Origin of the sequence: Pricia mediterranea, from assembly GCF_032248455.1 — a bacterium.
In the GTDB taxonomy this organism is placed as follows: domain Bacteria; phylum Bacteroidota; class Bacteroidia; order Flavobacteriales; family Flavobacteriaceae; genus Pricia; species Pricia mediterranea.
The window spans coordinates 1,038,088-1,095,758 of sequence record NZ_JAVTTP010000001.1 but is presented as its reverse complement, the minus strand read 5'-3'; the positions used below and the strand labels follow the sequence as shown (position 1 = coordinate 1,095,758).

Annotated in this window: 58 protein-coding genes and 2 pseudogenes (2 of these 60 only partly in view); 49 read left to right on the top strand and 11 right to left on the bottom strand. The window is 46.5% G+C overall.

Annotated features, from left to right (window positions below):
- The 4 genes from RQM65_RS04635 to RQM65_RS04620 form a co-directional block, all read right to left on the bottom strand.
- Positions 1–895 carry the 5' portion of a SusC/RagA family TonB-linked outer membrane protein gene (locus tag RQM65_RS04635; protein ID WP_314013080.1) on the bottom strand. Its footprint begins 2,321 nt before the window's first position, so the window shows 895 of its 3,216 coding nt (coding positions 1–895); it begins with the start codon at positions 893–895; the stop codon falls past the left edge of the window.
- Positions 896–1,340: 445 nt separating this feature from the next.
- A complete protein-coding gene (locus RQM65_RS04630; RefSeq protein ID WP_314013079.1) occupies positions 1,341–2,243 on the bottom strand; it encodes a hypothetical protein in 903 nt (300 codons plus the stop codon).
- Between the two features lie 22 nt (positions 2,244–2,265).
- Positions 2,266–3,990: a SusD/RagB family nutrient-binding outer membrane lipoprotein gene (locus RQM65_RS04625; RefSeq protein ID WP_314013078.1), complete on the bottom strand. Its 1,725-nt coding sequence runs from the start codon at positions 3,988–3,990 to the stop codon at positions 2,266–2,268.
- A gap of 2 nt (positions 3,991–3,992) precedes the next feature.
- On the bottom strand, positions 3,993–7,220 hold the full coding sequence (locus RQM65_RS04620; protein WP_314013077.1) for a SusC/RagA family TonB-linked outer membrane protein: 3,228 nt from the start codon (positions 7,218–7,220) through the stop codon (positions 3,993–3,995).
- A 555-nt stretch (positions 7,221–7,775) separates the two neighbouring features.
- Between RQM65_RS04620 and rpsL the strand changes: the two genes are divergently transcribed.
- From rpsL to RQM65_RS04415, 41 genes and pseudogenes are all read left to right on the top strand, one after another.
- The gene (gene rpsL / locus RQM65_RS04615; RefSeq protein ID WP_314013076.1) at positions 7,776–8,150 is read left to right on the top strand and encodes a 30S ribosomal protein S12; all 375 of its coding nucleotides are present in this window, start codon (positions 7,776–7,778) and stop codon (positions 8,148–8,150) included.
- Positions 8,151–8,228: 78 nt separating this feature from the next.
- Entirely contained in the window at positions 8,229–8,705 is a 477-nt protein-coding gene (rpsG, locus tag RQM65_RS04610) for a 30S ribosomal protein S7 (RefSeq protein ID WP_314013075.1), read from the top strand.
- Positions 8,706–8,790: 85 nt separating this feature from the next.
- A complete protein-coding gene (gene fusA / locus RQM65_RS04605) occupies positions 8,791–10,923 on the top strand; it encodes an elongation factor G (RefSeq protein ID WP_314013074.1) in 2,133 nt (710 codons plus the stop codon).
- Between the two features lie 84 nt (positions 10,924–11,007).
- Positions 11,008–11,313, top strand: coding sequence for a 30S ribosomal protein S10 (rpsJ, locus tag RQM65_RS04600; protein WP_091866937.1), 306 nt, complete (start codon positions 11,008–11,010; stop codon positions 11,311–11,313).
- A gap of 395 nt (positions 11,314–11,708) precedes the next feature.
- Positions 11,709–12,332: a 50S ribosomal protein L3 gene (gene rplC, locus RQM65_RS04595; protein WP_314013073.1), complete on the top strand. Its 624-nt coding sequence runs from the start codon at positions 11,709–11,711 to the stop codon at positions 12,330–12,332.
- On the top strand, positions 12,332–12,970 hold the full coding sequence (rplD, locus tag RQM65_RS04590) for a 50S ribosomal protein L4 (RefSeq protein WP_314013072.1): 639 nt from the start codon (positions 12,332–12,334) through the stop codon (positions 12,968–12,970). Before rplC ends, rplD begins: the two co-directional genes overlap by 1 nt.
- The gene (gene rplW / locus RQM65_RS04585; RefSeq protein WP_314013071.1) at positions 12,967–13,257 is read left to right on the top strand and encodes a 50S ribosomal protein L23; all 291 of its coding nucleotides are present in this window, start codon (positions 12,967–12,969) and stop codon (positions 13,255–13,257) included. Before rplD ends, rplW begins: the two co-directional genes overlap by 4 nt.
- 85 nt (positions 13,258–13,342) lie before the next feature.
- Complete coding sequence (gene rplB, locus RQM65_RS04580) at positions 13,343–14,167, top strand: 50S ribosomal protein L2 (protein WP_314013070.1); 825 nt, start codon at positions 13,343–13,345, stop codon at positions 14,165–14,167.
- Positions 14,168–14,257: 90 nt separating this feature from the next.
- Positions 14,258–14,536: a 30S ribosomal protein S19 gene (rpsS, locus tag RQM65_RS04575; protein ID WP_314013069.1), complete on the top strand. Its 279-nt coding sequence runs from the start codon at positions 14,258–14,260 to the stop codon at positions 14,534–14,536.
- Between the two features lie 3 nt (positions 14,537–14,539).
- Positions 14,540–14,947, top strand: a complete 408-nt coding sequence (gene rplV / locus RQM65_RS04570) for a 50S ribosomal protein L22 (RefSeq protein ID WP_314013068.1) — start codon at positions 14,540–14,542, stop codon at positions 14,945–14,947.
- A 1-nt stretch (position 14,948) separates the two neighbouring features.
- Positions 14,949–15,668, top strand: coding sequence for a 30S ribosomal protein S3 (gene rpsC / locus RQM65_RS04565; protein ID WP_314013067.1), 720 nt, complete (start codon positions 14,949–14,951; stop codon positions 15,666–15,668).
- A gap of 126 nt (positions 15,669–15,794) precedes the next feature.
- The gene (gene rplP / locus RQM65_RS04560) at positions 15,795–16,223 is read left to right on the top strand and encodes a 50S ribosomal protein L16 (RefSeq protein ID WP_314013066.1); all 429 of its coding nucleotides are present in this window, start codon (positions 15,795–15,797) and stop codon (positions 16,221–16,223) included.
- 6 nt (positions 16,224–16,229) lie between these two features.
- The gene (gene rpmC / locus RQM65_RS04555; protein WP_314013065.1) at positions 16,230–16,421 is read left to right on the top strand and encodes a 50S ribosomal protein L29; all 192 of its coding nucleotides are present in this window, start codon (positions 16,230–16,232) and stop codon (positions 16,419–16,421) included.
- A 13-nt stretch (positions 16,422–16,434) separates the two neighbouring features.
- Entirely contained in the window at positions 16,435–16,695 is a 261-nt protein-coding gene (gene rpsQ, locus RQM65_RS04550) for a 30S ribosomal protein S17 (protein ID WP_314013064.1), read from the top strand.
- Between the two features lies 1 nt (position 16,696).
- Positions 16,697–17,065, top strand: a complete 369-nt coding sequence (rplN, locus tag RQM65_RS04545) for a 50S ribosomal protein L14 (protein WP_314013063.1) — start codon at positions 16,697–16,699, stop codon at positions 17,063–17,065.
- 46 nt (positions 17,066–17,111) lie between these two features.
- Positions 17,112–17,423: a 50S ribosomal protein L24 gene (gene rplX / locus RQM65_RS04540; protein ID WP_314013062.1), complete on the top strand. Its 312-nt coding sequence runs from the start codon at positions 17,112–17,114 to the stop codon at positions 17,421–17,423.
- Between the two features lie 2 nt (positions 17,424–17,425).
- The gene (gene rplE, locus RQM65_RS04535; protein ID WP_314013061.1) at positions 17,426–17,977 is read left to right on the top strand and encodes a 50S ribosomal protein L5; all 552 of its coding nucleotides are present in this window, start codon (positions 17,426–17,428) and stop codon (positions 17,975–17,977) included.
- 1 nt (position 17,978) lies between these two features.
- Positions 17,979–18,248: a 30S ribosomal protein S14 gene (rpsN, locus tag RQM65_RS04530; protein WP_314013060.1), complete on the top strand. Its 270-nt coding sequence runs from the start codon at positions 17,979–17,981 to the stop codon at positions 18,246–18,248.
- Positions 18,249–18,342: 94 nt separating this feature from the next.
- A complete protein-coding gene (gene rpsH / locus RQM65_RS04525; protein WP_314013059.1) occupies positions 18,343–18,741 on the top strand; it encodes a 30S ribosomal protein S8 in 399 nt (132 codons plus the stop codon).
- Between the two features lie 97 nt (positions 18,742–18,838).
- Positions 18,839–19,381, top strand: a complete 543-nt coding sequence (rplF, locus tag RQM65_RS04520; RefSeq protein WP_314013058.1) for a 50S ribosomal protein L6 — start codon at positions 18,839–18,841, stop codon at positions 19,379–19,381.
- Positions 19,382–19,391: 10 nt separating this feature from the next.
- A complete protein-coding gene (gene rplR / locus RQM65_RS04515) occupies positions 19,392–19,748 on the top strand; it encodes a 50S ribosomal protein L18 (RefSeq protein WP_314013057.1) in 357 nt (118 codons plus the stop codon).
- Positions 19,749–19,756: 8 nt separating this feature from the next.
- Positions 19,757–20,284 carry a 30S ribosomal protein S5 gene (rpsE, locus tag RQM65_RS04510; RefSeq protein WP_314013056.1) on the top strand — a complete coding sequence of 176 codons (528 nt, stop codon included), beginning with the start codon at positions 19,757–19,759 and terminating at the stop codon, positions 20,282–20,284.
- A gap of 109 nt (positions 20,285–20,393) precedes the next feature.
- Positions 20,394–20,576 (top strand): 50S ribosomal protein L30, encoded by a 183-nt coding sequence (rpmD, locus tag RQM65_RS04505; protein WP_314013055.1) that lies wholly within the window; start codon positions 20,394–20,396, stop codon positions 20,574–20,576.
- A 12-nt stretch (positions 20,577–20,588) separates the two neighbouring features.
- Complete coding sequence (gene rplO / locus RQM65_RS04500) at positions 20,589–21,041, top strand: 50S ribosomal protein L15 (protein ID WP_314013054.1); 453 nt, start codon at positions 20,589–20,591, stop codon at positions 21,039–21,041.
- Positions 21,042–21,059: 18 nt separating this feature from the next.
- Complete coding sequence (secY, locus tag RQM65_RS04495) at positions 21,060–22,406, top strand: preprotein translocase subunit SecY (protein ID WP_314013053.1); 1,347 nt, start codon at positions 21,060–21,062, stop codon at positions 22,404–22,406.
- A gap of 79 nt (positions 22,407–22,485) precedes the next feature.
- On the top strand, positions 22,486–22,701 hold the full coding sequence (gene infA / locus RQM65_RS04490) for a translation initiation factor IF-1 (protein ID WP_013305172.1): 216 nt from the start codon (positions 22,486–22,488) through the stop codon (positions 22,699–22,701).
- A gap of 117 nt (positions 22,702–22,818) precedes the next feature.
- Positions 22,819–22,935 carry a type B 50S ribosomal protein L36 gene (ykgO, locus tag RQM65_RS04485; protein ID WP_013305171.1) on the top strand — a complete coding sequence of 39 codons (117 nt, stop codon included), beginning with the start codon at positions 22,819–22,821 and terminating at the stop codon, positions 22,933–22,935.
- A gap of 116 nt (positions 22,936–23,051) precedes the next feature.
- Positions 23,052–23,426 (top strand): 30S ribosomal protein S13, encoded by a 375-nt coding sequence (rpsM, locus tag RQM65_RS04480; RefSeq protein WP_314013052.1) that lies wholly within the window; start codon positions 23,052–23,054, stop codon positions 23,424–23,426.
- A gap of 120 nt (positions 23,427–23,546) precedes the next feature.
- Entirely contained in the window at positions 23,547–23,981 is a 435-nt protein-coding gene (gene rpsK, locus RQM65_RS04475; RefSeq protein WP_314013051.1) for a 30S ribosomal protein S11, read from the top strand.
- 87 nt (positions 23,982–24,068) lie between these two features.
- Positions 24,069–24,674: a 30S ribosomal protein S4 gene (rpsD, locus tag RQM65_RS04470; RefSeq protein ID WP_314013050.1), complete on the top strand. Its 606-nt coding sequence runs from the start codon at positions 24,069–24,071 to the stop codon at positions 24,672–24,674.
- A gap of 17 nt (positions 24,675–24,691) precedes the next feature.
- Positions 24,692–25,684 carry a DNA-directed RNA polymerase subunit alpha gene (locus RQM65_RS04465; RefSeq protein ID WP_314013049.1) on the top strand — a complete coding sequence of 331 codons (993 nt, stop codon included), beginning with the start codon at positions 24,692–24,694 and terminating at the stop codon, positions 25,682–25,684.
- 69 nt (positions 25,685–25,753) lie between these two features.
- Positions 25,754–26,245, top strand: a pseudogene (rplQ, locus tag RQM65_RS04460) (50S ribosomal protein L17); the annotation flags it as partial.
- Positions 26,246–26,581: 336 nt separating this feature from the next.
- A complete protein-coding gene (gene carA, locus RQM65_RS04455; protein WP_314013048.1) occupies positions 26,582–27,703 on the top strand; it encodes a glutamine-hydrolyzing carbamoyl-phosphate synthase small subunit in 1,122 nt (373 codons plus the stop codon).
- A 401-nt stretch (positions 27,704–28,104) separates the two neighbouring features.
- On the top strand, positions 28,105–29,394 hold the full coding sequence (eno, locus tag RQM65_RS04450) for a phosphopyruvate hydratase (RefSeq protein WP_314013047.1): 1,290 nt from the start codon (positions 28,105–28,107) through the stop codon (positions 29,392–29,394).
- 122 nt (positions 29,395–29,516) lie between these two features.
- The gene (locus tag RQM65_RS04445) at positions 29,517–31,052 is read left to right on the top strand and encodes a glycogen synthase (protein WP_314013046.1); all 1,536 of its coding nucleotides are present in this window, start codon (positions 29,517–29,519) and stop codon (positions 31,050–31,052) included.
- A 125-nt stretch (positions 31,053–31,177) separates the two neighbouring features.
- Positions 31,178–32,464 carry a citrate synthase gene (locus tag RQM65_RS04440; protein WP_314013045.1) on the top strand — a complete coding sequence of 429 codons (1,287 nt, stop codon included), beginning with the start codon at positions 31,178–31,180 and terminating at the stop codon, positions 32,462–32,464.
- A gap of 299 nt (positions 32,465–32,763) precedes the next feature.
- Positions 32,764–33,702 (top strand): dimethylarginine dimethylaminohydrolase family protein, encoded by a 939-nt coding sequence (locus RQM65_RS04435; RefSeq protein WP_314013044.1) that lies wholly within the window; start codon positions 32,764–32,766, stop codon positions 33,700–33,702.
- 129 nt (positions 33,703–33,831) lie between these two features.
- Positions 33,832–34,761: a citrulline utilization hydrolase CtlX gene (gene ctlX / locus RQM65_RS04430; protein ID WP_314013043.1), complete on the top strand. Its 930-nt coding sequence runs from the start codon at positions 33,832–33,834 to the stop codon at positions 34,759–34,761.
- A gap of 432 nt (positions 34,762–35,193) precedes the next feature.
- Positions 35,194–35,355, top strand: coding sequence for a DUF1328 family protein (locus RQM65_RS04425; protein ID WP_314013042.1), 162 nt, complete (start codon positions 35,194–35,196; stop codon positions 35,353–35,355).
- The gene (locus RQM65_RS04420; protein WP_314013040.1) at positions 35,352–36,764 is read left to right on the top strand and encodes a nicotinate phosphoribosyltransferase; all 1,413 of its coding nucleotides are present in this window, start codon (positions 35,352–35,354) and stop codon (positions 36,762–36,764) included. The genes RQM65_RS04425 and RQM65_RS04420 overlap by 4 nt, the downstream gene beginning before the upstream one ends.
- 66 nt (positions 36,765–36,830) lie before the next feature.
- Positions 36,831–38,027, top strand: a pseudogene (locus RQM65_RS04415) (IS256 family transposase); the annotation flags it as partial.
- A gap of 523 nt (positions 38,028–38,550) precedes the next feature.
- On the opposite strand, the gene RQM65_RS04410 reads toward RQM65_RS04415, so the two are convergent.
- From RQM65_RS04410 to RQM65_RS04400, 3 genes are all read right to left on the bottom strand, one after another.
- Positions 38,551–40,059 carry a BCCT family transporter gene (locus RQM65_RS04410; RefSeq protein ID WP_314013038.1) on the bottom strand — a complete coding sequence of 503 codons (1,509 nt, stop codon included), beginning with the start codon at positions 40,057–40,059 and terminating at the stop codon, positions 38,551–38,553.
- A 263-nt stretch (positions 40,060–40,322) separates the two neighbouring features.
- A complete protein-coding gene (locus RQM65_RS04405; protein ID WP_314013036.1) occupies positions 40,323–41,747 on the bottom strand; it encodes an SDR family oxidoreductase in 1,425 nt (474 codons plus the stop codon).
- A gap of 58 nt (positions 41,748–41,805) precedes the next feature.
- Positions 41,806–42,231, bottom strand: coding sequence for a hypothetical protein (locus RQM65_RS04400; protein WP_314013034.1), 426 nt, complete (start codon positions 42,229–42,231; stop codon positions 41,806–41,808).
- A gap of 128 nt (positions 42,232–42,359) precedes the next feature.
- On the opposite strand from RQM65_RS04400, the gene argS reads away from it, so the two are divergent.
- A complete protein-coding gene (argS, locus tag RQM65_RS04395) occupies positions 42,360–44,192 on the top strand; it encodes an arginine--tRNA ligase (RefSeq protein ID WP_314013032.1) in 1,833 nt (610 codons plus the stop codon).
- Positions 44,193–44,281: 89 nt separating this feature from the next.
- On the opposite strand, the gene RQM65_RS04390 is transcribed toward argS, so the two are convergent.
- The 3 genes from RQM65_RS04390 to RQM65_RS04380 all read right to left on the bottom strand — a co-directional run bounded on the left by RQM65_RS04390 (position 44,282) and on the right by RQM65_RS04380 (position 48,370).
- On the bottom strand, positions 44,282–46,804 hold the full coding sequence (locus tag RQM65_RS04390) for a TonB-dependent receptor (RefSeq protein WP_314013030.1): 2,523 nt from the start codon (positions 46,802–46,804) through the stop codon (positions 44,282–44,284).
- The gene (locus RQM65_RS04385) at positions 46,785–47,699 is read right to left on the bottom strand and encodes a FecR family protein (protein WP_314013028.1); all 915 of its coding nucleotides are present in this window, start codon (positions 47,697–47,699) and stop codon (positions 46,785–46,787) included. Before RQM65_RS04385 ends, RQM65_RS04390 begins: the two co-directional genes overlap by 20 nt.
- Positions 47,700–47,857: 158 nt before the next feature.
- Positions 47,858–48,370: an RNA polymerase sigma factor gene (locus tag RQM65_RS04380; protein WP_314013026.1), complete on the bottom strand. Its 513-nt coding sequence runs from the start codon at positions 48,368–48,370 to the stop codon at positions 47,858–47,860.
- A gap of 281 nt (positions 48,371–48,651) precedes the next feature.
- On the opposite strand from RQM65_RS04380, the gene RQM65_RS04375 reads away from it, so the two are divergent.
- The 4 genes from RQM65_RS04375 to RQM65_RS04360 all read left to right on the top strand — a co-directional run bounded on the left by RQM65_RS04375 (position 48,652) and on the right by RQM65_RS04360 (position 54,189).
- Entirely contained in the window at positions 48,652–50,115 is a 1,464-nt protein-coding gene (locus RQM65_RS04375) for a hypothetical protein (RefSeq protein WP_314013025.1), read from the top strand.
- Between the two features lie 60 nt (positions 50,116–50,175).
- Positions 50,176–51,504: a signal recognition particle protein gene (ffh, locus tag RQM65_RS04370; protein ID WP_314013024.1), complete on the top strand. Its 1,329-nt coding sequence runs from the start codon at positions 50,176–50,178 to the stop codon at positions 51,502–51,504.
- 310 nt (positions 51,505–51,814) lie between these two features.
- On the top strand, positions 51,815–52,699 hold the full coding sequence (gene folD, locus RQM65_RS04365; RefSeq protein WP_314016783.1) for a bifunctional methylenetetrahydrofolate dehydrogenase/methenyltetrahydrofolate cyclohydrolase FolD: 885 nt from the start codon (positions 51,815–51,817) through the stop codon (positions 52,697–52,699).
- Between the two features lie 413 nt (positions 52,700–53,112).
- Positions 53,113–54,189, top strand: coding sequence for a sensor histidine kinase (locus RQM65_RS04360; RefSeq protein ID WP_314013022.1), 1,077 nt, complete (start codon positions 53,113–53,115; stop codon positions 54,187–54,189).
- Here the strand turns inward: RQM65_RS04360 and RQM65_RS04355 are convergent.
- Entirely contained in the window at positions 54,178–54,333 is a 156-nt protein-coding gene (locus tag RQM65_RS04355; protein ID WP_314013020.1) for a SurA N-terminal domain-containing protein, read from the bottom strand. The genes RQM65_RS04360 and RQM65_RS04355 overlap by 12 nt on opposite strands.
- Positions 54,334–54,508: 175 nt before the next feature.
- On the opposite strand from RQM65_RS04355, the gene RQM65_RS04350 reads away from it, so the two are divergent.
- The 3 genes from RQM65_RS04350 to RQM65_RS04340 form a co-directional block, all read left to right on the top strand.
- Positions 54,509–55,813: an MFS transporter gene (locus RQM65_RS04350; RefSeq protein ID WP_314013018.1), complete on the top strand. Its 1,305-nt coding sequence runs from the start codon at positions 54,509–54,511 to the stop codon at positions 55,811–55,813.
- Between the two features lie 125 nt (positions 55,814–55,938).
- A complete protein-coding gene (locus RQM65_RS04345; protein WP_314013016.1) occupies positions 55,939–56,736 on the top strand; it encodes a 3-keto-disaccharide hydrolase in 798 nt (265 codons plus the stop codon).
- 34 nt (positions 56,737–56,770) lie between these two features.
- Positions 56,771–57,671, top strand: the 5' portion of a protein-coding gene (locus RQM65_RS04340; protein ID WP_314013014.1) for a Gfo/Idh/MocA family protein. It continues 521 nt past the right edge of the window; only the first 901 of its 1,422 coding nucleotides appear in the window; it begins with the start codon at positions 56,771–56,773; its stop codon lies off the right edge, out of view.

Below are 57,671 nucleotides of genomic sequence, written 5' to 3'. Positions count from 1 at the left end.
TAATATTGGCAGTTGCAAAGCCCCCATCGGAGTCTTCACCTGTGATTATGGCACCTCCACCATACTCTCGTTGTAGGTCGGGAAGTACTGCTACTTGAGAGAAAGAAACCGAAGAGTTTATTGAAACTCCAAGTTTATCGGAGGCTTCACCCGTTTTCGTCTTTATCAATACCACCCCGTTAGATGCTCTGGAGCCATATAAAGCCGCGGCTGTACCTTTAAGGACGGTTACCGACTCAATATTATTAGGGTTAATATCATTGATAGTGCTACCAAAATCAACACCTCCTGCGCCCCTCTGGGCATCGGTAGTGTTGAATCCAGAGTTGTCCATTGGAATTCCATCAACAACAAATAAAGGTTGGTTTTCGCCAGTTACAGAGTTTGCTCCTCTAATGAGGATACGTTGAGAACCTCCTAAGTTCCCAGATGGAGAATTCACCTGAAGACCAGCCACTTTACTGGATAACGCACCTACCGCATTATCGTTTTGTGCTGACAGCAGTTCCTCAGAATTCACTTGGGGGGCGGAATACGTAAGCGATTTTTCATCCCTGTTAACACCCAAGGCGGTTACCACAACCTCTTCCAATGCCTGCGCATCTTCTTCCATCTGTACGTCGATAACATTGCCGTCACCTACTCCCTGTTCAACGGCTTTCTGGCCGATATAGGTAAAGACGAGTACTTGCCCTTCTTCGGCATTTATGGAATAGTTTCCATCGAAGTCGGTCTGGGTGCCAGTAGTGGTACCTTGTACGACAATATTGACTCCCGGAAGGGGGAGCTCGTTTTGATCGGTCACCGTACCGGTCACCGTTTTTTCCTGTGCAAAAGATAACTGCACGACCAACGCCAATAGCAGCGTCAGCAATCCCTTGTGTCTTGCTCTCATTTTATGTTTATTTGAATTAGCTAACACCAAAGGTGCCAATTTTAAGTTAATTGACCAATTAGCTTAACAATAAATTATGCATGCATAGCACTTAAAAGAGTTAAATGTTGTGCCATAAACCGAGCCGATTCAGACCATTTTGCGTATTATGTTCAGGTTTCTTTGAGTTTTGATAAGTTAAAACGAAACGTTTTGTTAATATCATCAAAATATCGAAATAGCATCAATTCGGGATGCAGTTAATAATAAATTGGTTTGAGGACATCCGGGATAGGTCGAATCGGGTTGATTTTTCCTTTTGGTGGAACTTTTAGCCAATGGATTAAGGAGGCCCACATGATACTTCAACGGAACTATGGTATGCTTCAATGGAATTATGGTATGAAAAAAGCCACCCTTGGAAAAGGGCGGCTTGGCATGCAATAGGATAAAATAAACGAGTATTCTATTCTTGGCACAGATTTAAATTAATTTCACCTGCGGACGGCGAAGGAACTACATCGGCTACTACGTTCCCACTGGGAGCAGTAATCTGAAATGAAACTTCCCCGTCGAAGGACCCTGCGTTGTAAACAAAATTAAGGGATTGGGCATCGGCAGGCACTGTAAAGCTCTCCGTATTCTCGTCAACATCGACCACAAATTCCAAAGCTGACTCCCCATCGATGTTTACGGTTATGGAGGCGCCGTTCCAGCCATCGCCATAAGAATCTTGTCCGGCTATGGTCCACTCTCCGGTGGGCGGAGTTGCCAAGATGCAGACCACATCGGCCTCATAGCGAAAAGGGGAAGCAAAGAACTGCCCCGTTACATTATCTCCAACATTGCTGCTGGTGAACACCGATCCATCCTCTAGGATCATGGCGACGCGGGTACGAAAAATATCTCCCCCGTCCAAACGATCTAAGTTGGGACCCAGCCCGAGCAAATCTACCACGTCCTGTGCATTGACGGTAAGGGTGTACCTTGGTTTACCATTTTCCGCTGCCGTAAATTCGGATGCCGGAACGCTTAAGAGCAATTCTTCTCCTGCGCTGATGTCCTCATCGTCCAGGGTAGTGTCCGTTGTCCCATCCTTATCAAAAAATCGATCTGCAAAGGATACGTACACATCCATGGACGCGAACCGCGTATTATTTTGAAAATCGTCCGCTTCCAATTCAATAACGATATCCGATCCCGCAACATCGTTCTTATTAACGATAGCCGGACTACTATATGATATGGTCCGCAAAACGGCCCCTTGGGTCAGCGCCGACCGTGGGAAGGGGTTTTTCTCTTCGTCCTCGCATCCAAAAAAAAGTATTGCGGAAAACAGGAACAATAGGGTTTTAGAACTATTTTTCATGATCTTTTTTCTTAAATTAATTTTAGTCTACAGTTGGTCCGCCCTCTGCCCAGAATACACGGACGGCCTGATTGGGTTTTTGCGAAATATTGGAATTTTGATCCACCATTTCGCTGGGATAGATAAACGAATTGATAAATTCACCAGGTTCCGCTAGAAGGGTTGGCTGAAGATCAGATGGAAAACCGGTTCTACGGTAGGTGTTATAGGCCTCAACCCCGTTCCCGAAAAGGGCCTTGAAATATTCCTTTACAATCACTTCGAGTTTGCCGGTTGCGGAAGCAGCATCGTAATCGTCCAACACATTGGTAACGTACTGATCGATATTTTCCTGAGCGGGCACGTAAACATCCCGGACCGTACGGGTTTCATCGACGGCATCATCTAGATAATCGAGCCCTTCCCCGAACGCAATGACTTTATTGATCGAAGCTCTTACACCTGCCTCCAAATAGGCTCTGGGATCTCCGGTCACTCCTGTTACCAATGCAGCCTCAGCCAGCATGAAGTTCGTGAACGAAGCGAGCATGATCGGGGAGATTCCTGCGCCTTCGAGGCCGATGTCCCTTCCCGGAATGGCGGCGCCTTGATTGATGTCCATCAGCCCTCCGATAGGATATACGCCCCAGGTCGATCTTAGGCCACCATCGGGCGGAATACCGTCATTGTCCCCGTGATCACGCCCCCAGTATCCGTTCCCCGCATCGCAGAAAACGTCAGAAAGTTCGAAGTGGACGGGTGCGGATTGGGTAACGCAGTCGGCTTCGTTGGCATCATCGGTAAAGTTTAAGGATTGCCGATAAAAGTAATAGCGCGTTCTCGGATCTCCGGTGGGATAACTGTCCTTGAGCAATACCATATAGTAGTTGGACATGTAGTCTGAAACATCGGCGGCCACATCAAAATTTCTTCCGAAAATGGGATGCCTACTGTCCGGATTGGCATCTGTGGACGAGTATTGGAACTGAAAATCATCGGCAGAATCCAAAATAATATTGCCGTCCGCCACTAGGGCGTTGATTTTAGCGCCGGCATTCGAATCGATCAACCGGGTTTGTAGATAGAGCTTCAATTTAAGCGTATTCACCAATTTTATCCATTGATCTTCATTTCCCCCATAAAAGATATCATCGGCAACACCAAAGGCCTCATCCCGATTGAACTCGGTAAGGGCATCATTAAGCAAGGTCTCGACTGCGGCATATATAGCGGCATCATCGTCCAAGCTCGGATTTGGAAATTCCGTTCCTTGAATCGCTTCTGAAAAGGGCATGTCCCCGAAAAAATCGACCAATGTCATAAATGTATAGGCCTCGATAGCTTTGGCAATACCTTTATGGGTGTATAGCCCTGCTTCCTCTGCCGGTTCAAGAATGGCCTTTGTATCCGCTAAGAGCCCCGCGTAGGTGTCTTCATAAACGATATCAACATCACCGGGAAGGTAGGCGTTCTCGTAGGTAGGTCCGAACATATGCAATAATCTGGTGACCTCCATTCCCCGTTCCGATAAACCTGCGTTATCGTCCGACTGGGTGCCATCTAGTACGGCCGCGAGTTTAATTTGAATGGAGTTCAGAAATAAATCTACGTCCGCCTGTGTGGGGGCCAAGGCATTCGGACTTTCCAAAATCTCCAATTCGGTCGATTCACAGGAATTTAGCGCCAAGGTTATGAATGAAATACATAACCCTCGATATATGTACTTTTTATATTGCTTTAACATGGTATTCATTTTTTTGCCGTTCATGATTAAAAGGTTGCCTTAACACTGAGTCCATATCTTCTTGAGCTGGGTCCGGTGATATAATCGATTCCCTGACCGTTACCGACCCCTGTACTTAGGGTGTTGGTGTCAAAGCGTACATCATCGGGAGTATTTACGGCATCGTACCAAATATTGTTGCCGCTTAAGGTAAAGCTCAGCTGCCCGAACGGGGTCCTTTTGAGAAATTCCGATGGCATGTTGTACGATAAACTGACTTCGTTCAACCGGATGGTAGTTCCGTCGTAGATCAAGAATTCTTCGAAATCCGCAAATCCAATAGTATCGAACCCAAGGTTTGAGGCGGTAATCTGGGTGGTGTTAGGTGTACCGTCCTGTCTTACCCCTGGCAACACGTAGGATGCCGTTCTGTCGATACCGAAACCGACGGTTCCACGTCCCAAGGTCGATCCAATGGTCTGGGAAAAAATATCTCCTCCGTGTCTGTACAGGAGATTGGCCGAGAGGGAAAATGCCTTGTACCGAAATGTAGTGGTAAGGCCAGCGTTCCAATCGGGGTTCGGATCGCCCAGGATAGAAATTTCACCCGAGTCCAAATACAATCCATCGTCCCCTACGACCAGCTCCCCTTGATCGTTCCGGACCACGGCGGAACCTTGAAGAACTCCAAAAGGCTCGCCGACGATGGCATAATTCGCTGCACTGCCGATTACGAAGTTGGTCACTGCGATTTGATCCGTGCCTTCGGGCAAGCTTGTAATCGTGCTTTCGTCCGCGAAGAAGTTGCCGGCTAAATTCCATGAGAAATTGTCGGTGCGAACCGGAGTGAAATCGAAATCGACTTCAACTCCTTTGGTTTCCAGACTTCCAGCGTTGATTCTGGTAACGGTAAAACCGGTCGAAGGATCTAGGTTCTGATCGGTGATCAAATCCTTGGTCTTCTTCTTATAAAGACTGACGTTTAGCGACAGACGACTTCTGAAAAATTGGGCATCTACGCCGATTTCGGTTTCGGAAACAGTCTCCGCCTTCAAATCGGGATTCCCTAGACGGTCTGATACCGAGTTGCTCGAAAGTACTCCATCTACACTTACGAAACCACGGGAGGTAAGATTAAGTGTATTTCTGGTGCCGTAGGGATCGGGGAATCCAGCGGAAGTACCGTAACCCGCTCGCACTTTTAGGCTGCTCAAAAAATTGTCCCTGACCATGCCCTCGATAAATTGAGTGGGCAAAAACGAAAGGCTCGCAGCGGGATAGAAGATGCTGTAGTTGTCTCTTTCCAGCGTAGAGCTCCAGTCGTTACGGGCAGCCAAGTTTAGGTACAATCCTCTTTTATAGCCCAATGTAATATCAGTATAGACCCCAAGTTGGTTTTCAAAACTGTTGAAGGCCAGATCTCCTCCGGTAAAACTGTTTACGGTGGAGTGGTTGACGAAGTTAAAATGCTTCAGCACCCCGAACGCCAATTGTTGTGTGCTTTCGACCCCATCTCTTTCAAAGGTATCGTTTCTTGCCTGTCCACCCAAGACCACTTGAAGGTTCAGATCTTCCGAAAAGTCGCGGTCATAGTTGAAATTGACCGTATGGTTCCATATTTTATTCTTGACCTGGGTGGTTCTGAAAATACCGGTGGGATCGCCATCTACGCCACCTTTGTTCTGCCCGTAGGTGTTGAATTCCGTATAGGTGTCAAGCCCGAGTTGGTACGAAACCCCAAGATGGTCCGTAATATCGAAGCCGAGGCTCATATTCCCAAAGATACGTTCGGTATTTTGGGTAGTTTTGGAATTTTCTACGGTCCATCTCGGGTTTTGAATATCATTGCCTGATCGATAATAAATACTCCTTCCGTCCGCAGTTTGAAAAGGAAGTCCCATTAGATCAACACTTATGGGGGTGTAAAGAACATCCCCGAAAACGGAGGCACCGTCCCCAATGGTCCCGCTACCCAAGGAAGCCGCGATGGGTGGGGTCTTGTAATCAGTATTGGAGTAGTTAAGGGTTCCGCTGACCCTAAGCTTATTGGTCAAATTGGCGGACCCTCCGATACTTATATTATTCCGTATGACCTTGTTGCCAGGAGTAAACCCTTTGTCCTCCAGGTGGCCCAAGTTCAGATTATAGGTGGCATTTTCCGTTGATCCCCTGAGGTTTACCGAAGACGATGATACCCCGCCTGTCCTAAAAAAATCCTCAATGCTATTATAATTTTGATACCTATAATCGGAAGCGGCCAGATCTTCGAAGCCCACTTTGAGGGATTCGTCCGATAATCTGTCAAAAGGATGCTGTACCAGCACGGTACCATCGGGGGCAAGGCCTCTGTAGTAAGATCCGTAAGAGACGGGATTTTGTTGGGAAAAGGCCGGGCCCCAGTTGCTAAAGAAAAAGCCAAAGGCTTGGTGGAAGCCCCCGCCATACTCCTTCTGGGATTTCTGCAGTATCGGCTTACTTATAAAATAGGACGTGGAAGCGGTGACCTCAAGTTTTTCTGCGGTGGCTTTTTGACTCCCGCTCTTGGTGGTTATCAAGACCACGCCATTTCTTCCCCGTTCTCCGTAAAGCACCGTGGCACTGAGTCCTTTTAAGACCTTTACGTTTTCAATTGAATTGGGATCTAGGTCCAAGAAACGACTGGATTCGCCCGAGCTATCGAAAAAATCCGATTGCTCATTGGCCCCCCCGTCGAAGGGTACCCCATCGACAATAAACAAGGGTTGGTTGCTCCCTGAAATAGAAGAGTAGCCCCTGATTACGAAGTTAGTGCCCGAACCTGAAACTCCGTTCGTTGCGGTGATGTTTACCCCGGCCGCCTTGCCCTGAAGAATTCGGCCGATATCGCCCTGCGCGCGCTCCTCTATCTGCTCGTTGCCTACGTCGCTTACCGCATAACCCAAAGAGCCGGCCTCCCTTTTAATGTTCTGTGCCACAACAACTACTTCTTCAAGCGCCTGGGCATCTTCCGAAAGTTGAACATCTATGGTCGATGAACTTCCTACGGTCATTTCCTGGGACTGTTGTCCGACGTAAGTAAAGGACAAGACCTGACCTTCGGAGGCCTGAATACTGTAATTACCGTCGAAATCGGTCTGTGTGCCGGTCGTTGTGCCCTGCACTACTATGTTGACCCCCGGTAGCGGTAGACCGTCCTGATCGGTCACCGTGCCGGAAATTGTTTTCTCCTGTGCAAAAGAGACCTGCACAACTAACGCTAGCAGAAGCGTCAATACTCCCTTGTATCTTGTTTTCATTTTTGGTGTTATTTCAATTAGCTCTGGCGAAAATATTAATTAAAAGTTAAAGAGGTGGCAAAAATTAACAAAAAACTATTTATTTTTAATTTTTTTCAATCAAAATCTTAAATATCAGCCAAAAACATAGGTATGAACATTTAAGGTTTTCGGGAGGATGACTCTCTGGGCTCTTTCGATGTCTAGAAGTTGATTGCCATTTGTTTACATTCATACAAAGTGGTCGATATGGTTTTGAATACGAGGTGCTCTACACTATGGTTGTATATGGTCTCAAAGATTCGCTTTTCCCCTACGTCCGATTCTCCTTTAAAGATGACTTGAATACGTGAGTTCGCATCTCTTATTGGGAAGCAATGGGGAGTGGTGAGAATTGCAAACTAACAGGCATTTCTGTTTTTGATCGATATTTGCTCGAGGGGCCGTACCAACACCTTAAGGGCCCGGCTAAAAATAAATTGGAAATTTAATCTTCATCCATTTGAATTTTTATGAAATAGTCTTACATTTGCCAGCCCTTAAAACAAAGGGTTAATTTTTCATACATATAATAGTATGCCAACAATTTCACAATTAGTACGAAAAGGAAGGTCCACGATTACCAAGAAGAGTAAATCGGTGGCTTTGGATTCGTGCCCCCAGCGACGTGGGGTCTGTACGCGTGTTTATACCACTACACCGAAAAAACCGAACTCTGCCATGCGTAAAGTGGCCCGGGTTCGATTGACGAACGGAAAAGAGGTGAACGCGTATATACCCGGTGAAGGGCACAACCTCCAAGAGCACTCGATAGTATTGGTCAGGGGCGGAAGGGTTAAGGATTTGCCAGGGGTTCGATATCACATCGTGCGCGGCGCACTGGATACAGCAGGTGTCGCGGGACGAACACAGCGGAGGTCGAAATACGGAGCAAAAAAACCCAAAAATTAAAGGTTAAAAGTTAAAGGTCAATGGGTGAGGGTATAGTTCTTTTGACCATTGACGAATAACCATTAACTAAAGAAAGCAATGAGAAAAAAACAGGCAAAGAAAAGACCGCTTTTACCAGACCCAAGGTTCAATGACCAACTGGTTACGCGCTTCGTAAATATGATGATGTGGGACGGAAAGAAATCCGTGGCTTTCGGAGTGTTCTACGATGCAATGGATATTGTTGAGGAAAAGAAGAGCGATGAAGAGAAGACTTCATTGGAGCTTTGGAAGGATGCCCTTTCAAATGTTATGCCCCATGTCGAAGTTCGCAGTAGAAGGGTAGGGGGTGCTACCTTCCAGATTCCGATGCAGATACGTCCGGATAGAAAAATATCGACCGCTATGAAGTGGTTGATCAGTTTTTCTAGAAAGCGAAACGAAAAAGGAATGGCCCAGAAATTGGCTGCGGAGGTTCTTGCAGCTTCCAAGGAAGAGGGCGCAGCGGTCAAAAAACGGTTGGATACGCACAAGATGGCCGAGGCCAATAAAGCATTTTCCCACTTTAGGTTTTAAGCGTATATAAGGTAGGAAGTTACGACCGATCCCAAAATAGAAAGTAGCCGGGATTGGAATTTGGAATTAGGAATTTGATTTTAGAATGGCAACACGAGATTTAAAATACACAAGAAACATAGGTATCGCGGCACATATCGATGCCGGTAAGACAACCACCACAGAACGTATTCTGTTCTACACAGGGGTCAACCATAAAATCGGCGAAACGCACGAGGGTGCTGCTACGATGGACTGGATGGAGCAGGAACAAGAACGCGGAATCACTATCACCTCCGCGGCGACGACCTGTTCGTGGACCTTTCCGATGGAAAATGCGAAGCCTACCGAAGATGCCAAGGACTACCACTTTAATATAATAGACACCCCGGGACACGTTGATTTCACCGTAGAGGTGAACCGCTCCTTAAGGGTGCTTGACGGTCTGGTTTTTCTTTTTAGCGCCGTTGATGGGGTCGAGCCACAGTCTGAAACCAACTGGAGATTGGCCGATAACTATAAGGTACCAAGAATTGCCTTCGTGAATAAAATGGACCGTCAGGGCTCCGATTTCTTGGGAGTAGGAAGGCAGATTCGCGAAATGTTGAAATCGAATGCCGTACCGATCGTATTGCCAATCGGTGACGAAGCCGATTTTAGGGGAATCGTGGATTTGGTAAAAAACCGCGCTCTGGTCTGGCACGACGAAAATTTTGGGTCCACCTTTGATGTCATCGATATTCCCGAAGACATGAAGGAAGAGGTCAAGGAGCATCGCGCTGCCCTGATCGAGGCCGTTGCCGAATACGACGAGGATTTGTTGGAAAAATTCTTCGAGGATGAGAATTCCATTACCGAGGATGAAGTGCATGCCGCTTTGCGTGCCGCCGTAATGGATATGAGTATTATTCCTATGATCTGCGGATCTTCCTTTAAGAACAAAGGGGTTCAGTTCTTGTTGGACGCCGTATGCAGGTATCTGCCATCTCCGTTGGATAAAGATGCTATTGTCGGAATCAACCCGGATACCGAGGAGGAAGAGAAGAGAAAGCCCAGTCTGAAAGAACCTTTTTCTGCCTTGGCTTTTAAAATTGCCACAGATCCCTTCGTCGGACGCTTAGCCTTCTTTAGGGCATATTCCGGAAAGTTGGATGCGGGTTCATATATCTTGAATAATCGTTCAGGTAATAAGGAACGGATTTCCAGAATCTACCAAATGCATTCTAACAAGCAAAATGCCGTTGACGCGATCGGTGCGGGCGATATCGGTGCGGCGGTAGGCTTTAAGGATATAAAGACGGGCGATACCCTCTCCGACGAAAAGCATCCCATTGTTTTGGAAAGTATGAACTTTCCCGATCCGGTTATCGGTATCGCGGTCGAGCCGAAAACTAAGGCCGATGTTGATAAGTTGGGCATGGCACTCGGAAAATTGGCCGAAGAAGATCCGACCTTTCAAGTAAAGACCGATGAGGCTTCCGGGCAGACTATTATTTCCGGAATGGGCGAGCTGCACTTAGATATTATTGTCGATCGCTTGCGTCGCGAGTTCAAAGTCGAAGTAAGCCAAGGACAGCCGCAGGTTGAATATAAAGAGGCGTTGACAAGATCGGCCGATCACAGGGAAATATACAAAAAACAATCCGGTGGGCGCGGTAAGTTTGCTGATATCGTCTTCACCATGGAGCCTAGCGATGATGATGAGTTGACCGGCCTTGAGTTTGTGAACGAAATTAAGGGCGGTAACATTCCCAGGGAATTTATCCCCTCTGTAGAAAAAGGTTTCAAACAGGCCATGCAGAACGGTCCCCTTGCCGGCTTTGAGATGGATAGTATGAAGGTAACCCTTAAGGATGGTTCTTTCCATGCCGTGGATTCCGATTCGTTATCTTTTGAATTGGCCGCTAAAATGGGATATAAGGAAGCTGCCAAAGCTGCCCGTGCTGTGCTTATGGAGCCGATTATGAAGATAGAGGTGTTGACACCGGAGGAAAATATGGGCGATATCGTCGGGGATTTGAACCGAAGAAGAGGTACAATTTCCAGCATGGGAGATAGAGCAGGTGCCAAGGTTATCAAGGGAGAAGTGCCCTTGTCGGAGATGTTCGGCTACGTGACATCGTTGCGTACGCTGTCATCCGGTAGGGCGACCTCTACTATGGAGTTTTCACACTACGCTGAGACACCTTCGAATATTGCAGATGAAGTAATCAAGGCGGCTAAAGGCGTTACCGCATAAGACAGTAAACATTAAGCAGTAGGCAGTATATGAGCGGGTTTTTTTAAACTTCTAAACTCATAAACTCATAAACTATTTGAAAGCATGAGTCAAAAAATCAGGATCAAACTAAAATCTTACGACCACAATTTGGTGGATAAGTCCGCGGAGAAAATCGTAAAGACGGTTAAGACAACCGGAGCTGTGGTCACGGGACCTATTCCTTTGCCCACGCACAAGAAGATATTTACGGTATTGCGGTCCCCTCACGTCAATAAAACGGCGAGAGAACAATTCCAGTTAAGCTCTTACAAACGACTTTTGGACATTTACAGCTCCTCCTCCAAAACCATTGATGCGCTGATGAAGCTGGAGCTCCCCAGTGGGGTAGAGGTAGAGATTAAGGTTTAGTGAGGCTCGATTCCCTTTTTTCGGGGAATCGTTCCGGACAAACACTTAGCGCAGTCGAAGTGTCTGTTTCTGTTTCGAAATAGGCTATTACATGTCCCAAGCTGCGAGCGAGGGAAAAACGGAAAGAAATCATTCGGGTCGAATCATTTTTTTTTCGACCTTTTTTAATAGTATTGGATATTGGAAACAAAGGGTTCAATATTCCTGAAAGACGTTCACAATGATTCATTCTATTAAGTCAAGCGTTTGATGGGTTAAGAACAAGACACTCCATTATGACGATTGGTAAGTGGAAATAGAATATTACGATTATATATAGAGTATGTGGTCAAAGTGGGGGCTTCAGTCAAACATTTTGTACTAACTACGAATTACTAATTACTAATTACTAAACAATGTCTGGGTTAATAGGAAGAAAAATAGGCATGACGAGCATCTTTGACGAGAACGGGAAGAATATTCCGTGCACCGTTATCGAGGCCGGACCATGCGTGGTTACCCAAGTCAGAACCGAAGAGGTCGATGGTTATACCGGACTTCAATTGGGTTTCGATGACAAGACGGAGAAACGTGCGAACAAAGCCGAACTGGGTCATTCCAAGAAGGCAGGTACAGCTCCCAAGAAAAAGATCGTCGAGTTCCAAGGTTTTCAAGGGAAATACAAATTGGGCGACACTTTGGGTGTCGACATTTTTGTGGAAGGCGAGTTTGTAGATGTCGTCGGTACCTCTAAGGGCAAGGGCTTTCAGGGCGTGGTAAAACGCCATGGTTTCGGAGGCGTGGGTCAGGCGACCCACGGTCAACACAACCGATTGCGTGCTCCAGGTTCGATTGGCGCGGGCTCAGACCCCTCAAGGGTCTTTAAGGGTATGCGGATGGCCGGACGTATGGGCGGCGATCGCGTGACCGTTCAAAACCTCAGGGTTTTGAAGGTAGTGCCCGAAAAGAATCTAGTCGTGGTAAAAGGTGCAGTTCCCGGCCACAAAAATGGGTACGTAACGATTCAAAGGTGGATGTAATGAAGCTAGCAGTTTTAGATATCAAAGGAAAAGAAACAGGAAGGGAAGCTGAGCTTTCCGATGCTGTTTTCGCCATAGAGCCCAACGAGCACGCTGTGTATTTGGATGTCAAACAGTATTTGGCCCATCAACGCCAGGGTACGCATAAAAGCAAGGAAAGGGCAGAGATCGCCGGTAGTACGCGCAAGATCAAAAAGCAAAAAGGAACCGGTACGGCGCGTGCGGGAAGTATAAAATCCCCAATCTTTAGAGGTGGTGGTCGTATTTTTGGACCCAGGCCAAAGGACTACAGTCAAAAATTGAACAAAAATATCAAGCGTCTGGCACGTAAGACGGCCCTGACCTTAAAATCCAAGGAAGACGCAATATTGGTCGTTGAGGATTTCAGTTTCGACACCCCCAAAACGAAAGATTTTGCAGGTGTCTTGAAGGCATTGGGCTTAGAGAATAAAAAATCTTTATTTGTCTTGGGAGGTTTAAATAATAACGTATATTTGTCCTCACGAAATTTGAAGGGTTCTGAAGTCATAACTTCCTCGGAGATAAGCACTTATAAGATATTAAATGCGAACAATATCGTGTTGATGGAAGGGGCTTTAGAGGGATTGGAATCGAATTTAAAAACTAAGGAGGCATGAACGTGTTGATAAAGCCGATTATTACGGAAAAGATGACCGCTGAAAGCGAATTGTACAACCGTTATGGTTTTTTGGTCGATCCAAGAGCCAATAAAATTCAAATTAAGGATGCCGTCGAGGCTACTTATGGGGTTTCGGTAAAAAAGGTCCGAACTATGAACTACGGGCCATCCCGCAAATCTCGTTATACCAAGACCGGTATCCAGCACGGAAAGACGAACGCTACCAAAAAGGCTGTCGTTGACGTTGTAGAAGGCGATATGATCGATTTTTATAGTAATTTATAGTATCCTTTGAGATGAATCGGATGTTTTGCCACAAATTGTATAAGAGCAATGAAAAATAGGCAGCCATTCTCTAAAAAGACAAAACATGTCAGTTAGAAAATTAAAACCCGTAACCCCCGGACAGCGATTTAAGATCGTGAACGGTTTTGACGCCATTACGACGGATAAGCCTGAGAAAAGTCTTCTTGCCCCGATCAAAAAATCGGGTGGTAGAAACAGTCAGGGCAAGATGACCATGCGTCACAAAGGCGGGGGACATAAGCGGAGATACCGAATTATTGACTTTAAGCGGGATAAGCAAGATGTTCCGGCCACGGTTAAATCGATTCAATACGACCCGAACCGTACGGCATTCATCGCATTGTTGGAATATACCGATGGGGAAAAGAGATACATCATTGCCCAAAACGGACTGAGGGTAGGGCAAGAGGTTTCGGCCGGAATGTCGGTATCGCCCGAAATAGGAAATGCCATGCCCTTGAGCGTTGTGCCAATGGGTACTATAATTTCCTGTATAGAACTACGTCCGGGGCAAGGGGCGGTGATGGCAAGAAGTGCCGGTACTTTCGCGCAGTTAATTGCTAGGGAAGGAAAGTTCGTGACCGTTAAGATGCCTTCAGGTGAGATTCGATTGATATTGTCGACTTGTATGGCGACCATTGGGGCGGTCTCAAACTCAGACCATCAGTTGCTGATTGGCGGTAAAGCCGGTAGAAGCAGGTGGTTGGGAAGAAGACCAAGAACTAGGCCTGTGGCCATGAACCCGATCGATCATCCCATGGGAGGTGGTGAAGGTAGGGCTTCCGGAGGCCATCCGCGGTCCAGAAAAGGTATTCCGGCCAAAGGATACAGAACGCGCTCGAGGACCAAGAACACCAACAAATACATTCTTGAGCGAAGGAAAAAGTAAAGATTTGTTCTGCGGGATGCCGACGTAAGCCAAAGGCTTTTAAGAAGGTATCCGGGGGTAGATTTCAAATAAAAGAATAAAGAAAAGATAATGGCAAGATCGTTAAAGAAGGGACCGTACGTTCACCACAGTTTGGAGAAGAAAGTGCAACAAACGGCGGCTTCGGGAAAAAAAAGTGTCATCAAGACCTGGTCAAGGGCATCAATGGTTACCCCTGATTTTGTGGGATTAACGATAGCGGTACATAACGGGCGCCAGTTTGTACCCGTTTTTATTACTGAAAATATGGTCGGACATAAATTGGGTGAGTTTTCACCTACACGGTCTTTTAGGGGTCACGCAGGAGCCAGGAACAAAGGTAAAAAGTAAGCTATGGGAGTTCGAAAAAGACAGATGGCCGAAAGGTTGAAGGCAGAAAAAAAGGATATAGCATTCGCTAAGCTCAACAATTGCCCTACTTCGCCCAGAAAAATGCGCTTAGTCGCTGATTTGGTTCGAGGGGTCCAGGTCGAAAAGGCTTTGGCAATCCTAAGGTTCAACCCCAAAGAGGCGTCACGTAGAGTGGAGAAGCTGCTATTGTCCGCTTTGGCCAATTGGCAAATGAAAAATGAGGATGCGAATGTAGAGGATGCCGAGTTGTTCGTAAAGGAAATCCGTGTGGATAGTGGCAGTATGCTAAAGAGATTGCGTCCCGCACCACAGGGTCGCGCGCACAGAATAAGAAAGCGTTCCAACCATGTAACGTTGGTATTGGGATCTAAAAACAATATTGAATCATAATATGGGACAGAAAACCAATCCAATAGGAAACCGTTTAGGAATTATCAGGGGATGGGAGTCGAACTGGTACGGAGGTGACGACTATGGTGATAAGCTTGCCGAAGACAGCAAAATCAGAAAGTATCTCCATGCAAGGTTGTCGAAAGCCAGCGTCTCTCGAATCATTATAGAACGTACGTTGAAGTTGATAACCATTACGGTAACGACGGCGAGACCTGGGATAATTATTGGTAAAGGCGGACAGGAAGTCGATAAGCTGAAAGAAGAATTGAAGCAGATTACCAATAAAGAGGTTCAGATCAACATCTATGAGATAAAGCGTCCCGAATTGGATGCCAACCTGGTTGCGGCGAGCATCGCACGTCAAATCGAAAGTCGAATTTCTTTCAGGCGAGCCATTAAAATGGCAATTTCCGCTGCTTCAAGAATGAATGCCGAGGGAATTAAAATTCAGATATCGGGACGGTTGAACGGGGCTGAAATGGCTCGATCGGAATCATATAAGGAAGGTCGGATACCGCTCTCCACTTTTAGGGCCGATATTGATTATGCCATGCACGAAGCCCAGACTACCTACGGAAAGCTCGGAATCAAGGTGTGGATTATGAAAGGTGAGGTTTATGGTAAACGGGAGCTGTCCCCGCTGGTAGGTATGACAAAGGGCCAGGCAGGAGGAAAGGGAGACAAACGCGGCGGAAGGAAACAACGGCGTAGAAAGTAAGTCCGCAGAAAATACGTTATGCGGTGTGGACTTTATCCAAGTGGTTTCCATACTAGCGCAAACCACCGAATAGCTAGCGTTACAAGTCTATCGATTAAAGTCTAACGACCAAAATAAAGAGTAAAAATGTTACAACCCAAGAGAACGAAGTTTCGAAAGATGCAGAAAGGCCGCATGAAAGGGAATGCGGGCAGAGGCCATCGGCTTTCCAATGGCATGTTCGGTTTAAAGACTCTGGATCAAAAGTTTATAACCGCACGTCAGATAGAGGCGGCGCGTATCGCAGCGACCCGATACATGAAAAGACAGGGTCAGCTCTGGATTAAAATTTTCCCGGATAAGCCTATTACTAAAAAGCCGCTCGAGGTACGAATGGGTAAAGGTAAGGGGGCTCCTGAATACTTTGTAGCCGTAGTCAAACCAGGAAGGGTGATGTTCGAAATTGCCGGTGTACCGATGGATGTAGCTAAGGAAGCCCTGCGTCTCGCAGCTCAAAAATTGCCGGTCCGAACGAAATTTATCGTTGCACGTGACTACGTTGAAGACATAACATAAGGTAGCATGAAAAATAAAGAGATAAAGGAATTATCGGCCGAAGAACTTAACGATAAGTTGGCCGAGTATAGAAAACAGCATGCCGATTTAAAAATGGCCCATGCCGTCACTCCCTTGGAGAATCCTCTACAGATCAGAAAGGTAAGAAAAACGGTGGCACGATTGGCGACCGAAATAACTAATAGGGAAAACCAATAATTGGTTCTGCTTTATGGAAGATAAAAGAAACTTAAGAAAAGAGAGAGTCGGGGTGGTAACTAGCGATAAGATGGAAAAATCGATTGTCGTTGCCTCTGTTAAACGCGTCAAGCATCCAATGTACGGTAAATTCGTTTTAAAGACGAAAAAGTACGTTGCCCACGATGAAGAAAACGATTGTAGGGAAGGCGATACCGTGAAAATTATGGAGACCCGTCCCCTGAGCAAGACCAAATGTTGGCGACTAGTAGAAATTTTGGAAAGAGCAAAATAATATGTTACAGCAAGAATCAAGGTTAAAGGTAGCGGACAATACCGGTGCCAGGGAAGTATTGACCATCCGAGTCCTCGGTGGTACGAAACGTAGATATGCTTCCATAGGTGATAAGATCGTTGTGAGCGTCAAGATGGCAGCCCCCAACGGAGGCATCAAAAAAGGAGCGGTATCGACGGCAGTTGTGGTTCGGACCAAGAAAGAGGTGAGAAGGCCCGATGGATCGTACATACGTTTCGATGATAACGCGTGCGTCCTTTTGAACCCGACCGGCGAGATGAGAGGTACCCGCGTTTTCGGACCTGTTGCCAGAGAGCTTCGCGACAAACAGTTTATGAAAATTGTATCCCTGGCGCCCGAGGTGCTCTGAGTAGGGTCGAAAGCTAAACTCCTAAATCCATAAACTTTTTTTAAGAATGAAACTAAAAATTAAAACAGGAGATACCGTTCGCATCATCGCCGGAGACCACAAAGGTTCCGAAGGTAAGGTGATGACCGTATTCCGTGATAAAAATAAGGCGATCGTCGAGGGTGTCAACATGGTATCCAAACACGAAAAGCCGAGTGCACAAAATCCGCAGGGTGGCATTGTGGAGATGGAGGCACCTATCCATATATCGAACTTATCGCTGATCGATTCCAAATCAGGAGAAACGACACGCGTCGGCTATGAGATTCGTGACGGCAAAAAAGTACGGTTTTCCAAGAAATCCAATGAAGTAATATAGGTATGGCTTACGTTTCAAGATTAAAGAAAGAATATAAGGAGCGCGTCATCAAGGCGCTGAAAGAGGAATTCAATTACACCAATGTGATGGAAGTTCCCAAGCTTCAAAAAATAGTGGTCAGTAGAGGGGTTGGAGGCGCTGTAGCGGACAAGAAACTGATTGACCACGCTATCGATGAGCTAACCAACATCACAGGCCAGCGTGCGGTAGCGACCATGTCTAAAAAAGACGTCGCCGCTTTCAAGCTACGTAAAGGAATGCCCATAGGGGCCAAGGTGACTTTACGGGGCGAGCGTATGTATGAGTTTCTAGACAGATTGGTTACCAGTGCCCTGCCCCGGGTTCGCGATTTTCAGGGGATACGTGCCACTGGTTTTGACGGTCGGGGCAACTATAGCCTAGGGATAACGGAACAAATTATTTTTCCTGAGATCAATATTGACAAGATCAATAGAATTGACGGAATGGACGTGACATTCGTTACAACGGCACAGACCGATAAGGAGGCGAAATCACTGTTAACCGAATTAGGATTACCTTTTAAAAAGAAATAACATGGCTAAAGAATCAATGAAGGCCCGAGAGCGAAAGAGAGCGGCCACGGTAGCGAAATATGCGGAGAAACGTAAGGCCTTGAAAGAAGCCGGTGATTACGAAGGCTTGCAAAAATTACCGCGGGATGCATCCCCTGTGCGTATGCACAATCGATGCAAGTTGACCGGTCGTCCAAGAGGGTACATGCGTACCTTTGGAATTTCGAGGGTTATGTTCAGGGAAATGGCCAATGCGGGATTGATTCCGGGAGTAAAAAAAGCTTCTTGGTAAAAAGATGGATATTAGGTTTCGAACTTGGATTTGCAAAGCAAGGCCAGAGGAAAAATCTAAGGTCTAAGGTTTAACGTCTAACGTCTAAATTGAAATGGTTACAGATACTATTGCAGATTACTTAACACGGGTCAGAAATGCCAGTAGGGCAGGTCATAGGGTCGTCGAGATTCCCGCCTCAAAGGTTAAAAAAGAGATTACGAAGATTTTATTCGACCAAGGTTACATCTTGAGCTACAAATTTGTAGAAGACAAGGTGCAGCCCTCGATCAAGATTGCCTTGAAATACGATAAATTGACCAAAGAGCCCGTGATTAGGAAATTACAACGGGTGAGCAAGCCAGGCCTGCGAAAGTATACGGGGTCCGACGATTTACCGAGGGTCCTCAATGGCCTGGGAGTAGCTGTTGTCTCCACCTCGCACGGCGTGATGACCGGTAAACAGGCAAAAAAGGAAAATGTAGGTGGCGAGGTACTTTGCTACGTTTATTAAAATGAAATAAGGTACTGCGTACTGAGTACAAAGTAGGTTCAGTTTTTTCACAACGATAGTACTAAAGCTTTGTACTAACTACTAAATACGAATAGAAATGTCAAGAGTAGGTAATAATCCGATAGCCATTCCCGAGGGAGTGAGTGTGGACGTAAAAGACAACGAGATTGTGGTTAAGGGAAAACTGGGCGAGTTGTCCCAAGAGTACTCCGCGGTCGAAATCAAGGTGGAAGATAATCAAGTATGGGTCACCCGTCCATCAGATGCGATAGAGAATAAAGCGAAGCATGGCCTTTACCGGTCATTGATCGTAAATATGATTGAAGGTGTTTCTAAAGGCTGGACGAAAGAGCTTGAATTGGTCGGCGTAGGCTACCGCGCGAGCAATCAAGGTCAGAAATTAGATCTTGCCCTGGGTTTTTCCCATAACATCGTTTTGAACTTGGCGCCCGAGGTGAAAATAGAGACTACCTCCGAAAAAGGTAAGAACCCCATCATCAAATTGACGTCACACGATAAGCAGCTGGTAGGGCAGGTGGCCGCCAAGATTAGGTCTTTCCGAAAACCGGAACCCTATAAAGGTAAAGGTGTTAAGTTTGTGGGGGAACAACTACGAAGAAAAGCAGGTAAATCAGCGTAATAAGCACATCATGTCAATATCAACTAGCGAAAGAAAAAAACGAATACGAAGAAGAATCCGAAAGGTTTCCTCCGGTACTGCCGAACGGCCGAGGCTGTCTGTATTCAGGAGTAACAGCGAGATTTACGTTCAAATTATTGATGATACCCTTGGTAAAACTTTGGTACAAGCCTCTTCCAGGGACAAAGATTTAGCCCAGGAGAAAGGCACGAAGAGTGAAATTGCAAAGAAGGTCGGTAAGGCCATCGCTGAAAAATGTAAAGAAGCAGGCATCGATAAAGTAGCTTTTGATCGTGGCGGAAATCTTTACCACGGAAGGGTAAAATCCTTGGCCGAAGGGGCAAGGGAAGCAGGACTAAAATTTTAAATAGCAGTATGTTCCATAAATACAAAAACGTAGAGAGGGTTAAACCCGGAGGCCTCGACCTCAAAGACCGATTGGTCGGTATTCAACGTGTAACCAAGGTTACCAAAGGGGGAAGGGCGTTTGGCTTTTCCGCTATTGTAATCGTAGGCGATGAAAATGGGGTTGTCGGAAACGGTTTGGGAAAATCCAAGGAAGTGGCTACGGCCATTGCCAAAGCGATAGAGGATGCCAAAAAGAACCTGATCCGCATTCCGTTGACCAATAGCGGCACTCTACCACATGAGCAAAAAGGGAAGTACGCCGGTGCCCGGGTATATGTTCAGCCTGCCTCTCATGGTACAGGTGTAATTGCAGGCGGACCCGTGCGAGCGGTACTGGAGTCCGTTGGAGTAAAGGACGTGTTGTCGAAATCCCAGGGCTCTTCCAACCCGCATAACGTAGTGAAGGCAACCTTTGACGCACTTTTGCAACTTAGGGATGCAGGAGAGGTCGCTAAACAAAGGGGCGTTTCGTTGGAAAAAGTTTTTAAAGGATAAAAATAGTACAACGTATTAAGTACAAAGTATTAAGTATAATGGTTTAGGAAGGTTTTATACAAGAAAGCAAATCTAAATACTCAATACTCAATACTAAATACTAAAAAGAATGGCAAAGAAGATACAGGTTAAGCAAACAAGAAGCGGTATTAAAAGACCGCAAAACCAAAAGCGTACCCTCGCCGCATTAGGGTTACATAAAATCGGCCAGGTCGTGGAGCACGATGCCACCCCTAACATACGTGGCATGATTGATAAAGTTAAACATTTGGTTTCCGTGCAGGAAGCTTAAGGAGACAATATTATGGATTTAAGTAATTTAAAGCCAGCGAAAGGCGCCGTTAAAAGAAGTTCTAAAAGAGTGGGCCGGGGAGAAGGATCCGGCAAAGGCGGTACCTCCACTAGAGGTCATAAAGGCGCTCAATCAAGATCTGGTTACTCTAAGAAAATCGGTTTTGAAGGGGGTCAAATGCCGTTGCAACGACGGGTCCCCAAGTTCGGTTTTACCAATAGAAACCGAGTGGAGTATCAAGGGGTCAACCTGGACAAACTGCAAATGCTTGTTGACAACAAAACGGTCAATGATACTGTCAATTTCGATACATTGATTGAAAACGGAATGGCCAAGAAAAAGGATAAGGTAAAAATATTAGGAGGAGGAGAGTTAAAGGCCTCCCTTAAAGTTACCGCGCATAAATTTACGGCAAGTGCCAAAGCAGCCATAGAAGCTGCCGGGGGAGAAGCAATAAATTTATAAGCCATACCATACCGAACTATGAAGAAATTTTTCGAGACCATATCCAACATGTGGAAGATTGAAGAGCTGAGGAATAGGATTCTTCTTACCCTCAGCCTTTTGTTGGTGTACCGGTTCGGTGCCCAAATCGTGCTGCCGGGTATCGATACTTCGCAGCTAGATCAGTTGGCATCCGGGACCGAATCCGGAATTTTAGGCCTTTTAAATGCCTTTACGGGCGGCGCCTTCGCCAAGGCTTCGATATTCGCCTTGGGAATCATGCCCTATATCTCGGCATCGATCGTGGTGCAACTGATGAGCATCGCCATTCCCTATCTACAAAAGCTGGATAAGGAAGGCGAGAGCGGTCGTAAAACGAAGACGCAGATTACACGATGGCTAACTATTGGTATCTGTATCGTCCAGGCACCGGCTTATTTGTATAGCTTGCCAACGGCTTTTGGTGTTCCCGAAAGTGCTTTCTTAGAGGGTCTCGGACTTGACTTTATGATTCCGTCCGTGATTATTCTGGTCACTGGCTGTGTGTTCGCTATGTGGCTTGGAGAGAAAATCTCGGATAAAGGAATAGGGAACGGCATTTCACTGTTGATTATGATCGGAATTATCGCGACCATGCCACAATCGTTTATTCAGGAGTTCGTTTCCAGAACCACGAATAATACCGGAGGACTAATGTTTATCCTTATCGAGGTAATCCTTTGGTTCTTGGTGATTTTGGCAAGCGTTTTGCTGGTGATGGCTACCAGACAGATACCGGTACAGTACGCCCGAAGGACGGCATCGGGTGGATATGAAAAGAACGTTATGGGATCACGTCAGTATATCCCGTTAAAATTGAATGCATCCGGGGTGATGCCAATTATCTTTGCCCAAGCGATTATGTTCGTGCCGAGTTTGATAGGCAAGTCCTTTAATAGCACGGCAGTGGGACAGTGGATGGAAGTCAATTTTCAGGATATTTTTGGCTTGGCCTACAACATACTCTTTGCGGTGTTGATTATCATATTCACGTATTTTTACACCGCTATTACGGTACCGACCAACAAAATGGCCGATGATCTCAAAAGAAGCGGTGGTTTTATTCCCGGTATCCGACCTGGAAAAGAAACCGCTGATTTCTTGGATAAAATTATGTCATTGATTACATTACCCGGTTCCGTGTTCTTGGCGATATTGGCAGTACTGCCCGCCATTGTAGTCAAATTGATGGATATTCAGTCCGGCTGGGCGCTATTCTACGGCGGAACTTCGCTTTTGATTATGGTCGGCGTAGCCATCGATACGGTACAGCAGGTGAATGCCTACCTATTGAACAGGCATTATGACGGGTTAATGAAGACCGGAAAAAATAGAAAAGTAGCTTAACAGGCGGTGGTCTGTATTCGTTAAATGATGGAAAATCTGACTAACGACTAACGACTAACGACTAACGATTAAAACAAAGATGGCTAAACAAGCAGCAATAGAGCAAGACGGAAGTATAATCGAGGCCCTATCCAATGCCATGTTCCGCGTGGAGCTGGAAAACGGACATGTGGTGACAGCCCACATTTCGGGCAAGATGCGCATGCATTATATAAAATTGCTTCCGGGTGATAAGGTGAAATTGGAAATGAGTCCCTATGACCTTACCAAGGCTAGAATTACATATAGGTATTGAATCGATTCAAAGATTTGGAACCCTACCAACATGAACATTGGATATTGAGTTAATGTGTTCGTGGTTCGCCAGCTTAGAGTTAAAACCAGAGTTTAAGACGAAGGAAAATATAATACGATGAAAGTAAGAGCATCCGTAAAGAAAAGAAGTGCCGACTGCAAAATTGTACGCAGAAAGGGCAGACTGTACGTAATCAACAAAAAGAATCCTAGATTCAAACAAAGACAAGGATAAATTAGACGTCAGTAATTAGACGTTCGACGTTAGAAAAGTTGGATATTTCAAAAGGTTTCCAGGGTTTAATACAAACCACTAACGGCCAACGGATATTGACTAAAGACTAAATAGTTATGGCAAGAATCGCAGGTATTGATATACCTAAACAAAAGAGGGGCGTAATTGCGCTCACCTATATTTTTGGTGTCGGCAAAAGTAGGGCTAAAGAGATTTTGGAAAAAGCGGAAGTAGACGAGGGCACAAAAGTCTCCGACTGGAATGATGATGAGATAGGGCGAATCCGTAAACAGGTCAACTCGTACACTATCGAGGGCGAGCTGCGTTCCGAAACCCAGATGAACATCAAACGTTTGATGGATATCGGTTGTTACCGCGGTATCCGCCATAGAACCGGTCTTCCGCTACGCGGACAACGGACCAAGAACAACTCTAGGACGCGTAAAGGAAAAAGAAAGACGGTTGCTAACAAGAAGAAAGTGACCAAGTAATCAAAAGTACAAAGTACTGAGTACAAAGTACAAAGTACAAAGTACTTCGTATTGAGTAGATGGCCTTTGGCCAGTTGTACTAACTACTCAATACTCAATACTTAATACTAACAAAATAGAATGGCAAAGGCAACTACAAAAGGGAGCGCAAAAGGGGCTAAAGGCGGAAAAGCCGCTAAAGCTGCGGCCAAAAAGCGCAAGGTAAACGTCGACTCGGTAGGCGAGGCGCATATCACGGCATCATTCAATAATATTATCATATCCCTGACCAATAAAAAGGGCGATGTCGTTTCATGGGCATCCGCAGGGAAGATGGGATTTAGGGGGTCGAAAAAGAATACACCCTACGCCGCTCAGGTGGCGGCCGAAGAATGCTCTAGAACAGCACATGATGCGGGACTTAGAAAGGTGAAGGTGTATGTAAAGGGGCCCGGTAACGGTAGGGAATCCGCTATACGTGCCGTGCACAATTCAGGCATCGAGGTCACCGAGATCATTGATGTTACCCCACAACCGCACAACGGGTGCAGACCGCCCAAACGAAGAAGAGTTTAACAATCACTATATTTTTCACGAAAGCGTAATTTACGATTATCGAAGGATAAGCCTTAATTCATAGTCACGCTTTCAATACCTTAAGAAATGGCAAGATATACAGGACCAAAAAGTAAAATCGCCCGAAAGTTCGGCGAAGCTATCTTCGGAGACGATAAGTCTTTCGAGAAAAAAAATTATCCCCCGGGCCAACATGGAAATACCAGACGCCGCGGTAAAAAGTCGGAGTACGCCATCCAGTTGATGGAGAAACAAAAGGCCAAGTACACGTACGGCATCCTTGAGAAGCAATTTAGAAATATCTTCGCAAATGCCAAGCGCAAAGAGGGCGTTACCGGTGAGATTCTTCTTCAGCTTTGTGAATGCCGGCTCGACAACGTCGTTTACAGGATGGGCATATCAACCTCTAGAAGGGGGGCACGTCAATTGGTTTCCCACAGGCACATTACGGTGAACGGAGAGTTGGTAAATATACCTTCATATTCATTAAAACCCGGAGATGTCGTAGGAGTCCGCGAGAAATCGAAATCACTTCAAATCATTCAAGAGGCTCTTGAGGCGAACAGCAGTGTCTACGAATGGCTGACCTGGAATTCCGAAAAAATGGAGGGTACGTTCGTCGCCGTTCCCGAAAGAATGCAAATTCCCGAGAACATCAAAGAACAATTGATTGTCGAGCTTTACTCTAAATAATTAAGAACACAATTTCTATGGCATTATTTAATTTTCAGAAACCTGATAAGGTTATAATGATCGATTCTTCGGATTTCGAAGGGAAGTTTGAATTCCGACCTTTGGAACCTGGTTACGGATTGACCATTGGTAACGCATTAAGAAGGGTGTTGCTTTCAGCGTTGGAAGGCCATGCTATCACTTCAGTAAAGATTGATGGGGTAGAGCATGAGTTTTCGGTAATTTCGGGTGTCGTAGAAGACGTTACCGAAATTATTCTGAACTTGAAACAAATGCGTTTCAAGAAACAGATCGATGATTCGGAAGCCGAGGTGGTCGCTGTTTCCGTCAGTGGAAAAAATCAACTGACTGCAGGTGATTTCCAGAAATTCATTTCCGGGTACCAGGTGTTAAATCCCGATTTGGTGATTTGCAACATGGACGCCAAGGTGAGCATCAATATGGAAATTGTCATTGACAAGGGGCGTGGCTACGTACCTGCGGAAGATAATAAGAAATCCAATGCCGCTTTGGGAACTATTGCGGTCGATTCGATATTCACCCCGATAAAGAATGTAAAATACAGCATCGAAAACTTTAGGGTAGAGCAGAAGACCGATTATGAAAAACTAGTTTTCGAAATCGCCACCGACGGTTCGATCCATCCGAAAGATGCGTTGACCGAAGGCGCCAAGGTGCTGATCCATCACTTTATGCTGTTCTCCGACGAGCGGATTACCCTAGAGGCCGATGAAATCGCACAGACCGAAACTTATGACGAAGAGTCCTTGCACATGCGTCAGTTGTTAAAGACAAAACTGGTCGACCTGGATCTTTCCGTACGGGCGTTGAACTGTTTGAAAGCTGCTGAGGTCGATAGTTTGGGAGATTTGGTTTCCTACAATAAAAACGATTTGATGAAATTTAGGAACTTCGGAAAAAAATCGTTGACGGAGCTTGAAGAGTTGGTCATCAACAAAGGGCTGAGTTTCGGAATGGATCTGTCAAAATATAAGTTGGATAAGGATTAATAAGAATAACCGCTATTTCTTACAGGAAGGGAAACACCCTCAGTTGGAGGAATACATAGTACGAAAAACATGAGACACGGTAAAAAGTTCAACCACTTGGGGCGGAAGTCAGCGCACAGAAAAGCGATGCTCGCCAATATGGCCTGCTCCCTAATCGAACATAAAAGAATAAATACTACGGTAGCCAAGGCGAAAGCCTTGCGACAGTTTGTCGAACCGTTGATAACGAAGTCCAAACCGGAAAATAACGTAACTGCCGAAAAAGGTACGCACAACCGACGTATCGTTTTCAAGAACCTGCGTGATAAATATGCGGTAACCGAACTTTTCAGTACCGTTGCGGAAAAGGTCGCCGACAGACCTGGGGGCTATACCCGAATCATTAAGCTTGGAAACCGCTTGGGCGATAATGCCGATATGGCCATGATCGAACTGGTCGATTTCAATGAAATCTATAATGCCGGTAAGCCTAAGAAAAAATCTACCCGTAGGAGTCGAAGGGGTGGAGGAAACAAGGAAAAGGCCGCACCCGAAAATGTAGAGGAAACGCAGATGGATGACATCAAGACGGAAGATAGTGCCGCGGAGACATCCAAGCCCGACAAAGGTGAGGAAACCAGTAAAGAGGTAGCTGCCGAAAAGAAATCCGAACTTAAGGACGAAAATCCAAAGGCTAGTGAGGCAACAGCCGAGCAAGAAAATCCCTCCGAAGAAAAGTCTGAAGCTAAATCGGAGAATAAGCCTGAATCAAAGTCCAATGAGGGCGAGACGGAAACCGAGAAAGACGACAAAAAAGAATAAATTCGAAAATGTCGATAAATTTAGGAAATTGTAAAAGGATAGACTTGATGGTCTATCCTTTTTTATTATAATATCAACACATAAAATCCGATAGCATTGAAATACAAGACAAAAAGAAACGCAATCGTACTATTGGCGGACGGGACCATCTTTCACGGTAAATCTGTTGGCGATAGGGAAAGTACGGCCTTTGGTGAGGTCTGTTTCAATACCGGGATGACCGGATATCAGGAAATTTTTACCGATCCCTCTTACTACGGGCAGTTGCTGGTCACGACCAACGCGCATATTGGAAACTATGGCACTCAGGTCGAAGAGGTGGAATCGGACTCGGTAAAAATAGCAGGACTTATATGCAGGAATTTCAGCTACAATTATTCCAGGGCATTGGGAAACAAAAGTTTACAGGAATTTTTGGACGATAACAACTTATTTGCCATCTCCGATGTAGATACAAGGGCCTTGGTGAGTTATATTCGGGACCACGGTGCGATGAACGCTGTAATCACCACGGATATCGATAATCTGGAACAACTTAAAAAACAGCTCTCCGAAGTGCCCAGTATGAAAGGCTTGGAACTGGCATCGAAAGTTTCTGTCAAAGAACCTTACTTTTTCGGGGATGAGGAAGCATCCTATAGAATAGCCGCGCTTGATATCGGAATTAAAAAGAATATTCTCAGAAACCTGGGCAAACGGGACGCTTACATCAAGGTTTTCCCCCACAATGCTACTTTTGAGGAGATGCAAGCTTTTGGTCCCGATGCTTTCTTTATTTCCAACGGTCCCGGTGATCCGGAGCCCTTGACGGAGGCCATAGCTGCAGCAAAGAAGATGATTTCCAGCGGGAAACCAGTGTTCGGTATTTGTTTGGGCCATCAGATCATTGCCCTTGCGAATGGGGTGTCAACCTACAAAATGCACAACGGACATCGCGGCATCAATCATCCGATATTGAATCTTCGTACGGGCAAAGGCGAAATTACCTCCCAAAACCATGGTTTTGCCATAAACAGGGAAGAGACCGAGTCGAACCCGGATTTGGAAATTACGCACGTACATCTGAATGATAAGACCGTAGCCGGTATCCGTATCAAGAATAAGGACGTGTTCTCCGTACAATACCATCCAGAGGCCAGTGCGGGGCCCAATGATGCCGATTATCTCTTTGACCAATTTTTTGAAATGATCAAATCGAACGCCTCCCAGACCGCATAGCGCATCAAAACGCTAGTACCGCTATGGTCCCACCAGTGTTTCAGAATAGAAAAGTCTCTTGATTTGACCCGAAGACGGAAAGAAAAAAAGACGGAAAGATGAAAGGATGTAAAGACCAAAGGGTGAAAATGCAAAAGGTCAAAGTAGCTGAAACCCAAAAACAGTTTTTGGGCATTATCCTGCTTTTTTGGATATTTAGGAAACGTTTTTGTCTGGCATCCAAGTTCTTCCCATCATTTTCCAACCAGTGAGTCTTTCTTAACGGCTGGCAAAGGGGTTGAGATTGCCTCATAATTTGCTGGAGAACCTTTGTTGTAATTTAAAGGAATTCCCCCAAGGAGATAAGCCCTCCGTTTCGTATATTTGAACCTGTTGAAAATCAATCTAAAACAAGCACTATAATGAGTATTATCCTAAGCGTACACGCACGACAAATTTTTGATTCCAGGGGAAACCCCGCTGTTGAAGTAGATGTAATTACCGAGAACGGAATTATGGGAAGGGCCGCCGTACCCTCGGGCGCTTCTACCGGCGAACATGAGGCGGTGGAACTGCGCGACGGGGGGGATGCTTATATGGGCAAGGGGGTAGGTAAAGCCGTTGAAAACGTCAATACCCTAATTGCAGAAGAAATATTGGGTATGTCGGTGTTCGAACAGAACCTTCTCGATCAGACGATGATCGACCTCGATGGCACTTCCAACAAATCGAAACTGGGGGCCAATGCAATTTTGGGCGTATCCCTGGCCGCTGCCAAAGCCGCCGCGAACGAATTGGGCATGTCACTCTACCGCTATATTGGGGGGGTGAGTGCAAATACGCTTCCTGTACCTATGATGAACATCATCAATGGGGGATCGCATTCCGATGCTCCGATCGCTTTCCAGGAGTTTATGGTAATGCCCGTAAAGGCGAAAAGCTTTTCGCATGCCATGCAGATGGGCTCGGAGATATTCCACCACCTCAAAAAGGTATTGCACGATAGAAACTTGAGCACCGCGGTAGGCGACGAGGGAGGATTTGCGCCCGAGCTCGACGGTACCGAAGATGCCCTTGATACCATCGGTAAGGCGGTAGGCAATGCCGGCTATAAGCTCGGCGATGATGTAATGATCGCTTTGGACTGTGCGGCTGCGGAATTCTATGTCGACGGAAAGTATGATTATACTAAATTCGAGGGAGAAAATGGAGCGGTTCGGACTTCTGAAGAACAGGCACAATACTTGGCCGAACTATGCGAAAAGTATCCCATCATTTCCATTGAAGATGGAATGGATGAAGACGATTGGGACGGTTGGAAGGCACTGACGGATAAGGTTGGTGATAAAGTACAGATTGTGGGTGACGACCTGTTCGTCACCAATGTCGAGCGATTGACCAAAGGTATCAAGAACGGTATCGCCAATTCAATTTTGATCAAGGTCAACCAAATCGGTACGCTCACCGAAACTATTGCTGCCGTGAACATGGCGAAAAATGCGGGATACACCTCGGTCATGTCGCACCGTTCCGGAGAAACGGAAGATAACACGATAGCCGATCTGGCGGTCGCTCTTAATACGGGACAGATCAAGACCGGTTCGGCTTCCCGTTCCGACAGAATGGCCAAATACAATCAGCTGTTGCGCATCGAAGAAGAATTAGGTGACGTCGCCTTCTATCCAAAAGAGGATGCGTTTAATCTAAAATAAAACCTTCCTATCTCCGAATTCTAGAAACCTTTCGAAATCCGGAAGGTTTTTTTTTGAAAAACCACTACGTTTATTTAACTTAATACGATATATTGTAAACATTCCTAATTAACCGATAACGCATGAACAATTTCCTTTTTGTAGCTGCCGAAAACGATGGTATCCATAATTGTAAAGCGGGGGGCATGGGCGATGTGGTTCGCGATGTGCCGCGAGAGATATCGAAGCGTGGTGACAAGGTGCACGTGGTCGTACCCTCCTATTCCAGATTGCACGAATTCGGCACCCTGGTGACCAACTTGAGTTTTTCGTTGAGGGGAACTACCTACAATGCGGAACTATACAAGGTTACACCGAAGAAGGAATTTGAAAACATCACCCATTATGTTATCCATCATCCTGAAATTACGGAAGGAGGTATCGCACATATCTACCACGATGACCCTACAGAACCTTTCTTCAACGATTTTATCAAGTTTATGGTATTCAACACGGCCGTGGCCGAAGCTATAAAGGTAGGGGCTTTCGGTGATCTCGATATCGTGCATATGCACGACTGGCATGCCGCCGCCTTGCTGTTTATCAAGAAATACCATCCCAAGTATCAAGACCTTAAAAAGATGCGCTACGTTTACAGCATCCACAATTTGGCGATTCAGGGAATCCGACCTTTTTACGACAACTACGCTTCCGTTCACCACTGGTTTCCGGAAGTGCCTCTCGACATCGAAGCCCTTCAAGACCCCCAATATCCCGACTGCATCAACCTGATGGGCGTGGGCATCCGGTTGGCGGATGCGGTACATACCGTTTCGGCATCCTATAAGGAAGATGTGATGAAGCCCAGTGCCCGACCTGAGTTCGTCGGGGGTGAAAGCTTGGAGCAAGATTTGCAAAAAGCGAACGATGAGGGAAGGTTGCACGGTATACTCAACGCATCGAACTACAGTAATATCAGGGAGGCGGAAACCGGACTTCTCTACCGAAACACGGTCAAGGCGCTTTTTCGATGGCTGCAGGACGAGTCCAAAAAATACAAGGCAGATTTTCTGGCGCATACCGGTGAAAAGATTATGGAATTCGTTACCGATCGACCGAAGTTCATCGTTTCGAGTGTGGCGCGGTTGACCGAACAGAAATTCTACTTTATGATGCGCTCGCCCGAACATTTTGAAAGGATGCTGGAGCGCCTGAAACAGGTCGATGGTATATTTATGCTTTTGGGTACGGGCGATCCCGATTATGAAGAACTTTTCCGTAGTCTAAGCTATAAGCACAAAAACTTTATTTTTACGAACGGTCAGTCCGAAGATCTCATCGACTCGATGTATCTCGAAACGGATCTTTATTTTATGCCCAGCCTGTTCGAACCCTGTGGAATCAGTCAAATGTTGGCCATGAGAAATGGTAATCCATGTCTGGTACACCATACAGGGGGACTCAAGGATACCGTAGAACACATGAAAACCGGCTTCGCCTTTGACGGCGATACTTTCGATGCCAAACTCGAGAATATGGTTAAAAGTTTCGACGAAGCTCTTAACGTATGGGAGAACGATAGGCCCAAATGGAAGAGAATACAGGCAGCCGCGAAAAAAAAGCGGTTTACTTGGGAGAAATCCCTTGATGAGTACTACGATAAACTGTATATTCTTTAGTAGTCTTTCCAACTTTTATCACACGTAAAGAAGGCTTGTTAAAACTAGTCTAAATGGGAAGTCCGTATTGTTAAACCCTACTGTTTTGCTTAAATTTACAATCACCCTTTAAATCAATTGTGTACATGTCAGATAAAGCTACTTTAAAATATAAAGGCCAAGATTATGAATTTCCGATCGTCAAAGGTTCAGAAAATGAATTCGCCGTCGACATCAAGAAATTACGCGCTACCACTGGTGGCCTGATTACCTTAGATCCCGGATATAAGAATACCGGTTCTTGCGAAAGTGCCATCACGTTCCTCAACGGGGAAAAAGGGGTTTTGAGATATCGGGGCTATTCCATAGAGGAACTGGCCGAAAAAGCCTATTTCTTGGAGGTCGCTTACTTGCTAATTTTTGGCGAATTACCGGATAAAGAGCAATTGGCTAAATTCCATAAAGATATTACCGATGAGTCCCACGTCGATGAGGAAATGAAAAAGATTCTGGACGGTTTCCCAAAATCCGCGCACCCGATGGGGGTGCTTTCCTCCTTGACCAGTGCCTTGATTGCTTTTAATCCCTCGACGGTCGATGTGTCGTCGGAAGAGGAAATGTACCATGCTATTGTTCGTATTTTAGCAAAGTTTCCGGTTTTGGTCGCGTGGACCTTGCGGAAGAAAAAGGGGCTTCCCCTAGATTATGGTGATGATGACCTGGGGTACGTAGAGAATATCCATAAGATGATGTTCAAAAAGCCCAGTAAAAACTACGAAAGGAACGAGGTCGTTATAGAAGGTTTACGCAAGCTGTTAATACTACACGCCGACCATGAACAAAATTGTTCGACTTCTACGGTACGGATCGTAGGGTCTTCGCACGCCGGGCTTTTTGCCTCGCTTTCCGCTGGGATCTCCGCACTTTGGGGGCCACTGCACGGCGGTGCGAACCAAGCGGTACTGGAAATGTTGGAGGCCATTGAAAGAGATGGTGGGGACACGAAAAAATATATGGCCAAGGCCAAGGATAAAGACGACCCGTTCCGCTTAATGGGCTTCGGGCACCGGGTGTACAAGAACTTCGACCCACGCGCCAAAATCATTAAAAAGGCGGCCGATGATATATTGGATGACCTAGGTATCGAAGACCCGATATTGGACATTGCAAAAGGCTTGGAAAAAGAGGCTTTGGAAGACGATTATTTCGTTGATCGAAAGCTTTATCCGAACGTGGATTTCTATTCAGGAATTATCTATAGGGCACTCGGGATACCGACCGAAATGTTCACCGTAATGTTCGCGCTGGGCCGTTTGCCCGGATGGATCGCCAATTGGCGTGAAATGCGACTTCGAGGTGAACCGATAGGGCGTCCTAGACAGGTCTATATCGGACCGACGCAAAGGTCTTATGTCGAAGTGGAAAATAGATAGTACTGCGGTATCGAAGACCCATCGAGACCTGTTCCGAGCAAGGCCGGAGCAGGTCTTTTTATAAGATGTTTATCCGTTTCAGAACCTGAAGCCGACGTAGGACTGTTAGACTTGGGACAAATGACTAAAAAATCTTGAAAACACGGCCTACTCTCTGGAAAACCGATAGTCTTATCCTAAAGTCTTATGCCGTCCGTGACGTTTAGGTAGTTATGCGGTCAAGGATTTTTGTAATTTGACCTGGGTAAATCGCTATAGTATTCCCTTGCCTACCTATCTTTGCCAAAACCATGAATACGATGCTCAATCTTCACATCAATGACGAAATCTCCCCATTAGAGGCGGTGTTGTTAGGTACGGCCGAAAGTCCCGGTCCCGTGCCCGATCCGGAGGAGGCCTACGATCCCAAATCTCTTGAGCATATTTTAGCGGGTACGTACCCAAAAGAATCCGATATGACCCGCGAAATGAAGGCCTTTGCACATGTCTTCGAGAAGTATGAGGTAAAGGTTTACCGTCCTGAAGTTTTGGAGGATTGCAACCAGATATTTTCTCGGGATATTGCGTTTGTCATCGAAAATAAATTGATAAAGGCCAATATTTTACCGGAAAGGGAGAAAGAGGTGGAAGCCATCTTGCATGTTTTGGATGAGATTGAACCCGAGCATATTCTCACCCCGCCGGAGGAGGTCCACATAGAAGGGGGCGACGTTATGCCGTGGCACGGTTATATCTTTATGGGTACGTACACGGCCGATGACTATTCCGAATACATCACGGCACGTACCAACGAAGCTGCCGTGGATTATATCGCGCAACAGTTTCCAAAGAAAACCGTAAAATCGTTCGAGCTGAGAAAGTCGAATACCGATGCCCTACAGAATGCCCTCCATCTCGATTGCTGTTTCCAACCTTTGGGCAAAGGAAAGGCGATTTTGCATAAGAACGGATTTCTAGTTGAAGAAGAGTACCGATGGTTGCTGGATTTTTTCGGGAAGGAAAACGTTTTCGAAATTACCCAAGAGGAAATGTACCGCATGTTCAGTAACGTTTTTTCCATCTCGCCGGAAGTAGTGGTCTCGGAACGGAACTTTACCCGTTTGAACGATTGGCTGCGAGGGCAGGGGTTTACCGTGGAGGAGATCCCCTATGCCGAAATCGCCAAGCAAGAGGGCCTATTGCGCTGCAGTACCCTGCCATTGATCAGAACGAAGCCAAAATCCAATAGCCGGAGGTGAAAGCTATAGGTTCCAAAAAGCCATGAATCAAATTTCAATTTTGGTTTTGCTTAAAATCGGACCCAAAAGGTGGAAATCTCAAAGCTCGAGCCCCTAAAATTCGTAAGTTTTACAGCATAAATTGATCCAATGCAAAGCACTAATTCCATCCTCATGATTCGTCCGGTCAGTTTTCGAATGAACGAACAGACCGCAGTAAACAATTATTTTCAGGAGGATATCGATCTCAAAAACTCCGCTATAAATATTCGGGCCCAAGAGGAGTTTGATGCGTTCGTAGGCGTTTTGAAGACTAGGGGCGTACACGTAATTACCGTAGACGATACAAAGGAACCCGACACCCCAGATTCCATTTTCCCCAACAACTGGATTTCCTTTCACGAGGATGGCACGGTAGGGGTCTACCCCATGTTTGCGAAAAATCGGCGTAACGAAAGACGGGAAGATATTTTTGATATTTTGGAGAAAGACGGGTTCGTTATCAAGGATATCATGGACTACACCGCCGCCGAGATGGAAGGCTTATTTCTGGAAGCTACCGGCAGCATGGCCCTGGACCGCGTTAATAGAAAAGCCTACTGTGCCCTATCCGATAGGGCCGACGAAGAACTCTTCATCGAATTTTGTGAAGATTTTGAATACTCTCCCGTAATTTTCACCGCGAACCAATCCGTTGATGGAAGGCGGATGCCAATCTATCACACCAACGTGATGATGTGTGTGGCCGATACGTTCGCCGTCGTCTGTCTTGATGCTATCGATGATAAAAAAGAAAGAAAGAACGTTGTCGACCATTTAAAACAAGATGCTAAAGATATTATCGCTATTACCGAACAGCAGATGCACAGTTTTGCGGGTAATATGTTGCAGGTTCTTGGCGAGAATAACGAACCAATCCTGATAATGAGTTCACAGGCCTACCACAGTCTGGACCTCAACCAGATTGCATCCATCGAAAAAAATTGTGATATAATACACAGTTCTTTGGAAACTATCGAAACCTGTGGGGGCGGGAGTGCCCGCTGTATGATGGCAGAAGTATTCTTGCCTAGGAAATGAGGCCGAAAGGGCCAGAATCCGATTCCAATAAAACCCCGCATCCAAATTCTATCCCGGTAGGTATCGGTTTCAAATTCAAGCGCAAAGCTAGAAGTAGCTATCGCGTAGCTTTGATGATTTTACACTAAAAAAATGACCCTAGAACTTTGGGAGGCTGATATGCAATGCCTTAAACACTTTCAAGGCTTTGGTGGTTTACCTTGCAAGACGAAACTATAAGGGTAGGGCGATCCGGAACAGAACTAAACCGAACGGTTCTAGGCGATTCTAGACGGGACGAGGATTAAGCCTCTTTTTTCGGAATGGGATACAAATCGGTTCGATAATGCCATTTAAAATGGTGTAAACCATATAGCTTTAACACTCCTTACGAACCGAGTTGGGCTTGAGGCAGCTATCTTGTCCGAAGTCCAGCGCTAAAACCACTTACTTATGTTACGATGGATGATTATTTTCATTATTATTGCCATTATTGCCGGAATTTTCGGGTTTGGAGGAATCTCTGAAGCCGCAGCCGGTATCGCAAAAATCATTTTCTTTATTTTTATCGTACTTGCGATTTTGGCGTTCTTGCTATTTAAAAAGATTTTTTGAAAACGATATCGGGCCTATATACAGATCACTATCAACTATCAATGGCCGAAGGCTATTTTTTGGCGGAGAGAAAAACCGATCGGGTCACCTTCGATTATTTTTTCCGAAGAAATCCTTTTGGTTCGGGTTTTACCGTATTTGCGGGACTGCAAGTGCTTTTCGATATGATCGAAGAGTTCAGGTACGATTCCGATGCAATCGATTTTCTACATCAAAGGGGCTTTCAGGATGAGTTTCTTGACTTTCTGAAAAATTTTAATTTTCAGGGTAGTATTTATGCCCCGCGAGAAGGTGAGGTGGTCTTTCCAACGGAGCCCATTCTAAGCGTGGAGGGGAATATCATCGAGGCCCAGTTATTGGAAACGCTCTTATTGAATACACTAAACTATCAATCCCTTATCGCCACCAAGGCGAACCGATTGCGACAATCTGCCGGAAATCGTTCGGTGGTGGAATTTGGAATGCGAAGGGCGCAGGGTTGGGCCGCCTTACATGGAAGTAGGGCTGCTGTGGCCGGGGGGGCGGACAGTACCTCTAACGTGCAAAGTGCCTATACGTATGGCCTGGATTCTTCCGGTACGCAGGCGCATTCGTGGGTGCAGAGCTTCGGCGATGAGCTAACGGCTTTTAGGACCTTTGCCGAAAAGCGTCCCAAAAACTGTGTGCTGCTGGTGGATACCTACCATACGCTAAATAGCGGTGTGCCGAATGCCATTACCGTTGCCAAGGAAATGCAGCAAAGAGGGGAGCAGCTCTTGGGTATTCGACTTGATAGTGGAGACCTTGCCTATCTTTCCAAGAAAGCTAGAACTATGTTGGATGAAGCCGGTCTGCATAAGGTGAAAATCGTGGCATCGAACCAGCTGGACGAATATTTGATAAAAAGTCTTATTCAGCAAGGAGCCAAAATCGATATTTTCGGGGTGGGCACTAACCTGATTACGGGAAGGGACGATGGAGCCCTGGATGGAGTTTATAAATTAAGCGCCGTGAACGGTAAGCCCACGATAAAGCTGTCTGAAGACGTGGCCAAATTGACCCTCCCGGGGCGAAAGCAAGTTGTACGATATTATAATGGGAACGACGAATTCTTTGCCGACGGAGTATTGCTTGCGGAGGAAAATTCTAATGGCGTTAAGACGATATTCCATCCCGAATATCCGGATAAGAAATCTCAAGTCGAGGGACTTAAAAAAGAAATTCTTACATCAAAGGTATTTGAATGCGGTAAGGCGCTTGTGGAGAAAAAAAACATCCAGGAAATTTCGGAGTATCGAAGTCACAGGGTTTCTCATCTGGCCGATGAATACAAACGTTTTGAATATCCGCACATTTACAAGGTAGGATTGAGCGATAATCTTACCCAACTGCGACAGGACCTGTCGTCGGAAATCCGCGGAAGACAATAACGAAGAGAGTGTAAACTGAACTCTGTCTGAAATAAATTTAATCATTAATTTTATTCAGACAGAATCATGAGAAAAGGAGAACAAACGGAATTCGAGAAAAAGGTACTTGACCAGTTCATGTCGGGCAAGAACCTTTTCGGCAAGGGCGGCGCGTTCGCCCCCATGCTGAAGAACGTCATCGAGAAAGCGCTCGAAGCGGAGATGGAAGGCCATCTCGGCGAGGCCCAGCGTAACGTTGGGAACAAACGCAACGGCAAGGGCAAAAAGACCATCAAGAGCGGCTACGGCACCTTCGATATCGAAACGCCCCAGGACAGGCAGAGCAGTTTCGAGCCGGAACTGGTAAAAAAGCGACAGACCATCCTGGCGGACAACCTGTCCGATAAGATCATCGGGCTTTATGGCCTGGGCATGAGCTATCGCGACATCTCCTCGCATATAAAGGAAATGTACGACACCGATATCTCGCACACCGTGCTGAGCCAGATAACCGACAGGATCATACCCGACGTCAAGGCATGGCAGAACCGCCCCTTGGAACCGCTCTATTGTATAGTATGGCTCGATGCCATGCACTACAAGGTGAAGGTGGACGGGAAGATAGCCCACAAGGCACTTTATAACATCTTGGGCATCAACAAGGAAGGCCGAAAGGAAATATTGGGCATGTACATCTCCGAGAGCGAAGGGGCCAACTTTTGGCTGCAGGTGCTTACCGACCTGAACAACCGCGGCCTGAAGGATATCCTGATCGCCTGTACGGACAACCTCCGGGGATTTACCGATGCGATATTGGGCGTATTCCCCAAAGCGCAGGTACAGCTCTGCATCGTGCACCAGATAAGGAACTCGCTCAAATATATCGCCTCCAAGGACCAAAAGGAATTTATGCGCGACCTGAAACTTGTGTACCGGGCGTCGAGCAAAGAGGTCGCGGAAGACGAACTCCTGAACCTCGAAGTGAAATGGGGAAGCAAATATCCCGTGGTCATCGAGAGCTGGCAACGCAACTGGGAACAGCTATCGCAGTATTTCCAGTATACCGAACCTATAAGGAAGATCATCTATACCACAAATGCGGTGGAAGGCTTCCACCGACAGGTCCGAAAGGTGACCAAGACCAAGGGCGCGTTCACGAACGACATGGCCCTTATGAAACTGATATACCTGGCCACAAAGAACATTGAAAAGAAGTGGACCAGCCCATTGCATAATTGGAGCCTGACCGTTCAACAACTTTATATTAAATTTGGGGACCGAATACAGTTCGACCTGAGAACAGGGCCCAAAGAGAACGCCGCTGCCGCGGGGGCGCATTCCAAAACCCGTCGGATAAAAGATCCGACATGTTTTGAAATGGATGAAAAGTGAACCGGACAGAGTTTAAATTACACACCCATAACGAATCAGAAATGTTCTTGGATTGGGATTGGCCTTCGATCTAAGTTTTTCCAGGGAGTACCAACTCAGCATTGAGATGGAACTGTAAATTTTTCATCCTACTTCGGTCGGCCTCATCGGTCTTCCATCCCCCATCTCCAATCACCGCATTTCAGTTTTCTAGTCATCGGTCTTCCGTATTTCATCTCCGGTTTCCAGCCTACGCGTTTCTTGAATCCATTAATTTAACCAATCACTCTACTTGATGTTTATCAGTAAGTTACATTTTTATAAATCTATAAACCTATAAACTGTTCATTTTTTTTGGGCACAAAGTTCGCATATACGGGCCAAGGGCCGGGTAAAGGGCCTTAGCTCTTGACACTTGATTCAAAGCTCCTACCTCCTAACTCCAGGTCTTTCCCACCATTTCCTTTAAAAACAATCCCGCCATTGCGATGCTAAAAAACGCGAACGGCAGTGAGGTGATAATCAATAATTTCTGCACTGCGGTGAGCACGTCAATTTCGGGTTTGGCATTTCCCAAAAGAACGAGGGCCATTGTCGCCAACAGTATAAAGACCGACCATATCAGCCGATATCTTCTTCGAGGTTCTTTCTTCCCTTTGTCCGTAAACATGCTCAGCACGAAAACGGCGGAATCTAGGGACGTCACTAAAAATCCGATGAGTAAGCAAATGGTTATCGTATTCAAAAATGTGGCCATCGGGTAGTGGCTAAAAAAGACGAAAAGCGATGAAAACACATTTCCGAATTCATCGTTATAACTCCCCGTAGCCTCGATGAGTTGAAAGGCCGAGGTGCCGAACACCGAGAACCAGAAAAAGCTACCCAACGAAGGCAATATCAAAACCCCCAATAATAGCTGGCGTAAGGTTCTTCCCTTCGATATTCTTGCGATAAAAATACCGGTAAAAGGTGCCCAGGCCAACCAAAATGCCCAATAATAAAATGTCCAATCGGTAAGGAATTCCATCCCGGGATTATAGCTTCCATAGGCAAGGCTCATGGGGACGAAATCGATGAGATAGTTCCAGGTTGCCGTTGCGAAGGAACCAAAAATAGCACCTACGTCACTGCTAAAAAATATAAAGAACAGCAATAGAAAGGTAACTACAAGGTTGATCTTTGAAATAATCTTGATTCCCTTCTCCACCCCCTGCCAGGCGGAATAGAAGGCGATGGCCGAGACCAAGGTCGCCAATGAAAGTGTAGTGGCCAAGCCAAAACCGCCCTCAAAAACATGGTTCAGGCCTCCGTTGATCTGGGTAACGCCGAGTCCCAAGGCCGCAATCAGTCCGAATACCGTAGTGATAATGGTGGTGATATCTATCCCTTTTCTAGCTAGGGGGCTTGAAATACTATCCTCGATGGTGGCGCTGACCCGCACCTTCTTTTTACGGACGAAAAGGGCGTATCCCATGACCATGGCAAATAATCCGTAAAAGGCCCAAGCGGTGAGTCCCCACTGGTAGAACGTAAATTCCAAGGCGAGAACTTCGGGCTCGAGGTTCGATGCGTAGGGCGGATGTTGTTGCATAAAGACGGGTTCCTGAACGGCGCGCAGGAGAATTCCGGCCCCCATCCCGGCACTGTAGAGCATCGCGGTCCAGGCCCAGAGCGAATGTTCGGGTCTTTCGTGTTTTTTTCCGAGTTTGATTTTGCCCAGGGGCGAAAAGGCAATCCCAAAAAGCAAAAGTACACAGCCAAGCCCAAGATAGAGATAAAAGTATCCGAAGTAGTTGCGCACCCAAATGGAAGCATCCTCAATAGCATTATAGCTGGCTTCCGTCGCGATGAAAACGATGGCCGAACAAACGAAGATCACCGCGATTGAGATGCTGAGCAAGGGATTTTTTATGAGAGACTTAATGGTGGTCGATACTTTTTTCAAGTTTTGAGATTATTTTATCGGTTCTGCCACAAATTTTGTGGGCAAACCCCGTCAAGAATTGTAAAGACTCGCAGATGGACAAAAGATGGAAAGAGCAAGGCAGAAAGACGAATAAAACTTTTCTAAAAATCCTAGAAGGCTGGTCTATTTCAAAAAATACTCCTTGGTCCTCAGCAATCTTTATTCTTTCCTTTTATCTTTTTGTCAAATAAAATGTCCTATCCATTTGAAACGCTCATAAAATTCCCGTTTAGCCAACGTTCTTATCCCTTCGAAATCCCCCGGATCATTCCCGCGAAGATAAAATAATGAAAGGGCACGATGCTATACCAGTACAGACGCCCTTTTAGTCCCTTGGGCCGAAACGTGGCCGTTTGGTGGAGCACATTGTCCTTATCGATCTTAAATTCCAGCCAGGCTTCCCCGGGCAGTTTCATTTCAGCGAAAAGCAACAGACGTTTGGCCTCTTTATCGGCCAACAGCACCCTCCAAAAATCGAGGGCATCCCCCGCGTATATTTTGTTGGGATGGGTACGTCCGCGGCGCAGGCCGACCCCGCCGGAGAGCTTGTCCATTAGCCCGCGAATTTTCCATAGCCAATCGCCATAGTACCATCCGGTGCTGCCCCCGATTTTCCAGATATTTTTGAGTACTTGCTCGGGATCATCGACCTTCATTTGTTTTATATCCCTCAACACCCCGAATTTTGGCACTTGAATATATTTCTCAAGGTCTTTTTTAAAGCGGCCGCTGACCATACTGTCCTTCCAGCTACTGACCACCAGGTTTTGTTCGATTTTTTTAAAGGCCATATCGATGGCTTCCCGATAGGTGTGCGGTTCGATTCCCAAAATGTTTTGCAGTCGGGTGTCTTTCGCGATGACCTCCACCTTCATGCTATCCACTAGGTTCAGGGCCAGTTTGTAGGAGGTCGAGGTCACGAAATAAAGCCAGTAGCTCGACAATTTAGGGGTCATTACGGGAACGGTGAAGATCCAGTTCTTAAAGCCGCGCTGGTCGGCATATTGCTGTAGCATCTCTTTGTACGTGAGTACATCCGGCCCGGCGATGTCAAAGGAATCGTCATAGGTTTCTTCATGACCGAGCACTCCGGTCAGGAAAGTCATGATATCGCGGATAGCAATGGGCTGTGTCTTGGTCAATACCCATTTCGGGGTAATCATGAGAGGCAGTTTTTCGCAGAGATCACGGATAATTTCGAACGATGAACTTCCCGATCCTACGATGATTCCCGCGCGCAGAACGGTGAGGTGAAACGGCCCTTCCGATAATATTTTTTCAACATTCTTTCGCGACCATAAATGTTTTGAGAGGTTCTGGTCGTTTACGATACCGCTGAGGTAAACGACCTGAGCGACCGTAGTTTCCTTGAGATACAGAATGAAATTTTCGGCCGTTTTCGATTCCATTTCTACAAAGGCCTGGGTCGATGAGCTCATGGAATGGATTAAAAAATAGGCGACATCAATATCTTTGGGAATCTTATCGGGGTCCACTTCCTGTAGAAAATCGATTTCCAAAATCGCGATTTGGGAGCGCATGTCATCATCGATCGCAAATCTTTCTTTGTCGCGCACCGTACAAATCACCTCGTGACCCATATCGACCAGCTGGGGCAGCAGCCGCATCCCGATGTAGCCGTTGGCACCTGTAAGAAGTATTTTCATAGTTTTTCAAATTTTTCTTGTTGTTCTCGTCCGGCGAAGGTCAAAAGAGAGAGATTTTTCATAAATCCTCGATAGAGGTGGGCGCGTTGTCCGCTTTATAATCCAATAACTTCCGGAAAAATTTCTGTACCGCTTTAGTATCCGCCCGTACCTTGATAAAATGGTGGTCTCGGTAGATGGAGTAGATGGCCAGATCACCTTTATAGATTGAGAGTTTATAAAATGGAATAACAAGGGCGTAGGTTTCTAAGCGGGAGCGAAATCGCACCACGACCCCTTTAGGGCGGAGTTCGACATTGCATTGGTCCCGATTATTGTCCAGTATCAGTAGATTTCGGATTTCGATACTGGTTTCGGTAATGAACAGCTGCGGCGATCCGATACCGCCAATAGCCCACCTTTCCTTGAGGGTGAAAGGCTTGCCGACCTCCGCGTCGATTTTTCGCGTAACTTTCCGGTCATTATAGGATACATTGACGAGCATAGCATTTTTTTATAAAGTTAACGGTAACGGACCAGTACTAAAAACCGATTCGTTAAAAAAATGAAATTGATTACTTTTGCATCCCTTTAGCGCTTCAAAAAATATCAGGTCAATAGGTTTTACGAACGATGACATTAGAAACGATTCTTACCCCAAAAGTAAAGGAGGCCGTCGCGGCCCATTTCTCCGTTGATTTGCCAGTAGTCGAATTTCAGCCCACCCGAAAAGATTTTGAGGGAGATATCACCGTAATGGTCTTTCCGATGCTTCGGTATGTTAAGGGGAATCCTGCAGCGATCGGGGAGCAGATCGGCGCGTATTTGGAAAAAGAGGTCAAAATCGTCTCAGGGTTCAACGTCGTTAAGGGTTTTCTCAACGTGGTAATCGGCGACGCCTATTACCTCGATTTTTTTAATGGGATAAAAAAAGATGCCGATTTCGGACGAGCTTCCGATGTAGGGGAGGACGCTATGATGGTGGAATACTCCTCCCCGAATACCAATAAGCCTTTGCATTTGGGGCATATCCGAAATGTTCTTTTGGGATATTCCGTTGCCGAGATCTTAAAAGCATCCGGTAAGAAGACCTATAAGACGCAGATCATCAACGATCGGGGCATCCATATCTGTAAGAGTATGTTGGCCTGGCAGCGTTTTGGAAACGGAGAGTCCCCCGAAAGCACGGGGTTGAAGGGCGATCAATTGGTCGGAAAGTATTATGTAGCCTTCGATAAGGCCTATAAGAAACAGATAGCCCAGAAAATTGCCGGGGGAGTCGACCCGAAAGCAGCCGAAAAGGAAGCCCCGATTCTATTGGATGCCCAAGAGATGCTTCAGAAATGGGAGGCAGGGGACAAAGAGGTGGTCGCATTATGGGAAACCATGAACGGCTGGGTGTATGAAGGTTTTGAGGAGACCTATAACAATCTCGGGGTCGATTTCGATACCCTTTATTACGAAAGTGACACCTATCTCTTGGGCAAGGACGTGGTCGAGGAAGGCCTTCAAAAAGGTGTTTTCTACCGCAAGGACGATGGTAGCGTTTGGATCGATCTCACCGATGAGGGGCTGGACGAAAAAATTGTGCTCCGTGCCGACGGCACGGCGGTGTATATGACCCAAGATATCGGCACGGCCATCCAACGAATCAAAGACTACCCCGATGTCGGGGGTATGGTCTATACGGTCGGGAACGAACAGGATTACCATTTTAAAGTGCTCTTTCTCATCCTGAAAAAGTTGGGATACAAATGGGCCGAGAATCTGTACCATCTTAGCTACGGCATGGTCGATCTTCCCAGCGGAAAAATGAAGAGTAGGGAAGGTACCGTCGTCGATGCCGACGATCTGATGGATGATATGACCCGGACCGCTGCCGAAATTTCGGAAGAATTGGGGAAATTGGAAGGCTATTCCGAAAGCGAAAAACAGGATTTGTACAAAATGATCGGCTTGGGCGCCCTGAAATATTACATCCTAAAGGTCGATCCCAGAAAACGGATTTTATTCAATCCCGAAGAGTCGGTGGACTTCCAGGGAAATACCGGCCCCTTCATTCAATACACCTATGCGCGTATCCAGTCTATCTTGCGAAAAGCCGAGGAGCTTGACGTGACCGGGTCGGGAGCCGATTCGAACGATGATGTCGGACGGCCAGACGGTGCCAGAAAGCTAGGGGAGTCCTCTCAGGCACTTCATTCCAAAGAAAAGGAACTGATCAAGCAGCTACAGCTTTTTCCTGATACCGTAGCATCGGCAGCAGAAAATTTGAGTCCCGCCTTACTTGCCAACTATACCTACGACCTGGTCAAGGAATTCAATTCGTTCTACCAACAAGTATCCATTTTGGGCGAAGAAGATGAAGGGAAGAAAGTGTTCCGTGTCGAACTTTCCAAGAAAGTCGGGGAGGTAATCCGCTCTGCTTTCAAACTGCTGGGCATCGAAGTCCCCGAGAGGATGTGACCCTCGGCATGCCACTGTAGGTTTGCGTAGCGTACAAAAGAGCTCATCGCGTGAAGCCCTCTTGAAAAAGGGAGCAGAGGAACTTGGTTTCAAAACCGCGCCCGAAAGCTGACATTCGGCGTGAACCCCAACGAAACGTTCTCGATTCTTTCGATGGCGTCTTGTTCGTCGAGTCGATAGTAGGCGTTGAGAATATTCTTGCGGTCGGTGAAATTCAGTACAGAAACCCCAGCCGAGGCTTTTACGGCGTGACCAAGTTCGAAATTGTAGATGACCGACGCATCGGCCCTAAGGTATTCAGGGAGCCGGTCGGTATTGGGAGATCGATAATTGATTCGAAACGGAAAAAAGCTGGTGTCGATCGGATCCTCGGCCTGGGGCTCGGTTACCGGTTTTCCGGAATGGTAGTTCAGGCCGATACCGAACTTGATATTTTCCAAAGTATAAGTCCCCGCCAACGAGCCGGTATGTCGAATATCAAGGTTGTTCGGAAATTCGGGGGGCACGATATCGGTAAAATAATAGGTGTTCAGGTTGTAGCCGTAGCTGGCCCAAATACTGTAAGCATCCGTCTTCTTGTTGATTAATAATTCCAAGCCTTTCACGTCGTATTTTCCTACTTCACCATTGAACTGGTTCTGGTTCTGAAAACCTTGGGTGCTGATGCTGATGCCATCGACATCCTTGTAAAATCCCTCCAGCCCGACGTACATGTTCCGATGGTCGTAGTTGATGCCCACCGCCGCCTGCCGGCTTTTCGTGACGGGCAGGTCATCCCCATTGGAAACGATCCAGCGTCGCTTTTCGATGCCCAGAAAGTTTTGTTCGAGGTCGATAATCTGATTGGTGGCCTGACTTTTGAACTCCCCCAACACTTCAAATTTCAGCTCCCGGGTAAGCGCATAGTTCAGACTAATGCGCGGTTCGATCAGAAATTCCTCAAAAGAATCGGGATTCTCCAATCGGTTGAGGCGTACACCGCCCCTTGCGAAGAGCTTTTGGTCGTCAGATCGGTACGTAATCTCGGAAAAAAGGGCCTGACTGCGGATAACATCGCGAACATTGCTCTGAAACGGCGGCTGGGTGACATCGGTGGCATTGGTGATGCCGGTTTCGCTATATTGGTACCCGTTCAGCCAATCGAAACGCTCGCTTACTTGGTAATCGATATTCAGTTTTAAGGCGGTCTCCACTACCTCATTGTTCTGAAATAGGGTCTGTTTTTCGTTCGAGGAGGTGTTTCGGGCGTCAAGATCGTAACGGGTATGGTACACGTTCAAAAAGGTGGAAAACTTTTTGTTCCAAGTGCTTCGAAGGCTTCCCCCGAACGAAAGGTTGGTCTGGTCAAGGTCGCTGCGGGTGCGCTTTCCGGTATCCATTTCCTCTTCCGAATAATCCAACAGGTTGTTGACACTGATGAAATTGAGGCGAAGCTGTTGGTTTTTGTCGATATCATAGAGCAGCTTGCCCGTAAAGTCATAAAAATAGAAATTGCCGTCACGGTTTACTTGACTGTCTTCGAACACCCGGGTAAAGAACTTTTGGTAGGTAGGGGTGTTTAGGATATCGGTAAGGGAACGTCGCGCGGAAACCTGTAGGGCGAGTTTGTCGGATACAGGAAGGTGGCCGTAGACATCACCGCCGATAAGGTTGACGCCTGCACCCCCGAAAAATTGATCGGCGATGGTATCTTTAGTCCGTATATCGATGATGCCGCTGACCCCGTCGCCGTATTCCGCCCTGGTGCCGTTCTTGGTCAAGATGACCTTGTCGGTCAAATAGGGATTAAAGGCGGATATCAATCCGAAGAAATGACCGGATTGGTACATTTTAATGCCGTTCCACAGCATAAGATTTTGATCGTTTGTACCCCCACGGATGTTGATGTTCGAAACGGTTTCATCGACACTTTCGATGCCGGGCAAGGCCTGCACGGTCTGTAGAACATCGGGCTCGATCAATCCGGGAAGGATGCCGAACTCTTCGCTGTTCATTTCTATACTGCCATCCAGTTGTTTAACGAGGCCCTTGGTAAGAAACTCATAGACGACCACCTCTTCGAGTTGCTGATAATATTGCGCCAAAAGCAGGGTGGTACACGGCGCTCTTCCCGCCAAATCCGCGGCATCGACAAACAGGGTCTTATATCCGATATGTTTGATACGCAGTTTGGCGGAGCGCGGCACGTTGCTAATGGAAAAGTAACCTTCCATATCAGTGATTATAGCGGTTTTTGTCCCTAAAATCTCGATAGTGGCGCCGGTTACTGTATTCTGTTCGAAATTATCCAAAACTATTCCGCAGATATCGAGGGCAGCACTTCGGGTTATCGTGTAGTAGCGCTCGTTCAGTTTTTGGATCTGCAATTGGGCCTGGCGCTGGATATCCCCTAAAATATCCTTTAGATTCTCCTTTTGCGGAGGGATGACGCTGAGTTCGCGAATATCGTCGTCGGCATAGGAAAATTTGATCTCGAATTCGCGTTCCAATTCCTGAAGGAAGGAAATTAAAGGGATGCTGGCCCTATGGTCTTGGGCATCGACATTTTTTGAAAGTAGAAAAAGGACAAAGCAGAGTAGGGTGAGGGAAGATTTACGGAGTGTTTTCGCCATAGAAGAGCACTTTGTCGCCCTCAAATTTAAACTTTATTTGCGAAGGGGCGCTAATACTTCTTAGGGCAAGATCGGAATCGGAGTTGCTGAAAGTTCCGGTAAACAATTGTTCCAAATCGATGTTCTGGGTTTCGACGGCAATATCGTGCTGCCGTTCAAACTCAGCGAGCACGTATTTCAGGGGGACACTTTTGAACGAACTTTCATCGTTCATCCAGGAGGGCCGGGATTCATCTGAGCCGACTGTTTCAACGATGCTCCCGTCTATCGCCACAAAAGAGGAACCGGCGGACAATTCGGTTTCCCTTTTTTCAAAAGTGACCTTGACCAGACCTTCGAAGCAGGAAACCTCAAAATAGCCGTCCCTGTTTTCTACGTTGAACTGGGTTCCTAACACCGCCACCTTGCCCGAATGGGTGTCCACGGTAAAGCGTTTGCCTTTGGCCACCTTGAAAAAAGCTTCGCCCTTGAGATCCACATTCCTGTTTTCCTCCCAATTGTTTTTCTTATAGGATATCTTCGTATCCGCATTCAAAATGACCTGCGAACGATCGGGAAGGCTGATTTCCTTACTTTCGGCATAGGAAGTGGAAATAGTTTCGTTGGAAGTAGAATTTAGATAGAAGTAAGCTCCGATCATGAGAACCGCTGCCGCTGCTGCCACCCGTAAAAATTTTTTGAACGGACGGAGCGATAGGACCCTGGGGTTTTCAAGCTTCTGCCTGTTCTTGAAGACTGCATAGGCCGCGTCGGCATCAAAATCAGGAGCCGTCATGGTAGCGGTAGCATCGGCAATACGCTGATAGGAAGCATATTCTTCGGAATTCTTGAATTCCGCAAGCTCAGCGTCCGTAAGGTCGCCGTCCAGCCATTTTGCCAAGTAGTTTTCTTGCATCGCTTGAGTCTTAGTATGTTAATAACAATCCATTGTGGAATAACCCTACCTAATTGGGGAAATTCCAAAATTTAAGAGCCACGCGCCAAATGCCTCTGGAAACTTCGGGATCAAGCCCACGACAGAATTTTGGGCAGCACATTTACTGATCCGTTACGTCAAATGCCATCAATCTTTTCCCGGAGCGATTTCAATGCCAGATGCATCCTCTTTTCTATGGCTTTGACGCTTACTTCCTCCATTTCGGCGATTTCGGCGTATTTTTTCCCATCAATCCTATGCAATAAAAAAGTGATGCGCTGGTTGTCCGGCAGCGCGTTCAGGGCATGGTCCAGCTTCTCCTTGAACTCGGCCTCTTCCATTAGAAATTCAGGGTCCTCGTGCACGGTCTTCAAACTCTTGTCCGCATATTTTAGACGTACTTTTTCCGCTTTTATAACGTTAAGGTATAAATTATTGGCAACGGTATAGACATATGATTTTGCTTTTTCGGGAGGCACCTTCGTACAATTTTCCCACAGCTTTACAAAGGCTTCCTGGACCGCATCATAAGCTTTCTCTTCGTTGCCGAATTTATAAAAGATATAGTTGAAGATGGTTTTGGAGTTGGCCTTGAATATTGTTCCGAAGACTTGCTCGTCGCAAACATTGCCTTTATCTTTACTTTTCAATGGGGGATTTTTTTCAAAGATATTTGAAAAATTCAAAACGGGCGTCCAAATTCTATTTCCGTGCCTCCGTTGTAGGAGCTGGGAGCCAACGATGGGGGAGCTGAGTCCGTAAAATCCAAATCTGCCCCCCGGGGATTGGGCACCGCTTGATTTATAGGTTGCGGAACGCTATCCCTTTCCGAAAGTAGGGTATTTTTGGTACCGGGTGTTCTAAAATCACGAAACACCCCTCAATATCTTGATCAATAGAGTATTCACGACGAATACAACCCGAAAACTATATGCATAAATTGTTAAATGCAGTGCTGAAAATCTTCCTGTCCGCGATGGCCATGGTTACTTTCGCCTGCCAAAGCGAGGAGCCGTTCGAAACGGATATCGATGCCGAACTTACGCTAGCGGCCGAATCTTCCGTAATGGAGATGATGAGGCGAACCACTTCCAAAGATGGCTCTTACGATAATATCGTCGACGGCGCCAGTTGCTTGAGCATCCAATTTCCCTATGCCGTTACCGTCAACGGTGTCGAAATATATCTCGAAACTATAGAGGATTTGGCGAGAATCGAGAAAATTCTCGACACGGCCGAGCAGTCTGACGGAACAGATGATGGAAATGAATGGGAAGCGGAGGACGGAGATGAAGTGGGGCAACATGACGAAAAGGGACAGCCGGCTATTGAGATAGCTTACCCCATTTTGGTAACCACGGCCGATTACACCGATATCGAAATCCATGACGCGGCCGAGCTCGATCATCAGGCCAGAATGTGTGCCGAAGGGGGTGGTGATACCGATATCGAGTGTGCCGATCTGAGGTATCCCATCGATCTTTTCACCTATAACCCTAGTTTTCAGCAGACCGGTAACCTCAGCGTGGCTGACGATAAGGAGTTTCGGCGGTTTTTAGCGGGACTGACAGATGACGACCTGATCAGCATGGATTTTCCCGTGGTTTTGGAACTATCCGATGGTAGTGAACTTTCGGTGAACACTAATAGCGAAATGGGCGAGGCCCTGAAGCGTGTGCTTGATAGCTGCGATGAAGATGATGACACCGACCATAACGATGATGATTTTACCAAGGCAAGCCTTGACAGTCTATTGGTTACTTGCCCTTGGATGGTAAAAAAATTGAAGAGGGCACATATAGCGGACGCTGAGAATTATCAGGATTACCTGCTGGTTTTTAATGCGGATGGAACGCTGATTTCCGATGATGGCCTTGGGCCGGTCAGCGAGGGGGAGTGGTCCGTTACCGTTTCCGATTACAGGGTTTTTCTGAACCTGCAATTGAAGGATGACGAGGCGTTCAATGCCTCCATGTACACCTACGACCTCGGGGATGGCTTTATAAAGATGGTGGGGGAAGAAAGTGACGAAGTTGTTTTGGAACAATCCTGTACCTACGGGGAACAGACCTGTAGCGACTTGTTCATTGAAGAAAACCTTCAATCCGGATGCCGCTGGTCGATTACCGATGGCAAAGGCGAATTTGTCCAGCATATGGAAATCGATTTTTCCCAGGAACATCTATTGGCCTATGATTCCGACCATGTCGTGGTGGACGAAGGGGAGTGGGACATCTCAGAAGCCATATTGACCTTCGATGATTTGAATGGGGTCCTCGCCCTGTATGGGGGCGATTGGAACGTGGTCGCCTGTAGTGAAGGGCGACTTAGGCTGCAGCGCGGCAATGAGGTACTTGTGCTGGTAAAGGTTTGTGATGCGCCGCCCCCGGAATAACTGCTTTTTTGTTACCGGCTTTATGCTTAAATTTGCCCCCACCCAAAATTAAAGGCACCTATGTTCGACAATTTAAGCGAAAAACTGGATAAGGCCCTCCACACGCTTCGTGGCCACGGGCAGATTACCGAAATCAACGTAGCGGAAACCACCAAGGAAGTCCGAAGGGCCCTGCTTGACGCCGACGTCAACTTTAAGATTGCCAAGGAGTTCACCAATCGGGTCAAGGAAAAGGCCTTGGGCCAAAACGTACTCACTACGCTTCAGCCCGGCCAATTGATGGTAAAAATCGTCAAGGACGAGCTGACCCAGCTCATGGGCGGCGAAACGGAGGGCATCGATCTTTCGGGGGCGCCATCGGTCATTCTAATGTCGGGTCTGCAAGGTTCGGGTAAGACCACATTCTCGGGAAAACTGGCGAACTTTCTCAAAACAAAAAAGTCTAAGAAGCCTTTGTTGGTGGCCTGTGATGTGTACCGTCCCGCGGCCATCGACCAATTGCATATCGTCGGGGATAAAATCGATGTCGAGGTATATTCCGACAAGGATAATAAAGACCCCGTGGCCATCGCGCAGGCGGGAATCGCAAAAGCCAAGGCCGAAGGCCATAACGTGGTGATCATCGATACCGCGGGCCGCTTGGCGGTCGATGAAAAAATGATGACCGAGATATCGAACATCCACACGGCCATCGAACCCCAGGAAACGCTTTTCGTGGTCGATGCCATGACAGGTCAAGATGCGGTGAATACGGCCAAGGCCTTTAACGACATTCTGAATTTTGACGGGGTCATCTTGACCAAGCTCGATGGCGATACTCGGGGCGGGGCGGCCATTTCCATTAAGTCCGTCGTCGATAAGCCGATCAAGTTCATTGGGACAGGAGAAAAAATGGAGGCCATCGATGTCTTTCATCCTACCCGGATGGCGGATCGTATTTTGGGGATGGGCGATGTGATTTCCTTGGTCGAGCGGGCCCAAGAACAGTTCGACGAAGAGGAAGCCCGAAAAATCCAAAAGAAAATTGCCAAGAACAAATTCGGGTTCGACGATTTCCTGTCCCAGATTCAGCAGATCAAAAAAATGGGGAACATGAAAGACCTGATGGGCATGATCCCCGGCGCAGGAAAAGCCTTAAAGGGCTTGGATATCGATGACGACGCCTTCAAACATATCGAGGCCATCATCCATTCCATGACCCCGGACGAGCGCTCGAACCCATCAAAACTGAACATCAGCCGAAAGAAACGTATCGCCAAAGGTAGTGGTCGCGATATGAAAGAGGTGAACCAGCTTATGAAACAGTTCGATCAAATGGGCAAAATGATGAAGATGATGCAAGGCGGCGGCGGGAAAAAGATGATGCAGATGATGCAGAACATGCAGTAAAGGGGTAGGCAATTGCAGTAGCAGTTTGGAATTTCTAACTGAACCACTCTCAGATGAGCTTTAAAGGGTTAGATCCGTATAAAAAAGGATTTTTACAACCCGGAAACTCAAGTTTGGTTGGATTTTGCCAAAGACTGCAATTATATTTTTCCAACGAAATTTATACCGATTATACAAAACGAGGTGAGGAAATACGCAGATTAATAAACTACATGATTACTAATCCTGGCAAATTTTGGAGTGAGAGAGTAGTACTGTGAACCGCCAACTTATACTGCCTACTGCAATTGCCACTGAATACTTATAAATGATGACCCTACTCGACGGAAAGAAAATTTCCAATGAAATCAAGGAAGAAATTGCTGCCGAAGTCGCCCAGATGAAGGATCGCGGTGAAAAAGTGCCACATCTTGCCGCCGTGCTGGTGGGCAACGACGGGGCCAGCCTGACCTATGTTGGCAGCAAGGTTAGATCCTGTAAAAAAATCGGTTTTGGATCTACCTTGATCCATCTCCCGGAAGAAACGACCGAAGATACGTTGCTGCAAAAAGTAAAAGAGCTTAACGAAGATGCCGAGATCGATGGGTACATCGTACAGCTTCCCCTGCCTCAGCACATCGACGAACAAAAGGTACTGATGGCGGTGGACCCGGATAAGGATGTCGATGGTTTCCACCCCGTCAATTTCGGAAAAATGGCCTTGGACATGGAGTCCTTTATTTCGGCCACGCCCTCTGGGATTATGGAATTGCTTCAGCGCTATGAAATCGATACCGAGGGCAAACATGCCGTTGTTATCGGCCGCAGCCATATCGTGGGCAGGCCGATGAGCATTCTGATGAGCCAAAAAAGGGAGGCGGCCAATTGTACGGTCACCCTCACCCACAGTCGTACAAAGAACATGAAAGAACTGACCCTGCAGGCCGATATCATAGTTTCCGCCTTGGGCGTTCCGCATTTCCTTAAAGCGGACATGGTCAAGGAAGGGGCAGTTATCATCGATGTCGGCATTACCCGTGTTCCCGACGCATCCAAAAAGCGAGGCTATTATTTGACCGGCGATGTCGATTTCGAGAACGTTGGCAAGAAAGCATCCTTCATCACTCCGGTGCCCGGTGGGGTCGGCCCGATGACGATAGCCATGTTGTTAAAAAATACCCTGTTGGCTCGGGAGCGACATAGAGCGAGACCTTAAGAGGGAACTCTGCATTTTCAAGTGACTCGTTCTTTATTAAAGGCTCTTTTGAAATCTGCCGATTATCTAATTATTTCCCTTTTTTGTGCCACGCGCCAGGTGGCCCCTATGACAATGGCCCAGGTCGTTGCCCTTTTTTTGTAAGGCCCATTAAAATTTTATACCGTAGCCACCCCTCCCGCCGGACGGGATAATTTGACTAAGAAGGGTATCAAAAAAAGGGACAGTAAAAATTTGGACCATAAATTTCGAACAGGTTCGAAGTCAAATAAAAAAATTCGAGAGAGACTAATTATATGTTTTTAAACGTTAACTGTTAGTTGAACGATTTGACCTTTTTTGTCTTCTGGGGCAGGAATATTAAAAATGCCTTTATACAAGCATGAACAGAACCCCTGAAATGTCCGAAACCCATGAACCTCCAACTAGCACCTTTCTTTGATTTATCGATGGATTGCCTTTGTATCGCCGGTTACGATGGTTACTTTAAAAAAATCAATCCGGCCTTCGTAAGCTTGCTAGGATATTCCGAAGAGGAACTTCGCTCTAGATTGATCTCTGAATTTATATATGAAGAAGATAGGGAGCTTACAGCCAAGTACAGACAAAACCTCGAGAACAATAGACCGCTAGTGAATTTTGAAAACCGGTATGTTTGCAAATCCGGGGAACTTGTGTGGCTGCATTGGACTTCTATTCCTCTAGAAAACGAGCGATTGATATACGCCATTGCTAAGGATATAACCCACAAAAAGGGATTGGAAAATGAACGGATATCGCAGATGAGCCGTCTTTCTAGAGTGAACGAAAAGCTTAAACAACTGAATTACGCCACCTCCCATGATCTGAGATCACCTGTCAACAATTTGATTTCTATGCTCGACTTGATCGATTTGAATAAAATCGATGATAATGATACTTTAGAAGTGCTGCGATTTATTAGAATATCGGCGGAAGGCCTGAATACTTCCTTAAACGCCTACGTAGATGCACTGAAACGCAACGATGTCCAACATGAAAACTTTGAAGAGGTGTCTTTCAATGAAATATTTGAAAAAACCAAAAACTCCATAAAGTCGCTGATTCAAAAGGCGAAAGTGGAATTCCACTTGGATTTCTCAGGTTTGGAAAGTATGCAGTACAGTGCCGCCTACATGGAGAGCATCTTTCTAAATCTTATTACCAATTCCATTAAATATGCCAGACCTGGTGTAGCTCCGGTAATTTCAATTACCGCCAGTGAACGAAATTCGGAAAAAACGCTAGTCTATTCCGATAATGGTCTGGGCTTCGATATGGATAAAGTCGGCCATCTGATTTTTAATTTGAACCAAAAATTCCATGACAACGAAGATAGCAAAGGGGTCGGCCTATATCTGGTGCATAGTCATATCACCGGTCTTGGGGGCCGTATCAGTGTCGATAGTCAAGTAAACGAAGGCAGTACTTTTACCATCAATTTCAGAAATACACTTTTATCAGAGTTTTAAGGTTGCTTTTTCGGCACTGTTCTTCCCCGAAATAACCGTGTCCCCTGGTTTGATAATTTCGATATCGTTGCTATCGTCTATACTGCAACTGCCGAAACCGATAAATGTTACAAGAATCAATAGTACCCACAGAGTCTTTTTCATAATATATAGTTTGGTCAGGGCCTGTTACGGGTTCGTTGATGATGAACGCCCCCGGTAAAAACTAAATGACTTCATTAGTATAACGTTCAAAAACTACCTTTCTTATGGTCATTTAGTTAGGCCGATGCTTTTGTTCTTTCCCTAAACCCTTACTTTTGCGGCTTTCAAAACGCCCATGTCCGCCAAAAGCCGTTTTTCCCTTATCGATCCCGCTAAAAGCCCCGTCTTTTATGGTTATGTAATTCTGGCCGTCGGTACACTCGGGATATATTCCAGTATTCCAGGGCAGACCATCGGTGTTTCCGTTTTTACCGATCCCGTAAAGGATGCCCTAGGCCTGTCTCGTAATCAGTTCAGCAATGCCTATATGGTCGGTACGATCTGCAGTTCGTTGGTGATTGGCAGGGCAGGGGTGTGGTTCGATAGGTACGGGGCACGTTATGTCGCTTTTTTCGCCGCTGTGGTCTTGGCGTTCGCCTTGGTGCTGTGTTCGTGGTCGGTGCAAATGAGCGAGATTGCTAAGCGGATATTGGATTCCAATTCCTGGACTATCCCATTTACCCTGATGACGGTGCTGTTCTTTATCCTTCGGTTTTCGGGACAGGGGGTGCTCACCATGGCGTCGCGGAACGTGATTATGATATGGTTCGATAAGAACCGGGGCAAGGTCAATGCCATCAGCAGCGTTGCGATATCCTTTGGGTTTTCATCTTCCCCGTTATGGATAAACGCCCTGGTCGAAGGCTATGGTTGGCAAAGTGCCTGGCAATTTCTGGCGGTAGGTTTGTTGATGGTCAGTTTTCTGATTCTTCAATTTTTTAAAAACCGTCCCGAAGAACACGGTCTGCTTCCCGATGGGACTCCTGAAGGGTCGGGGAATAATGGCAGATCTGTTTCCTTGGCGAAGCAGTTTACACTAAAGGAAGCGGAGCACACCAGGGCCTTTTGGATGTATGCCCTGATGCTGGCGTTCAATAGTTTTTTTATTACGGGGCTCACCTTTCATGTGGTGTCCATATTTGCTAGCGAGGGTTTTCCCAAATCGGATGCCATTGCGATTTTTCTGCCCGTGTCTGTCGTGGCGGTAAGTATATCGCTAATATTCAATTATCTAAGTGATTACCTACAGCTGAAATTGTATCTATACCTCATGATTTTAGGTGGAATAATGGCCTCGATCGGATTTTTATTTTTGTCACTAAGCGCCGGCGTTTTCCTGCTTGTCGGGGGTTTGGGGATTATGGGCGGATTTTTCGCCGTGCTGAATGCGGTCGCCTGGCCCCGGTTCTACGGCCGAGACCATTTAGGGGCGATCACAGGCAAGACCATGTCATTTATGGTCTTGGGCAGTGCACTCGCGCCTCCGATTTTCAGTTTCTTTTTTTCGTTCTTTGAATCCTACCATTTGATAGGCTATCTGGGTCTAGCGGTCATGCTGTTTCTAGCTTTGGCGTCGTTTAAAGCCGACAATCCACAATAAGCTTATTCAGGTATTCCACATAAATTTTGATTCTTCAATCATAGTTGTTAGTTTTAGAGGCTAAATTGGGATGGACTTCCCAATGGCATTCAATTAAATTCCAACTTCTCAAAACAACGTATCAAATGAAGAAACTCCTTTTGCTTTTTACAGTGTCGGTCCTTGTCTTTTCCTGTAAGACGGAAAAAAAAGACAATCCGAACAAGTCAACGGCCGGAGACTCGGAAACCACAGCGAAAGCAGATGACTGGATTTACCTCTTCGACGGTACCAGCACGGATGGATGGCGAGCTTTTAATGGGGATTCCCTACCTCCCGGATGGACTATAGAAGACGATGCCTTGACTTTCGATACCGAATTGGGCATGGAGCAGGATTATACAGGAGGAAAGGATATCATTTATGGTGCGGAGGAATTCGACAATTTCGAGCTGTACCTGGAATGGAAAATCCCACCAGGCGGAAATAGTGGAATATTCTATCATTTAAAGGAAGGCTATGACAGTCCCGCTGGCATTTCGCCTGAATATCAGTTGATCGACGACGAGGGGTACGCGGATATTCACGACTTGACATCGTACAATGAGAGTCTTGGGTATGACAATCCCAGCGAGCTGAAGCCCCTACAAAAAACCGCTTCGGATTACGCCATGCACGTGGCCGACCCAGAAAAGAAAGAGTTGAATCCCGTCGGGGAATGGAATTCCTCAAAAATCGTCTTTACACCCGAAAAAGTGGAGCATTGGCTCAACGGGAAGAAAGTGCTGTCCTTCATACCTTGGGACGATGCCTGGTACGAGAAAAAGAATTCCAATAAATGGAAGGATAGTCCGGATTACGGAAAGTTCAAGTCCGGATATATCGGGCTTCAGGACCATTCCAGTCCCATTTGGTTCAAAAACATTAAAATCAGGAAGCTTTAATCTCCAATTTCACAATAATTCAAACCATACTATAATGAACAAAAGAGAATTTCTTAAAAGCGCGGCAGCAGTATCGTCCTTTGCCCTCTTGCCCTCGGGTGCTTGGGCCTTTTCGGAAGAAAAACGGTTACGTACGGCCCATATCGGTATCGGCAACATGGGCGGGGAAGACCTTAAGGCCATCTCATCGCACAAGGCCGTCGATGTAGTCGCCTTATGCGATGTAGATTCCATATACCTCTCCAAAGCCCGCAAGCAGCACCCCAATGCCCGGGTGTTTTTTGACTATCGGGTGATGCTAGAGGAGATGGGCGATGAGATCGATGCGGTCATCGTATCGACCCCCGACCATACCCACGCCCCCGCATCCCTTTTGGCGATGGAGCATAACAAGCCGGTGTACTGCCAAAAACCATTGACCCACTACGTGCAGGAATCACGGGAAATGATGAAGGTGGCCAAAGAAAAGAATTTGGTGACCCAGATGGGAATTCAGGTGCATTCCTTTTTTGATTACAGATTGGCTACGGCTTTGATTCAATCCGGTATTATCGGAAAGGTACATACCGTGCGTGCATGGTCTCCAAAAAACTGGGGCTATAACGGGCCCGAGCCAACCGGGGAAGACCCCGTACCGGACCAGTTGGATTGGAACCTATGGCTGGGTACTTCGAAGAAACGGCCCTACAAAGAAGGGTATTACCATCCCGGTAATTGGAGAAAACTGTTGGATTACGGCTGTGGTACCTTGGGCGATATGGGAGTCCATATTTTTGATACGCCCTACAATGCTCTGGAGCTTGACGTACCCCTGACCGTCAAGAACGATTGCCGTCAACCGAACGGCTTCGGGTTTCCGGAGAACAATACGGTGACCTACGAATTTCCGAAGACCCCGTACACCACCAAAACCTTAAAATGGGTTTGGTACGACG

Excerpts from the sequence above, each read along its gene's own strand:
- RQM65_RS04435 (WP_314013044.1), top strand. The coding sequence starts at position 32,764 with ATGCTCAATCTTCACATCAATGACGAAATCTCCCCATTAGAGGCGGTG.
- rplE (WP_314013061.1), top strand. The coding sequence starts at position 17,426 with ATGGCTTACGTTTCAAGATTAAAGAAAGAATATAAGGAGCGCGTCATC.
- RQM65_RS04630 (WP_314013079.1), bottom strand. The coding sequence starts at position 2,243 with ATGAAAAATAGTTCTAAAACCCTATTGTTCCTGTTTTCCGCAATACTT.
- RQM65_RS04440 (WP_314013045.1), top strand. The coding sequence starts at position 31,178 with ATGTCAGATAAAGCTACTTTAAAATATAAAGGCCAAGATTATGAATTT.
- rpsG (WP_314013075.1), top strand. The coding sequence starts at position 8,229 with ATGAGAAAAAAACAGGCAAAGAAAAGACCGCTTTTACCAGACCCAAGG.
- rpsL (WP_314013076.1), top strand. The coding sequence starts at position 7,776 with ATGCCAACAATTTCACAATTAGTACGAAAAGGAAGGTCCACGATTACC.
- RQM65_RS04350 (WP_314013018.1), top strand. The coding sequence starts at position 54,509 with ATGTCCGCCAAAAGCCGTTTTTCCCTTATCGATCCCGCTAAAAGCCCC.
- rplO (WP_314013054.1), top strand. The coding sequence starts at position 20,589 with ATGGATTTAAGTAATTTAAAGCCAGCGAAAGGCGCCGTTAAAAGAAGT.
- rpmD (WP_314013055.1), top strand. The coding sequence starts at position 20,394 with ATGGCAAAGAAGATACAGGTTAAGCAAACAAGAAGCGGTATTAAAAGA.
- rpsS (WP_314013069.1), top strand. The coding sequence starts at position 14,258 with ATGGCAAGATCGTTAAAGAAGGGACCGTACGTTCACCACAGTTTGGAG.
- rplN (WP_314013063.1), top strand. The coding sequence starts at position 16,697 with ATGTTACAGCAAGAATCAAGGTTAAAGGTAGCGGACAATACCGGTGCC.
- infA (WP_013305172.1), top strand. The coding sequence starts at position 22,486 with ATGGCTAAACAAGCAGCAATAGAGCAAGACGGAAGTATAATCGAGGCC.
- rpsD (WP_314013050.1), top strand. The coding sequence starts at position 24,069 with ATGGCAAGATATACAGGACCAAAAAGTAAAATCGCCCGAAAGTTCGGC.
- rplR (WP_314013057.1), top strand. The coding sequence starts at position 19,392 with ATGTCAATATCAACTAGCGAAAGAAAAAAACGAATACGAAGAAGAATC.
- rpsE (WP_314013056.1), top strand. The coding sequence starts at position 19,757 with ATGTTCCATAAATACAAAAACGTAGAGAGGGTTAAACCCGGAGGCCTC.
- rplD (WP_314013072.1), top strand. The coding sequence starts at position 12,332 with ATGAAGCTAGCAGTTTTAGATATCAAAGGAAAAGAAACAGGAAGGGAA.
- RQM65_RS04425 (WP_314013042.1), top strand. The coding sequence starts at position 35,194 with ATGTTACGATGGATGATTATTTTCATTATTATTGCCATTATTGCCGGA.
- rplC (WP_314013073.1), top strand. The coding sequence starts at position 11,709 with ATGTCTGGGTTAATAGGAAGAAAAATAGGCATGACGAGCATCTTTGAC.
- rplV (WP_314013068.1), top strand. The coding sequence starts at position 14,540 with ATGGGAGTTCGAAAAAGACAGATGGCCGAAAGGTTGAAGGCAGAAAAA.
- rpmC (WP_314013065.1), top strand. The coding sequence starts at position 16,230 with ATGAAAAATAAAGAGATAAAGGAATTATCGGCCGAAGAACTTAACGAT.
- rplX (WP_314013062.1), top strand. The coding sequence starts at position 17,112 with ATGAAACTAAAAATTAAAACAGGAGATACCGTTCGCATCATCGCCGGA.
- ffh (WP_314013024.1), top strand. The coding sequence starts at position 50,176 with ATGTTCGACAATTTAAGCGAAAAACTGGATAAGGCCCTCCACACGCTT.
- RQM65_RS04405 (WP_314013036.1), bottom strand. The coding sequence starts at position 41,747 with ATGAAAATACTTCTTACAGGTGCCAACGGCTACATCGGGATGCGGCTG.
- eno (WP_314013047.1), top strand. The coding sequence starts at position 28,105 with ATGAGTATTATCCTAAGCGTACACGCACGACAAATTTTTGATTCCAGG.
- RQM65_RS04355 (WP_314013020.1), bottom strand. The coding sequence starts at position 54,333 with ATGAAAAAGACTCTGTGGGTACTATTGATTCTTGTAACATTTATCGGT.
- RQM65_RS04445 (WP_314013046.1), top strand. The coding sequence starts at position 29,517 with ATGAACAATTTCCTTTTTGTAGCTGCCGAAAACGATGGTATCCATAAT.
- RQM65_RS04625 (WP_314013078.1), bottom strand. The coding sequence starts at position 3,990 with ATGAACGGCAAAAAAATGAATACCATGTTAAAGCAATATAAAAAGTAC.
- rplB (WP_314013070.1), top strand. The coding sequence starts at position 13,343 with ATGTCAGTTAGAAAATTAAAACCCGTAACCCCCGGACAGCGATTTAAG.
- rplP (WP_314013066.1), top strand. The coding sequence starts at position 15,795 with ATGTTACAACCCAAGAGAACGAAGTTTCGAAAGATGCAGAAAGGCCGC.
- rpsH (WP_314013059.1), top strand. The coding sequence starts at position 18,343 with ATGGTTACAGATACTATTGCAGATTACTTAACACGGGTCAGAAATGCC.
- RQM65_RS04390 (WP_314013030.1), bottom strand. The coding sequence starts at position 46,804 with ATGGCGAAAACACTCCGTAAATCTTCCCTCACCCTACTCTGCTTTGTC.
- rplF (WP_314013058.1), top strand. The coding sequence starts at position 18,839 with ATGTCAAGAGTAGGTAATAATCCGATAGCCATTCCCGAGGGAGTGAGT.
- argS (WP_314013032.1), top strand. The coding sequence starts at position 42,360 with ATGACATTAGAAACGATTCTTACCCCAAAAGTAAAGGAGGCCGTCGCG.
- folD (WP_314016783.1), top strand. The coding sequence starts at position 51,815 with ATGACCCTACTCGACGGAAAGAAAATTTCCAATGAAATCAAGGAAGAA.
- RQM65_RS04345 (WP_314013016.1), top strand. The coding sequence starts at position 55,939 with ATGAAGAAACTCCTTTTGCTTTTTACAGTGTCGGTCCTTGTCTTTTCC.
- RQM65_RS04465 (WP_314013049.1), top strand. The coding sequence starts at position 24,692 with ATGGCATTATTTAATTTTCAGAAACCTGATAAGGTTATAATGATCGAT.
- rplW (WP_314013071.1), top strand. The coding sequence starts at position 12,967 with ATGAACGTGTTGATAAAGCCGATTATTACGGAAAAGATGACCGCTGAA.
- rpsJ (WP_091866937.1), top strand. The coding sequence starts at position 11,008 with ATGAGTCAAAAAATCAGGATCAAACTAAAATCTTACGACCACAATTTG.
- ykgO (WP_013305171.1), top strand. The coding sequence starts at position 22,819 with ATGAAAGTAAGAGCATCCGTAAAGAAAAGAAGTGCCGACTGCAAAATT.
- rpsN (WP_314013060.1), top strand. The coding sequence starts at position 17,979 with ATGGCTAAAGAATCAATGAAGGCCCGAGAGCGAAAGAGAGCGGCCACG.
- rpsC (WP_314013067.1), top strand. The coding sequence starts at position 14,949 with ATGGGACAGAAAACCAATCCAATAGGAAACCGTTTAGGAATTATCAGG.
- fusA (WP_314013074.1), top strand. The coding sequence starts at position 8,791 with ATGGCAACACGAGATTTAAAATACACAAGAAACATAGGTATCGCGGCA.
- rpsK (WP_314013051.1), top strand. The coding sequence starts at position 23,547 with ATGGCAAAGGCAACTACAAAAGGGAGCGCAAAAGGGGCTAAAGGCGGA.
- RQM65_RS04385 (WP_314013028.1), bottom strand. The coding sequence starts at position 47,699 with ATGCAAGAAAACTACTTGGCAAAATGGCTGGACGGCGACCTTACGGAC.
- RQM65_RS04620 (WP_314013077.1), bottom strand. The coding sequence starts at position 7,220 with ATGAAAACAAGATACAAGGGAGTATTGACGCTTCTGCTAGCGTTAGTT.
- rpsM (WP_314013052.1), top strand. The coding sequence starts at position 23,052 with ATGGCAAGAATCGCAGGTATTGATATACCTAAACAAAAGAGGGGCGTA.
- secY (WP_314013053.1), top strand. The coding sequence starts at position 21,060 with ATGAAGAAATTTTTCGAGACCATATCCAACATGTGGAAGATTGAAGAG.
- RQM65_RS04375 (WP_314013025.1), top strand. The coding sequence starts at position 48,652 with ATGCATAAATTGTTAAATGCAGTGCTGAAAATCTTCCTGTCCGCGATG.
- RQM65_RS04360 (WP_314013022.1), top strand. The coding sequence starts at position 53,113 with ATGAACCTCCAACTAGCACCTTTCTTTGATTTATCGATGGATTGCCTT.
- RQM65_RS04400 (WP_314013034.1), bottom strand. The coding sequence starts at position 42,231 with ATGCTCGTCAATGTATCCTATAATGACCGGAAAGTTACGCGAAAAATC.
- rpsQ (WP_314013064.1), top strand. The coding sequence starts at position 16,435 with ATGGAAGATAAAAGAAACTTAAGAAAAGAGAGAGTCGGGGTGGTAACT.
- ctlX (WP_314013043.1), top strand. The coding sequence starts at position 33,832 with ATGCAAAGCACTAATTCCATCCTCATGATTCGTCCGGTCAGTTTTCGA.